Genomic DNA, 57,308 nt, shown 5'->3' with positions numbered 1-57,308 from the left:
GCGCTGTCCACGCACCCGGGTCAAAACTAGCCAACTCGCGCCCCCGATCCGCGATTGAGTCAAAAATCCCCACCAAAGGCTTATATCACGGACCGAGACCCCCGGCAGGGGTCATGCACAGCAAACTTCGACGGGCTACGAGGCGGCCGCGGTCAGAACCTCGTCTTCGACCGGCGCCTCGACCGCGGTGGGCACCAGTCGCTCGCCGCGCGACAGCCAGTCGGTGTCGGCCCACTCGATGCGGGCAGGCAGTCGCCGCCAGTACTGCGGATGCGACCGCAGATAGACCTCGACGCTGGCGTGCACCCTGGCGTCGAGGGGCGGCCGGCGTATCCCGAAGGTCTGGGCGGATCCGGCGAGGGCGTCGACGTCATTGGGCGACGAATCGCGTTCGCGAACGTGCAGGCCCGCGTCGACCGCGCCGTCGATCATCCAGTCCAGCGCGATATCGGCAAGAGGCCAGCATGCCCCGGCGCCGCCGGCGATATCGCAATGCGCACCGCGGAACCACACCTCATCGAGGCGGTTGTCGCGCCGCATCGCGCGGCGCCCACCGCCGACAGCGACCGCGTGACGACCCGTCTCGACGTTGGACAGCAGACCCGCGGTGCCACGCACGCCGGGAATGGCCTTGGCGTCCCACATTCCGAGGAACCGCACCGGCACGACGGCTTCCTCGTCGCCGAGTAGTTGAGCGGTGAGCCTGCTGACGCGTTGCCAATCCTGTGGTGTGCGCGTCGTGCGCGGAAGCACATACGTCGCCAGTGCGTAGTCGAGCAGCTCATCGGACCGGCTCGGCAACAATCCGACCGTCCCGAGCAGCGCAGCCAGTTCGCATGCGCGGTGACCGCCGTACCCGCCGCCGAACAGGAAGAGGTGATCGCCGGGTTCCCAAGTGTCACGGAGGAAGTCGTAGGCCTCGACGATGGCCGACCGGGCTTCGCCGACAGCGTTGCCGCGGCGATGTAACGAACGTCTTGTGCCTGGCGTTGCTCCAGAGCCGGGGTGATACCAGCTGAGTTGGTCAGAACCGTCCAGCAATCCGAAGATCACCTCGGTGTTCGTCGCGTCTCGCGAACCCGGATGCTCATCTGTGTGGTCGAAGCACAGCACAATATTCTTCACGACGACCCCCGGCGGTCGGACAAAAAGGCTTACTGAAACAGTTTGCCGGGTGTGGGTGGCAGTGTCCTGAGTATTGCACTACTTGATCCGCTGACCTGGACGAATTCTTGCGTAGTCAACGGTGTGAACAACGAAATCAGTGGCAGTAGCGCCGATGGGCAGAGGAATTACCCCGTCGTCAGCGCGGCCCGAAAACGGATTCCGCAATATAGAGCCGCGAAGTGTGCGTTATGCGCCCATCAGCATGCGCCACTGCTCGAGATTTGACGCTCGATACACGTAGTTGCTGCGCTTGACTTCGTCGAGTGGGGCGCTCGGCTCGGTCGAGTACCAGTGGCCCGGGTACACCGTCGGGTCACCGGGAAGCTGGGCCAGTGCCTGCAAGCTGCGGAACATGTCGTCGACGTCGCCGCCGGGAAAGTCGGTGCGGCCGCAGCCGTCGAGAAACAGGGTGTCGCCCGCGACCAGGCGCCCGTCGAGCAGGAAGCACTGACTGCCCGGCGTGTGGCCCGGGGTGTGCAGCAGCTCGATGTCGACGGCGCCGACGCTCACCTTGTCGCCGTGCTCGTGGCGGGTGAGGTCGCTCATCGAAATGCCGGTGACCCGCGAAACCCAGTCGGCCTCATGGGTGTTGACGTGTACCGGCACGCTCTCGCGCTCCAACAGCTCGGCCAGGCCCTTGAGCGTGAAGCCCATCATCGAGCCGCCGACGTGATCGGGATGGTGGTGGGTGACGAGCACGCCCGACAGGTGCATGCCGTCGGCTTCGAGCGCATCGACGAGATCACCTGCCGCGTACGCCGGATCGACGAGCACGGCGTCGCCGGTTTCCCGATCGCCGATGAGGTAGGCGAAGTTGCGCATCTGCTGGGCGATCATGTCGTCGGCCGCGAAGTCGCGGCCCGAAAGCAGCTGGCGGAAGTACAAGCGGTCGGCCATGCGCCCACACTATTGGCCGCGCCTGCCGAGCCATACCCGCAGGTCTAAAAACCGCACGTCACGGGGTGTTTAACAGCACACGCCAAAAAGTCGCATCTCAAATGCGGAATTACTAGCGTCTGAGTCATGCACTTGACCCGGTTCACCGACCTAGGACTGCGCACGCTGATGCTGCTGGCCTCGGGTGAGTCCGAGGACCGGCGCGTCACCACCCGCACGATCGCGAAGGGCGCCAACGCGTCGGAACATCATGTGGCCAAGGCGGTCTCGCGGCTGGCCGAGCTGGGCATGGTCTATGCGCGGCGCGGACGAGTCGGGGGACTTGTACTCACCGAAGCGGGCCGGACCGCTTCGATCGGCTGGCTCGTGCGTGAACTCGAAGGCGATCGCGAGGTCATCGAATGCGGCGGCGACAATCCTTGCCCGCTGATCGCGGCCTGCCGACTGCGCCGCGTCCTGGCCGACGCCAAAGAGGCCTTCTACCGCGAACTCGACCGCTACACCGTCACCGATCTCACGGCGGGCACCAGTCTGCCGATCGTTCTGCAACTCACTGGAGAAAGGAAACCGTAATGACCGTCACCAGCCCTGAGCCGTCGGCTGTACGCGACGAACTGGAGCCGCAGCACGCCGAGATCGTCTCGGCCACACTGCCTCTCATCGGCGCCCACATCGACGAGATCACCTCGGCGTTCTATCGGCGGTTGTTCGATAACCATCCCGAGTTGCTGCGCAACCTGTTCAACCGCGGCAACCAGGCCCAGGGCGCGCAGCAGCGCGCGTTGGCGGCCTCGATCGCGACGTTCGCCACGCACCTGGTGAACCCCGATCTGCCGCACCCGGCGGCGTTGCTGTCGCGCATCGGGCACAAGCACGCCTCGCTCGGGATCACCGCCGACCAGTACCCGATCGTCCACGACAACCTGTTCGCCGCGATCGTGGAAGTACTGGGGGCCGAGACCGTGACGGCCGAGGTCGCCGCCGCGTGGGACCGCGTGTACTGGATCATGGCCGACACGCTGATCGGCCTCGAGCGCGATCTGTACGCCGCGGCCGGTGTCGAACCAGGTGACGTCTATCGGCGCCTGCGCGTCGTATCCCGTGTCGATGACCCCTCTGGCGCGGTCCTCATCACCGTACGCGCGCCCGAGCCGGTGAATTTTGTTCCCGGTCAATATGTTTCGATCGGTGTGACGTTGCCGGACGGGGCGCGCCAGCTGCGGCAGTACAGCCTGGTCAGTGACGCCGGGTCCACCGATCTCACGTTCGCGGTCAAGCCCGTTGACGCAACCGCGACCCAGCCGGCCGGTGAGGTGTCGAGCTGGATCCGGGCCAACGTCCGCGTCGGTGACCTGCTCGACGTGACCGTGCCGTTCGGGGATCTGCACACCGACGGCGCCGACGGGCGCCCGCTCGTGCTGATCTCGGCGGGCATCGGGATCACCCCGATGATCGGCATCCTGGAGCACCTGGCCGCCAAGCGCCCCGACACCCATGTGCGGGTGTGGCATGCCGATCGCAGCGACAACGCCCATCCGATGCGCGAACGCCAGCAGGAGCTGATCGACGCGCTGCCCAACGCGTCGCTCGACATCTGGTACGAGGACGGACTGACCGGCGGTGCCCCCGGCGTGCACGCAGGCCTGCTGAACCTCGACGGCATCGAGCTGCCCGTCGATGCGGAGGTCTACCTGTGCGGCGGGGCGGGATTCGTCCAGGCCGTACGCGGCCAGCTCACCGGCCGCGGCGTGCCTTCCGAGCGCGTGCACTGCGAGCTGTTCTCGCCCAACGACTGGCTGCTCGACTGATCGACGCAGCTAGAGCGGCCCTCGGCAGCCGCGCTGACCAGCGGTTTGGTGCGGTTGCCGGGTAGGCTGTACCCTCTTTAAGGCCCCGCGGCACGCGCCGCCGGGACTGAAGTAGGTAGGCCCCCTTAGCTCAGTCGGCAGAGCGTTTCCATGGTAAGGAAAAGGTCAACGGTTCGATTCCGTTAGGGGGCTCGGTGGACGCTAGGTACTCCAAGCGCGGGGTGCCTCCCGCGTCGATCCGGGGCGGTGTAGCTCAGCTGGTTAGAGCGCACGACTCATAATCGTGAGGTCGGGGGATCGAGCCCCCCCACCGCTACAGGACCTAGCAATTGAACGTGGAAGAGGGCAGCAGACGTGGCGTCGAGTACCGACGTACGGCCGAAGATCACTTTGGCGTGCGAGGTGTGCAAGCACCGTAACTACATCACGAAGAAGAACCGCCGGAACGACCCCGACCGGTTGGAAATCAAGAAGTTCTGCCCCAACTGCGGAACTCACCGGCCGCACAAAGAGTCGCGGTAGCCCAACGCTCGTGGGTCTTTCGTCGAACATCGTCGGGATGCATTACCGGTATCCCGAGCATTACGAGGTCGGTCGCGAAAAAATCCGTGAGCACGCCGTCGCGGTCAAGAACGACGATGCGTACTACTTCGACGAGGCAGCAGCAGCGGAGCTCGGCCACGAGACGCTGCCCGCGCCGCTGACCTTCATCTGCATCTTCGGCTACACCGCGCAGTCGGCGTTCTTCGACAACGCGAACATCGCCATCCAGGACGCCCAGATCGTCCAGGTCGATCAGGAGCTGAAGTTCCTCAAGCCGATCAAGGCGGGCGACAAGCTGTATTGCGACGTGTATGTGCATTCCGTTCGCAAGGCGCATGGCACCGACATCATCGTGACCAAGAACATCATCACCGACGAAGCCGGTGACGTGGTGCAGGAAACCTACACGACCCTGGCGGGGCGTTCGGGTGACGGAGAAGAGGGTTTTAGCTGATGGCTCTGCGTGAGTTCAATTCAGTCAAGGTCGGTGACACGCTCCCGGAGAAAGTCATCCCCCTGACGCGCGGTGATCTGGTGAACTACGCCGGCGTTTCCGGCGACCTCAACCCGATCCACTGGGACGACGAAATCGCCAAGCAGGTCGGCCTCGACACCGCGATCGCTCACGGCATGCTCACGATGGGGCTCGGCGGCGGCTATGTCACCTCATGGGTGGGCGACCCCGCTGCGGTCAAGGAGTACAACGTACGGTTCACCGCGGTTGTCCCAGTGCCCAACGACGGCGTCGGCGCCGAGATCGTCTTCAACGGGCGGATCAAGTCCGTCGATCCCGAGGAGAAGCTCGTGACGATCGCCATCTCGGCCACCGCAGGCGGCAAGAAGATCTTCGGGCGGGCCGTCGCAACCGCACAATTGGCTTAGGGAGGTCTGGGGCCATGGCGCTCAAAACCGACATCCGCGGCATGGTCTGGAAGTACCCGGATCCCTTCCTGATCGGCCGCGAGCAGATCCGCCAGTACGCCAAGGCCGTCAAGGCCATGGATCCGGCCAGCCACGACGAGGCGGCTGCTGCCGAGCTCGGCCATGACGGCCTGATCGCCCCGCTGACCTTCGCCTCGACGCTGGCGCTGCTGGTGCAGGAACACTTTTTCCGGCACGTCGACGTCGGCATGGAGACCATGCAGATCGTGCAGGTGGACCAGAAGTTCATCTACCGCAAGCCGCTCAAGGCAGGCGATCAGCTGCACGCGGTCATGACGATCCAGTCCGTCGACGAGCGCTTCGGCGCCGACATCGTGGTCACCCACAACGTGTGTACCAACGACGACGGTGAGATCGTGCTCGAGGCCTACACGACGATGATGGGCCACGAAGGCGACAACTCGATCCAGGTCAAGTGGGATCCCGAAACCGGCAAGGTCGTGCGCAGGGCCGCAGGGGAGTGATCGGTCGAGTAGGCGATTAGTAACTCACTGCCGCGCCGGGGTACACTCGGCACTCGGGGTTTTTCCCATTTCAGCGCGCTTCCGTCCGCTTTGATCAAGCGAACGGGGAGCGCGCGAATTGTGTGAGCCCCGGACACTGGACGTGATGGCGGCGCCAGCCGGGTATCACTGAAGGGGCGTAGCTCAACTGGCAGAGCAGCGGTCTCCAAAACCGCAGGTTGCAGGTTCAAGTCCTGTCGCCCCTGCTCAACTGAATATTCGACAGTGTGTGGACACTGGAAGGTGACCACGACAGACCACGTCCGCTAGAAAGAAACGGAGCATGCGGTGAGCGACGAGCGCGAAGGTGCCGGCTCCGCAGACGACACCGGCACCGACACCGGCACCGATTCGGGTACGACCGGCTCCACCCACGGCCAGACCGCGGTGGTGACCCGGCCGCTGCGTCCGACAGGTAAGCGGACGCGTCGCGGCGCGGTGAGCGATGCCGACAGCGGTACCGAGACCGAAACCGAGACCGAGTCGGCCGACGCCGACAAGAACGGCTCCGGCAAGGCCAAGAAGGTCAAGAAGGACGCGGCCGGACCGTCGCGCAACCCGATCATGTTCGTCGTCAACTACCTCAAGCAGGTCGTTGCCGAGCTTCGGAAGGTGATCTGGCCCAACCGCAAGCAGATGGTCAGCTACACCACGGTGGTGCTGGTCTTCCTGGCGTTCATGGTCGCGCTCATCGCCGGCGTGGATTACGGCCTGGCGCGACTGGTGTCGCTGGTGTTCGGCACCTGACCTGGAATTGAGAGAGGACTGACAACGTGACCACGTTCGACGGCGACGAGACACTCGCCGACGAGACCGCTGAGTCTGAGGATGTCGTCGAAGCGACCGGGACCGCCGAGGCGGAGACCGTCGACGAGACTGATGTGGCGCCCGCCGCTGACGAGGCTGCCGCCGAAGACGCTCCTGCCGCCGACGAGGACGAGGATCCGGCCGTCGCGCTCAAGAAGGAGCTGCGGCTGAAGCCCGGTGACTGGTACGTCATCCACTCCTACGCCGGTTACGAGAACAAGGTGAAAGCCAACCTCGAGACCCGCGTCCAGAACCTCGACGTCGGCGACTACATCTTCCAGGTGGAGGTTCCCACCGAAGAGGTCACCGAGATCAAGAACGGCCAGCGCAAGCAGGTCAACCGCAAGGTGCTGCCCGGCTACATCCTGGTCCGAATGGAACTCAACGACGAATCCTGGGGCGCGGTGCGCAACACCCCTGGCGTCACCGGGTTCGTCGGTGCGACCTCGCGGCCGTCGCCGCTGTCGCTCGACGACGTCGTGAAGTTCCTCCTGCCGCAGGGCGCGGCCAAGAAGCCGGCCACGAAGGCCGCTGCCGCTGCCTCCGCTGCATCTTCGGAGGCCACCCTGGAGCGCCCGGAGATCCTGGTCGACTTCGAGGTCGGCGAGTCCGTCACCGTCATGGACGGCCCGTTCGCGACGCTGCCCGCCTCGATCAGCGAGGTCAACGCCGAGCAGCAGAAGCTCAAGGTGCTTGTGTCGATCTTCGGTCGTGAAACACCCGTCGAACTGACCTTCAACCAGGTCGCAAAGATTTAGCCGGTAACGGCTAGAACAGCGGGCGCGACGCGCGCCCTCGGATGAGCAAGTAAGGAACAGCACACGCATGGCCCCCAAGAAGAAGGTCGTCGGGCTGATCAAGCTGCAGATCCAGGCCGGGCAGGCCAACCCTGCCCCGCCGGTCGGTCCTGCACTCGGCCAGCACGGCGTCAACATCATGGAGTTCTGCAAGGCGTACAACGCCGCGACCGAGTCGCAGCGCGGAAACGTCATCCCCGTGGAGATCACCGTCTACGAGGACCGCAGCTTCACGTTCGCACTGAAGACCCCGCCTGCCGCCAAGCTCCTGCTCAAGGCTGCCGGTGTGCAGAAGGGCTCGGGCGAACCGCACAAGACCAAGGTCGCCAAGGTGACCTGGGATCAGGTGCGCGAGATCGCCGAGACCAAGAAGGCCGATCTCAACGCCAACGACATCGACGCAGCGTCGAAGATCATCGCCGGCACCGCCCGGTCGATGGGCATCACGGTCGAGTAAGAACTCGCGGAAAGCGTGGCAGGGCTGGCATCGGCCCGCACGACCACGACTCCAACAACACGATTGGACACATAATGAGCAAGAACAGCAAGGCATATCGCGAGGCGGCTGAGAAGGTCGACAAGACCAAGCTCTACACGCCGCTCGAGGCCGCGAAGCTGGCCAAGGAAACCTCCTCCAAGAAGCAGGACGCCACCGTCGAGGTCGCCATCCGCCTCGGCGTTGACCCCCGCAAGGCCGACCAGATGGTGCGCGGCACCGTCAACCTGCCGCACGGCACCGGCAAGACCGCCCGCGTCGCGGTGTTCGCCGTGGGTGAGAAGGCCGAGCAGGCCACTGCCGCCGGTGCGGACGTGGTGGGCAGCGACGACCTGATCGAGAAGATCCAGGGCGGCTTCCTCGACTTCGACGCCGCGATCGCCACCCCGGATCAGATGGCCAAGGTCGGCCGCATCGCTCGCGTGCTGGGCCCGCGCGGGCTGATGCCGAACCCGAAGACCGGCACCGTCACCCCCGACGTCGCCAAGGCCGTTCAGGACATCAAGGGCGGCAAGATCAACTTCCGTGTCGACAAGCAGGCCAACCTGCACTTCGTGATCGGCAAGGCGTCGTTCGACGACGCCAAGCTGGCCGAGAACTACGGCGCCGCACTCGACGAGGTGCTGCGTGCCAAGCCGTCGTCCTCGAAGGGTCGCTACCTCAAGAAGGTCACCGTGTCGACCACCACGGGCCCGGGTATCCCGGTTGATCCGGCGGTCACGCGGAACTTCACGGAGGCGTAAATCCTCTAGCCCGAGTGGCCAGTTGTGACACAAGATTCGTCGAATCACGTGTCATAACTGGCCATTCGGCGTTTCGGGGCTGAGTTCGGCGATGCGCCTGCGCAGGAACGCGGCCGCGGGTTCGGACGGTCCAGGGCTGTCGTGGTCGAGAGCGACGCGGTACCAGCGCAGCGCATCCTGAACGCGCCCGGCGCGCCGCAGCAGGTCTGCGCGGATCGCGGCCGTCGTGTTCGACCGCGCCAGCCGGGGATCGGTGGCGACGGCGTCCAACGCGGCGAGGCCGGCCTCGAAGCCATCCCGGAACCCGATGGCCAGGGCGCGGTTCGCGGCGACGACCGGGGAGTCGAGCATTGTGAGCAGCCGGTCATAGGCGAGGCAGATCGTCGCCCAGTCTGTGGCGTGCCAACTCGGGGCGGTCGCGTGCACTGCCGCGATGACCGCCTGCGGCAGATAGGGTCCCGTGGCGCCCTCGGCGAGCCGCAGCTGCTCGAGGCCGCGCGCGATGCGGCCCCGGTCCCACCGGCCGCGGTCCTGTTCGTCGAGCGGGATCAGTGCGCCGCAGTCGTCGACGCGGGTGCGGCGGCGTGAATCATGCAGGAGCACAAGGGCTGCCAGCGCGTGGGCATCGTGGTTGGCGGGCATCAGCGAGCAGAGTTCGCCCGCCAGCCGTACGCCTTCGTCGCAGAGCTCGTCACGGATGGCAGAGGGGCCGCCGGTCGGGAAATAGCCCTCGGTGAAGACCGAGTACACACAGCTGAGCACGTGCGGCGTGCGCTCATCCAGCAGTTCGGCGGGCGGCACCCGCAGCGGGATGTTGGCCTTGCGAATCTTGTTCTTGGCGCGGGTGATTCGCTGACCCACCGCGGTCTCGGACTGCAGCAGCGCGCGGGCGATCTCGGTGACGGTGAGCCCTGAGATCAACCGCAATGTCAGGGCCAGCTGCGAGCTGCGGTCGAGTGCGGGGTGGGCACATGTGAACATCATCCGCAGCTCGTCGTCGCGCACCGGGTGCAATTCACCCACGGTGTCGGCCCGCGCCGTGACATCGTCGTACACGGCAGCGAATTCCTTTCCGGGACGCGCAGTTTCACGCCGCAACCGGTCCAGCGCCCGATTGCGCGCGACCGTGGTCAACCAAGCTCCTGGATTGACGGGCACACCGTCGGACGGCCACACGCGCAGCGCCTGCGCACAGGCCTCCTGGACGGCGTCTTCGGCAATGGTGAGGTCACCTGACCAGCGCGCGATCGTGGCGACCGCCGGACCCCACTCGCGCCGGAAGACGCCGTCCAGTTCGGTCATCGACGCCTACAGGCCGGAGACACCGGCCAACCGGCGCAGTTCAACGGCCGACGCCGGGATCATCGACGCGAGCTTGACCGCCTCGTCGCGATCCGCGGCGCGCAGCACGTAGAAGCCGTTGGCCACCTCGGCGCCTTCGACGTAAGGCCCGTCGGTCAGCACGACGTCGTTGTTGCGCACCCGCACCGTCGTCGCAGTCGACGGCGGGTGCAGCGGTGCGCCGGACAGAATGTGTTCGCCTGCCGCATTACCGAATTCGGTGTGGGCACACACCCCGGATTCCCATTCCTCGGTGCTCGGAACGCAGACGTTGTCCTCCGGTTCGAGCAGCAACGCGAGCCAGTCGTTGCCCAGTTGCTCGCTCGGCGGATTCCACCCGACCATCGGCCACACCTCGACCGCACCGAACGTGGCGACCGGGATGTCGCGTGCCAGCGCAAGCGCCTCGTCGAGATTGTCGGCTTCGAGAACGTAGTAACCACAAGCGACTTCGGCGGCCTCGGCGAACGGACCGTCGGTCACCACCGGGGCATCGGGCCCACCCGTGATCCGTACGGCTTGCGCAGTCGGTGCCAACGCATCGCCTGCGCGGATCGCCGAACCGGCCTTGGCGTGAAATGCCTGAAAGGCCGCCATACCCGCGGTGGCCTCGTCAGGCGTCAGCTCACGTTCCTGGCTGATCAGCAGGGCGAAGTAGTGCATCGTCGTCTCCTCCGGTCAGGGAGCGGAACCCGGTTGTTCCCACTCTCTACCCATCCGACGAACGGCGTTGCCTCAATCCGACAACTGTGCGGAACTACTTCTGCAGCGTGAACTGATGGACGCTGATGTGGCCGGACGCGAAGTACTTCTGGCAGCCGTTGAGGTACTTGTCGTAGCGGTCGTAGACCTCTTGGCCCTGGAGCGCGATCGCCTCGTCCTTGTGCGCCTCGAGCGCGTCCGCCCAGATCTTCAGCGTCTTGACGTAGTGCGGCCCGATCTCCTGCAACTGGGTGAGCTTGAACCCGGCCTCGATCGCCTTTTCCTTCTCCATCTCCACCGAGGGCAGGCGGCCGCCGGGGAAGATCTCGGTCATGATGAACCGGGCGAACCGGGCATCTTCGAACGTCATGTGCAGGCCGAGCTTCTGGCCTTGCCGAAGGTCGAATCCGGTGATGTTGTGCAGCAGCATGATGCCGTCGTCGGGCAGCGCGTTGTAGGCCGTCTCGAAGAACGCCGGATAGCGCTCGAATCCGAAATGCTCGAAGGCGCCGATCGAGACGATGCGGTCGACCTTGTCGTCGAACTCTTCCCAGCCCTGCAGGCGTACCTCGACGTTGCGCTGGGTCGGCACCTTGGACAGCTTCTCGATCGCATACTCGCGCTGCTCACCGCTGAGCGTCAGGCCGATGACGTTGACGTCGTACTTCTCGATCGCGCGCGCCATGCAGGCACCCCAGCCGCAGCCGATGTCCAGCAGCGTCATGCCGGGCTCCAGCCCGAGCTTGCCCAACGCCAGGTCGAACTTGGCGATCTGCGCCTCGTCGCCGGTCATGTCTTCGCGCTCGAAATAGCCACACGTGTAGCCCATGGTCGGGCCGAGGAACAGCTCGTAGAATTCGTTGGAAATGTCGTAGATCGACTGTAGTTCTTCGTATTTCGGAGTCAATTTAGACATGTACGAAATGCTCCAAGCCTTGAAGTTCTCCCCGCCGAGTGGCCAGCCTACAACAGGTCCCACCTGGTAGGGCTCGACTACTGTCAATCAATACCGAGGGCAAACACAAAAAAGACCCGGTTGTGACCAGTATGTTATCGGTGCCTGCGCAAACCGATCAGCCGCCGACGCGAGACAGCGAAGCGGCAACCGACACGGTCTACTTCTGCAGCGTGAACTGATTGACGTCGATGTAGCCGATTCGGAAGGCGTTCGCACATCCGGTGAGGTAGTGCATGTATCGGTCGTACATCTCCTGGGACTGGATTTCGACGGCCTCGTCGTGCTTCGCCTCGAGATTGGCCGCCCACAGGTCGAGTGTGCGCGCGTAGTGCAACTGCAACGACTGCCTGCGGGTGAGCGTGAACGACGCGCGCGCGGCGTGCTCCTCGACCATTTCTATCGACGGCAGCCGCCCACCCGGGAAGATCTCGGTGAGGATGAACTTGATGAACTTCGCCAGCTCGAAGGTCAGGGGGATTCCGCGGTGGTGCGCCTCGCGCGGATGCAGCGCGGTGATGGTGTGCAGCAGCATCACGCCGTCGTCGGGCAGCGCGTCGTAGGCAAAGGCGAAGAAGTCGTCGTAGCGGTCGTGGCCGAAGTGCTCGAAGGCGCCGATGGACACGATGCGGTCCACCTTCTCGTCGAACTGTTCCCAGCCGGCCAGCAGCACTCGCTTGTCGCGGGCGCTGTCGGAGTTCGCGAACCGCTGCTCGACATGGGCCTTCTGGTTCTTACTGAGGGTCAGGCCGACGACGTTGACGTCATAGTGTTCGATGGCGCGCATCATCGTCGCGCCCCAGCCGCATCCGACGTCGAGCAGTGTCATCCCCGGTTCGAGGTCCAGCTTGCCGAGCGCAAGGTCGATCTTGGCGATCTGCGCCTCTTCGAGCGTCATGTCGTCGCGCTCGAAATAGGCGCAGCTATAGGTCCTCGTGGGATCCAGGAACAGGGCGAAGAAATCATCGGACAGGTCGTAATGCGCCTGTACGTCGTCGAAGTGCGGTTTGAGCTCTTGCGGCTGTTTGGCCATCGCGTTACCTCTCGGGGCGGACCGACCGGAGAGAGCTGCACCAGGCCACGTCTTGACCTAGCTCGCCCCCCCAGACTGCAGCAAAGCGTAAACCCCGTTCGGTCAGCTACCGAGTGCTAAGGCGCGGGCAAAGTCGTCGCCCGCGAATTGACGTTGCGAACGCAAACTAGCCGACGTTGGCGAAGTTGGTCTTGAGCTCGCCGACGATCTCGTCCCAGACCGGTTCGGGCAGCTCATGACCCATGCCGTCGATGAGCACGAGCCGTGCGCCGTCGATCGCCTGGGCGACCGCACGACCGCCGGCCGGACGCATCAGCCGGTCGGCGCGGCCGTGGATGACAACGGTCGGCGCGGTGATCCGCTTGTCGTGCCCGCGCAGGCTCCCGCTGCCGAGAATCGCGGCGAAGTGCCGCGCGATGCCTGCCGGGTAGTAGGCGCGGTCGTAGAGTTCGGCCGCTTCGGCCCTGATGCGCTCTTCAGGTGTGGGATAGCCGGGGCTGCCGTTGAGCCTGCTGATGCGTACGGCGTTGTCGATGATCGTCTGCCGTGATGAATTCGCCGGCGGGCCGGTGATGACCGACAGCAGCTGTTTGGCTCCCGGCGGCGGCAGGAACGCCTGGTTGTTGCTGGAAAAGATCACGGCGAGTGTCTTGGTGCGGGTCGCGTACTGCGACGCGAACACCTGCGAGATCATGCCGCCCATCGAGCCGCCGACGACGTGGGCGCTGTCGATGTCCAGATGGTCCAGCAGCGCGGCGGCGTCGTCGGCCATGTCTTCGAGGGTGTACACCGACGGGCTGCGAAGGCCGAGGAATGACCGGGCCATGCGGATCGCCAGCGACGAGTCGACGCGTTGGCCGGACAGTTTGGTCGACAGTCCGACATCGCGGTTGTCGTAGCGGATGACCCGCAATCCCTGGTCGACGAGCTTCTCGCAGAACCCGGTCCGCCACAGCAGAAGCTGCGCGCCGAGACCCATGATGAGCAGCACCGCCGGATCGTTGGGGTCGCCCATGTCCTCGTAGTAGATGTCGAGATCGCCGGACTTCGCGTACCCGGTTCGTACCTGCATCTAGGCCTCGAGCTCGTCTTTGTGTTCGCGGCTGACCTCGACCATGAAATTGGCGAAGTACCCGGTGAGTTGCGGGTCGCTCATCATCTGCCACTTCGGCGCGAGCAGCTTCATGTACCGCTCGACGTAGAGGAACTGCTTGCCGATCAGCACGAGTTCGCGGGGCAGCTTGACGTCGTATGCATCGGCGAGGGCCGACAATTGCCTGCCGATTTCCGCATACGACATATCGCCCAGCGACTTCATGGTGAGGGGCGTAGCAAACGCTTCGAGGTCTTTTGCCGCCTGCCCTTCCGGCTTCACCGTGCCCACCGCACCCATCAGCACGACGATCTTGCCCGCAGCGGCGTGGTCCTTCTTGACCAGCAGGGCGTAGACGAGCTCACGCAACAGCCAGCGCGTGCGCGGATCGATGCGGCCCATGATGCCGAAATCGAAGAACACGATCTTGCCCGCGTCGTCGACATAGAGATTGCCTGCATGCAGATCGCCGTGGAACAGCCCGTGCCGCAGGCCGCCCTCGAAGACGCTGAACAGCAGGGCCTTGACCAGTTCGGTGCCGTCGAAGCCCTTTTTGCGGATGCCGGCAACGTCGTCGATGCGCACACCGGTCACGCGCTCCATCGTGAGCACGCGCTGGCTAGTCAGATCCCAATACACCTGCGGAACCCGGATGTTCTCGCCGAGCGGCGAGGCGTGCATGTGTGAGATCCAGGCGTCCATCGACTGGGCTTCCAGGCGGAAATCCAGTTCCTCGGCGAGGTTGTCGGCGAAGTCGGCGACCACGTCCTGCGCCGACAGCCGCCGCCCGAGTTTCGCGAGCTCGACCAGTTGCGCGCCCCGCTTGAGGATCTGCAGGTCGGCGGCGACCCGGCGACGGATACCCGGCCGCTGGATCTTGACGACGACTTCCTCGCCGCTGTGCAGCGTGGCGTAGTGCACCTGGGCGATCGAGGCCGACGCGAACGGCTTGTCGTCGAACGACTTGAACAGATTGTGCGGATCGTCGCCGAGTTCTTCTTTGAGGAGTGCTTGCACAGCTTCCGTACCCGCTGGGGGCACGCGGTCGAGCAGCCCGCGGAACTCGCGGCTCAGCGGCTCGCCGAACGCGCCCGGGCTCGACGCGATGATCTGCCCGAACTTGACGTAGGTGGGCCCGAGGTCGGAGAACGTCTGCGGGATCTGTTTGACGATCTTCTGCTGCAGCGAGCCGCGGCCGAGGATGTTGGTGACGACGCGTGCGCCGGTGCGGGTGATCTGCCAGCCCGTCGCGCCGATGCGGGCAGCCTCAACCGGCAGAGGCACCCGATCCAACTTGGCCACCTCGCGGTGCTTGGTTTTCGGCGGCGTAGTGCTCATAGCTGCAGTGTCTCAAAACCCGCGGTACTGCCAAAAATATGTGTGCTGCGCGTCACACCGTCGCAAAGCTGTTCTCGACCTCCTCGCGGCTGAGCAACGCGTCGCTGCCCGGCACATATGTCGGCACGGTGTGCGGCGCGAGCGCCGGGTCGATTCCGTCGGCCACCCGCGCCTTGGCCTGCCGGAACTCGGGCGTCGGCCCGGCCGCCAGCTCAAGTCCGTTGATGATCGACCACGCCATGCTGCGGCGCGCGGCCCGTTCCACGAAGTTGGGGGACTGGTGCTGGATCAACTGCATGGCCCACTTGGGCATGGTGTCGCGGATCGCCCAGTCGATCGCGCTCTGCGGCAGCCCGAGGTTGGGGCCGGTGGCCATGGCCGCACCGTGCGTGAGCGCGAGCCGGGGGAGGTAGGACTCGAGGCAGTCCAGCGTCTCGACCTTGGTGGTCGGCAGGTCGGTGCCGCCGAGCGCATGGCCGACCCGGACGAACTCGCCGTAGTAGCGATCAAGTTTCTTGCCGCGCAACGGTTGTGGGTGATACAGCTCGTGCGCGGTGGCCAAGCCCCACACCACCGTGGCGTAGTTCCAGCGCAGCCAGTCCGGATCGTCGGCGTCATAGACGGCGCCGTCGGGACGCGTGCCCTTGATGGTGTGGTGCATCGAGCGCACGGTCTTGGCCAACCGCTCGGCGGTCTCGGTGGAGCCGTACGCGGTGCCGATGAAGAACGCGATGGAATGGCCGAGCCGCACGGCCGCGCCCGCCGGATCGATGCGCGGGCTGGCCACGCCGTTCTCGTCGCGTTGGACGAGCCGCGAGTGGTGCATGCCCATCCAGTAGATCGACGGGTCAAGGCGTTCCATGTATGCCGCGCACTGCAGGCCGAAGATCAGGGCGTGCAGATGCGAGTGCACGTGCCACACCGCGCTGCCGGGCCCGAACCAGCCGGGGTCGCCTTGCGGTCCGGCGAAATCCATCCCCCGGAAATAGTGCTTGCGGATGTCGCGGTCGAACTTCTGATTGAGCCACTGCCCGACGAATTCATGCGGCATAAACACGGCATGCGCTCCCTTGTGCGCGGTTTGGTCACGACTGTAACCACAATAACGTTTGGCTACGGGTGTGACCAGACATAGGCTGTAGCGATGTCGACCCCGACCCGATGGGCCGGCGTGCCGTTGACGGATCGCCGGGCCGAGCGCCGAGCCCTACTGGTCGATGCGGCGTTTCGGCTGTTCGGGGACGGCGGCGAGGCAGCGGTGTCGGTGCGCTCGATATGTCGGGAGTGCGGACTGAACACGCGCTACTTCTACGAGAGCTTCCGCGACACCGACGACCTGCTCGGTGCGGTGTACGACGAAGTCAGCGCGCTGCTCGCGGCCGATGTGGAAGCCGCGATGGCCGATGCCGGGAATTCGCTGCGCGCCCGCACCCGGGCCGGGATCGCCGCGGTGCTCGGATTCAGCTCGGCCGATCCGCGGCGCGGGCGGGTGCTGTTCACCGACGCGCGCGCCAACCCGGTACTGGCGGCGCGACGCGCGGCGACGCAGGACCTCCTGCGGGAAGCCGTGCTGAGTGAGGGCGGACGGCTCTACCCCGGCTCGGATCCGGTGGCCGCCCAGATCGGCGCGGCGATGTACACCGGGGCGATGGCCGAGCTGGCCCAGCAGTGGCTGTCGGGCAACCTCGGCGACGATCTGGACGTCGTCGTCGACCATGCCCTCAAGCTCGTGCTGGGCCGCTGAGCCCGGGTGCTCAGGCCTGCCCGGCCGGCTGCCAGCGCTTGATCCAGTCGGTCTCGGGCCACTGCTCTTCGGCCGCCATCAACTCGTACATCGTTGCGCGATCGATGGATTCGCGAATGATGTCGGCGTGGCCGGCATGCCTGCTCAGTTCCTCGATGAGATGCATGGCCACCCAGCGCACCGACCAGTTGTCGATGTCCTGCGGGAACCACGGCACGCCGTGCGGAACCGGCACGGCGGCGTCGAGATCCTGCTCGGCGAAAACCCGCAGCGTCTCGGCGTTCTGCGCCTTGAGCGCGTCCAACAGGCCGGCCAGTGTCTCGTCCTCACGCATGACGTACTGATCGGCATAGTCGGCCATCTGCTCTTCCATCGGGCGCGGGTCCGGCGGCGGGGACGTGGGGGCGTGCGCGGCGCGGTCGGCCCAGCCTTTCTGGACCCCGGTTGCGTGTTTGACGAGCCCGCCGACCGACAGTGCGCTCACCGACGGCGTGGCGCGGGCCTGCTCGTCGGTCAGGCCGTGAGCCACCGCGAAGAACGCGTTCTGCTGAAAAGCCAAGAACTCCAGCAGGGTCTGGCGTTCGTCGGCGGCGGGAGGGGGCATACCTGGCATTGCTCAGTTCTCCTTCGGGTGGGCGGTGTGGGTGTAAAGGTCACGGATGCAACAGATTTCGGCGCCGTGGTGGATGACCTCCCGGTTGATGTGCAGGACCAGTTCGGTCATCGAGTGTTCAGCCCATGGGCCTTCGGCCGGCCCGACGGGGCGGTCGAGGTCATCCTCGCTCAGCGTGCGCACGCCGTCGACCCAATTCCGGTAGGCGTCGTCGAGCTGGCCGAGCGCGGTGGCTGCCTCGGTCGCATACGGCCAGGTTTCGTAATCGGCAGGCGGGCCGCCGAAATGTGAGTGGTTGCGCATCGCCAGGACACCCACGATGACGTGGGCGAGCCGCCAGGCGATCGTGGTGAACGGTGTGGGCTGCGGCTCTGGGTAGGTGAAGTCGATCGAACCGTCGCGGTGCAGCGTCCAGCAATCGGGCACCGGTTGCCAGAAGTACTCGTCGTCTGTCAGGCCGTCCAGCCTCGGCCGCAACTGGCCTCTCCAGTGGAAATCCAACTGATCGAAGAGAAGGTCCTTGTTCATGAGACCTAGCTTCGCAGGGATATAGGACAGTTTCGGTCCTAAAACTCCGGCAGACTGTTGCCATGTCCGAAACGACCAGCCGGGTGCTGCAACTGCTGGGTCTGCTGCAGTCTCGTCGTGTCTGGACCGGAGAGGAACTGGCCGAACGGCTCGGGGTGACCGGCCGCAGCGTGCGGCGAGACATCGAGCGGCTGCGTGACCTGGGCTATCCGGTTCACGCGAGCAAGGGTCACGGCGGTGGCTATCAGCTCGGTGCGGGCGCCGCGCTGCCCCCGCTGCTGCTCGACCCGGACGAGGCCGTGGCGATGGCCGTCTGCCTGCGCCTTGCCGCCGGCGGTAGCGTCGCAGGCGTCGGCGAATCCGCGCTGCGCGCCCTGTCGAAACTCGACCAGGTCATGCCGGCCCGGCTGCGCTCCCAGGTGTCGGCCGTGCACGACGCGACCGTCACGCTGGCGCCGACGTCATCGGACTCGCCCGTCGACCCCGATGTCCTGATGACCCTGGCGCGCGCCTGCCGAGACCACGAACACGTGAGCGCCGGTTACACCGACATCCGGGGCAACAGCACGCAGCGGCGGCTTGAGCCCTACCAATTGGTGACCACCGGCAGGCGCTGGTATCTGATGGCCTACGACCGTGACCGGGAGGATTGGCGCAGCTTGCGGCTCGACCGCATGTCGGACGTGCGAGCCATGGGCAGCACCTTCACGGGCCGCGACGCGCCCGACGCCGCCAGCTATGTGCAGCGCTCGATCAGCGCCTCGCCGTACCGCTACGTCGCCCGGGTCCGCTTCCACGCCCCGCAAGAGATTGTGGCTCAAAAGTTCTCGGCCGCATCGGTGACCGTGGAAGCCGACGGGTCGGACGCGTGCATCCTCACCGCAGGCGCAGACGACCCCGAACGCATGGTGCTCTACTTCGCCACCGTCGGTCACGATTTCGAGGTGCTCGAACCGCCCGAGGTCGCCGCCGCGGTCCGCGACGTCAGCGAGCGGCTGCTGCGCGCCTCCTGTGGCGAGCAGACGTGAATGCACCCAGAACACAGCCGTACCGGGCACTTTCACGTCTGCTGGCTACGTGATCCCCAGACGATCGGTGAGCACAAGGAACGCCGCGGCGAAATCGTTGTCGGCGGTGGCTTCGCGGACCGTGTCCCAGTCGACCTGTTCACGCACCGCACGGGCAGCGGGCAGCAGCGCCGCGAAGTCACAGTGATGTTCGTTGAGCGAACACAGTTTTTCCGAAACCACCAGCGTCGGCGGCAGCACGGGCATCCGGATGGCCAGCACGTCGACCACATCGGCTGACCCCAGCGTTGCGGCATCCACGGACACACCGTTGAGCTGGTAGAGCACGTCGACCAGGACGTCATCGCCGGAATACGCCTTGAACAGCCAGTCTTCGGGTGTGCGGACGATACGGAAGCCGGCCTTCTGCAACGTCACCTCGGCGGCCTCGGCATCGACCTCCGCGACGACGAAATCGACGTCGTGCACCGGCTCGGGAGCGCCGTATACCCACAGCGCATAGCTGCCCGCGAGCGCGAACTCGGGGCCGTGGGCCTTGAAGGCCGACGCCGCGCGTTTGAGCGCGTCGCGCAATTCGTCGTTTCTATCGAGCACGTGACCATCCCGGATTCGTCGACGGCGGTTGCTGGAGTCTTCCAGATGGGTACCAAGTACCCATGCGAGTGGCCACCTTCAACATTTTGCACGGACGCAGCGTTCACGAAGGCAATGTTGACCTCGACAGGCTGGCGGCCGCGGTGACCGAACTCGACGCGGACATCCTCGCGTTGCAAGAGGTCGACTGTGACCAGCCGCGCTCGGGGAAAGCCGACCTGACCGCTGTCGCGGCCAAGGCCATGAACGCGGTCCACCACCGGTTCGTCGCTGCGATCTCGGGCACTCCCGGGGCCACCTGGATGGCGGCCACCGGGCGCGAACAACCGGGAACCGCCGCCTACGGCATCGCGCTGTTGTCGCGCTTTCCGGTCGAGAACTGGCAGGTGCTGCGTCTGCCGCGCATCCCGGTGCGGTTTCCGATGTACCTTCCTGCGGTCCGGGGCATACGTATCGTGCACGAGGAGCCCAGGGCCGCCGTCGTGGCCCGCATAGACACCCCGCTGGGGCCGTTGACCGTGGCCAACACACACCTGTCGTTCGTGCCCGGCTGGAACAAAGTCCAGCTGCGCCATCTGGTGCGCGATCTCAGCGGGTTTGCCGGACCCAGGCTGCTCGTAGGGGATCTCAACATGGGGCCGGGCCGGCCGGGGAACTGGCGCGCGCTCGGATCCGCACCGACGTTTCCGGCCGACGCCCCCGACCAACAGCTCGACCACATCCTCACCGACGACCCCACGCTCAAAGTCATCGAATGCGCTGCGCCGCGCCTGCCGATTTCCGATCACCGCGCGCTCGTCGTCGACATATCCGAGCCGTGACGCCGTAGGGTCGGTGAGGTGCACGTCACGTCAGTAGAGACGACGGAGCTGTTCGCCGGACCTGCCGATGCGCCCCGGCAGCTGGTCCGGGTGAGCTACACCGGCTGCGTATCGCCGGGCGAGGTGCGGATAACCGGCGACGGGCTGGCCGGACTCGCGTCGGTCGAGCCCGGCGACGGCGTGGTCGAAGTGCCGGTGGTGGTGGACAAACCGGTGCCGGGCGAGATCCGCCGCGCGTACGCCGGCAATGCGGAATTCGACTTCACCGTCGCCGAACCCGGCTGGACCATGTACATGGTCAGCCATTTCCACTACGACCCGGTGTGGTGGAACACCCAGGCCGCCTACACCAGCATGTGGACCGAGGACCCGCCCGGCCAGTGCCGCCAGACCCACGGCTTCGACCTCGTGCACGCCCATCTCGAAATGGCGCGCCGCGAACCGGAATACAAATTCGTGCTGGCCGAGGTCGACTACCTCAAACCGTACTGGGACGCCCACCCGGAGGATCGGGCCGACCTGCGCCGGTTCATCGCCGAAGGCCGGGTCGAGATCATGGGCGGCACCTACAACGAGCCGAACACCAACCTGACGAGTCCGGAAACCGCCATCCGGAACTTTGTGCACGGGATGGGTTTTCAGCGCGACGTGCTGGGTGCGCAGCCTGCCACGGCATGGCAGCTCGACGTGTTCGGCCACGACCCGCAATTCCCGGGCATGGCCGCCGACGCGGGCCTGACCTCGAGTTCGTGGGCGCGCGGCCCACACCACCAGTGGGGCCCGATGCAGAACGACGGCGATCCGGAGCGCATGCAGTTTTCCAGCGAGTTCGAGTGGATCGCCCCGTCCGGCCGCGGCCTGCTGACCCATTACATGCCTGCGCACTATTCCGCCGGCTGGTGGATGGATTCGTCGGCGTCGCTGGCCGAGGCCGAGGCCGCCACCTACGCACTGTTCACCAAACTCAAGCGCGTCGCGCTGACGCGCAACGTGCTGCTGCCGGTCGGCACCGACTACACCCCGCCGAACAAATGGGTGACCCAGATCCACCGCGATTGGAACGCGCGTTACGTGTGGCCGAAGTTCGTGTGCGCGTTGCCCAGTGAGTTCTTCGCCGCGGTGCGGGCCGAGCTCTCCGAACGCGGTGTCGAGGCGTCGCCGCAGACCCGGGACATGAACCCCATCTACACCGGCAAGGACGTGTCCTACATCGACACCAAGCAGGCCAACCGGGCGGCCGAGGATGCCGTGCTCGACGCCGAACGGTTCGCGGTGTTCGCGGGCCTGCTCGGCGGGGCCGCCTACCCGCAGGCGGCGCTCGCCAAGGCGTGGGTGCAACTGGCCTACGGCGCCCACCACGACGCCATCACCGGTTCGGAATCCGATCAGGTCTACCTCGACCTGCTGACCGGCTGGCGCGATACCTGGGAGTTGGGTGTTACCGCGCGCGATAATTCGTTGACGCTGTTGTCCGAGGCCGTCGACGGTCCAATAGTGGTGTGGAATGCCCTGGCGCACAAGCGCACCGAGATCGTGACCGTCCACCTGGACGAGCCGTTCACCGGTGCGGTGGTCGACAGTGACGGCAACGAGATGTCCGTCCTCGTCGAGCATGGCGGCACGACGGTGAGCTGGCTCGCGCGCGACGTCCCGTCGCTGGGCTGGCGCGCTTACCGTTTGACCGACGGCCACGCAAGTGGCTGGGAACCGCTGGCCGGCGACCGCATTGCCAACGAACGGCTTCGGGTGCGGGTGGATGCGGCGCGCGGCGGTGGTGTCGCGTCGTTGGTGCGCGACGGGCGCGAACTCATCGCCCACGGCGAGGTGGGCAACGAGCTTGCGGTGTACGACGAGTATCCGGCTCACCCCGAGGCGGGGGAGGGGCCGTGGCATCTGCTCCCCAAGGGGCCGGTGGTGTGCTCATCCTCTTCTCCCGCCGACGAGGTCGCGTGTTATCGCAGTGCGCTCGGGGAGCGGGTGATCGTGCGCGGCCACATCGGTGACATCCTGCGCTACACGCAGACCATCACGCTGTGGGACGGTATGGACCGCGTGGACTGCCGGACCACGATCGACGAATTCGTCGGCGCCGACCGGCTTTTGCGGCTGCGATGGCCGTGCCCGATACCCGGTGGACTGCCAGTCAGCGAAGTCGGCGATGCGGTCATCGGGCGCGGGTTCGGGCTACTGCACGACCGTTCGGGCGAAGCCGTCGACGCGGCGCAACATCCGTGGACCTTGGACAACCCCGCCTACGGCTGGTTCGGGTTGTCCTCGGCGGCGCGCATTCGCGTCGGATCCGCTGCGGTGCGCGCGGTTTCGGTGGCCGAGGTGATCACGGCCGACGCCGATCCGGCCGCGACGCGCGAACTGATGGTGGCACTCGTGCGGGCCGGGGTGACCGCCACCTGCAGCAGTGCCGACAAGCCACGCTATGGCGATCTCACCGTGGACTCCAACCTGCCCGACACTCGGTTCGCGCTCGGCGGACCCGACGAGAATGCTTTCACCGCAGCTGTTCTCGCCGAAGCGGATATCGCATACACCGAGGAGCTGAAGCGTCAACTCGATGAGTCCGGCTCGGCTCGAGTGTGGGTTCCGGCCACCGCGCCGCTCGTCGACCAGTGGGTGCCGGGGGCCGACCTGCGCGGAGCGCGTGCCCTGCCGGTGCTGATACTCGCCGGCGGGCTGCGGTCCGTGATCGATGACTTGGCCGACGCGGAGATTCTCGTCGAGCAACAAGCGCCGGCCGGAGTCGAGCCGTTCGAATCGCGCACCGTCGCCGTGCTCAATCGCGGGGTGCCGAGCTTCGCCGTCGACCCCGGTGGGACCCTGCACACGTCGCTACTGCGGTCCTGCACGGGCTGGCCGTCGGGCACGTGGATCGACCCGCCGCGCCGCACCGCGCCGGACGGCTCCAACTTCCAGTTGCAGCACTGGACACACACGTTCGACTACGCGGTCGTCGCCGGGGACGGCGATTGGCGCTCGGCGGGCGTCGCAGCGCAAGCCGCCGAATTCAACCGGCCGCTGCGCGCGGTCACCACGCCGCACCACACCGAGGGCGGGCTACCGCCGTGGGGATCACTGCTGGAGATCGAACCGGCCGGTTCGGTGCAACTGGGTGCACTCAAAGCCACCGGCAACCCGTTGGCCGCGGGCAGTGTGCGTGGTGTTGACCCGGCGGAGAGCGTGACTGCGCGGCTCGTCGAGATCACCGGCAGGGCAACAGATGTCAAGATTCGTTCGGGTCTGCGCTCGGTGGTGGCGGCGGCTCACCTGAACCTGCTGGAGGAGCCGGATCCCCGCGTCGCCGAAAACGACCGGCTGCGCCTGCACGGCTACCAGATCGCGACGGTGTCCACACAGTTGAATCTGCCGAAGGTGCTGCGCGCCGACCATCGGCAACTGGCGCCCGACGCCGAGGCGGCGCAGCCGCTCTACGCTCGCTACTGGCTGCACAACCGTGGCCCCGCACCGTTGGGCGGGCTGCCCGCGGTCGCCCATCTACACCCCGAAAACCTGGTGGCCGAACCCGACTCGGACGTCGTCATACGCCTGACCGCAGCGAGTGACTGCACCGACGCCCCGCTGCACGGCCGCGTGAAGCTCGTGGTGCCATCGGGCTGGTCCGCGCAGCCCGGCGAACTCCCGTTCGTGCTGCCGCCCGACCAGCACCTGGAAACCGAAGTGGTGCTGACCATTCCGGCCGGGGTCGAGCCCGGGCTCTACCCGGTGCGCGCCGAACTGGCAGTCACCGGGGGAGACTCGGCCGGGCTGCCGCCGTCGTGGCGTCAGCGGGTCGAGGACGTCTGCATCGTCACGCTCGGCGAACCGGCCGCACACGTGCTGAAACTGGTCACCGAGCCGACGCCGGTCGAGGTGAGAGCCGGCGAATCGGCGCGGCTGTCACTGACGGTCGGCACCGACGCCCGCGCCGAGCTGTCCGCCGAGGCGCACTTGATAAGCCCCTGGGGGACCTGGGAATGGATGGGCCCGGCTGCCGTCGGGACGCACTTGCCTGCTTGCGGTTCGGTTGAGATCGGGTTCGACGTGGCCCCGCCGGCATGGGTCGAGCCTGGCGAATGGTGGGCCCTGATCCGGGTCGGATGCGCCGGGCGGCTGATCTACTCACCGGCAGTGAAGGTGACTGTGCGATGACTGTGGCGGCCCTGGTGGCAGGTGAACCCGTTCTGGTCGACGAAGTCGACGAACGTGAGGCGCGGTTGCGGGCGACGAATTTGGCGTCGGCACTGCCGCGGCCACACACGAGCGAAGGCCGACAACTGCGCCGCTGGCTGACCCAGCTGATCGTGGCCGAACGGGTCGTCGCCGCAGAGGCGGTCGTGCGGGGTTTGACGGCATCCGGTGCGCCTGCCGAGGACGCGGTGGTACCGGACACCGCAGCGCGCCTGGAGATCGGCAGCGTCGCAGCCTCGACCCTGGCCGACCCGTTGGCTCGCGCAGTGTTCGCCGACGTCACCGCCGCGGTCGAGATCGACGATGCCGAGGTGGCTGCTTACCACGCTCGTAATCCGATGCGCTTTGCCGCGAAACCCGTTGTGGATGAGCATGGTTGGCGCAGCAGGCCGGTCGCACCTCCGCTCGACGCCGTCCGGCGTCGTATCGCCGAGCACCTGCTCGCCGCGGCCCGCAGGCGCGAATTCCGGCTGTGGCTCGACGCGCGCTGTGCTGAACTTGTGCAGCTAGCCCCCGGATATGAGCATCCGGGTGACCCGCGCCAGCCTGATAACACGCACAGGCACTGATGAGCGCTTGCGCGAAGAAGAGAGAGCACTGATGAGCGCCTTCACTCTCGCCCTCGACATCGGCGGCACCAAGATCGCCGCCGGTCTGGTGGACCCCGACGGGTTGCTTGTGCACCAGGTCAAACTGCCCACGCCGGACGGCGACGCCGAGACCGTATGGGCCGTCGCCGAGCAACTGCTCGCCGAGACGATGAAGGTGGCCGACGGCCGTATCGACGGCGTCGGCGTCGCATCGGCAGGGCCGATCGACCTGCCCAGCGGAACTGTGAGCCCGATCAACATCGTTGAGTGGCACCGCTTTCCGATCATCGAGCGGGTGGCCGCGGCGACCGGTCTTCCGGTTCGGCTCGCCGGTGACGGCGTGTGCATGGCGCTCGGCGAGCATTGGCGTGGTGCGGCGCGTGGCGCCGACTTTCTGCTCGGCATGGTGGTATCGACGGGGATCGGTGGGGGACTGGTGCTCGACGGCGCACCCTATGACGGCCGCACCGGCAACGCCGGTCACGTCGGCCATGTCATCGTCGCTCCCGAAAACGGCGCGTTGTGCACATGCGGCGGGCACGGCTGCGTCGAGACCGTCGCATCGGGTCCAAATATGGCCAGGTGGGCGCGCGCCCAGGGTTGGCCGGCCCCGCCGGAAGCTGACGCCAAGGAGCTGGCTGACGCAGCGAACGCAGGGGATGCTTTGGCGCTCAGGGCGTTTCACCGGGGCGCGACTGCGGTGGCGGCGATGATCGCGTCGGTGGGTGCGGTCTGTGATCTCGATCTTGTGGTGATCGGCGGTGGCGTGGCGAAGTCCGGGGCATTGTTGTTCGACCCGCTTCGCGCGGCGCTTGCGAATTACGCGGGGCTGGACTTCTTGCGCACGCTGCGGGTGGTGCCCGCCGAACTCGGCGGGGACGCGGGCCTGGTGGGGGCGGCCGCTCTCTTGCGTGGCTGAGCCCGTTGCATGTGCGTGCGGCCCCAGTCGCACAGTGTTTGCAGGACCGGCGCGAGCGTCATCCCGTACTCGGAGATCGAATAGTGGACGCATGGCGGCACGGTGCCCGCGTCGTGGCGGTCGATGATCCCGGCGTCCACCAGGTCATGCAGATGGCGGATCAGCATGCGCTCGGTGATCTCGGGGATGCTGCGCCGCAGTTCGGCAGTGCGCATCGGCCCGTCGACCAGGCGCCACAGGATGGTGCCCTTCCAGCGGCCGTCGATGACCGACAGCGTGGCATCGATCGGACACTCGCCGATTTCCTTCTTGGACACCGGCATGTCGGGACTCCTTGCGTAGAGTGCTGACTAATTTGTCAGTACCTTGTTTTTTGTCAGCTTACTGACCAGGGTCGATCTTGTGAATGAAATCATCGAGATCCTCGTCGTCCTGGTGATCGGCGCGCTGGTGGGTGTGGAGTTCGGAGTAACCGCCTTCAGCCATCCGATCCTGGAGCGGTTGCCGGACGCCGCGTACTCGCAGGGACGTTCGGCCAGCGCCCGGATTCTCGGCAGGGTGATGCCGTTCTGGTACGGCCTGGCGGTGCTCCTTCTGCTCAGCGCGGTGGCTGTGCGGCCCCAACCGTTGTTCATCGCCGCGGCGTTGGTGATGGGCGCGGTCATGCTGTTGACCTTCACGGTGCTCGTGCCGGCCAACAACCGCGTGGCCGCGTGGGCCGGCCCCGCCGACGTCTCGCATGAGCTGGCCGGGCGCTGGGACCGGCTCCACTGGCTGAGAGTGGCCCTGTTGGCCGTGGTGTTCGTGTTGTTGGTTGTGGGAAGTGGGCGCTGACCGTGGCGAGCGACCGCTGAGGCATGCTTTTTGCGGCGTGTCGGCGTGCAGACACGGTCGCTCGCGGTGCATGGATCATGAATTAGGAAGTCAGGCGGGTGTTCGGGTACTCTGGCCGAGTTCCACCGAAGACCGTCGGTCACCGATGAGCGCTTGCTCGCAGAGTAAGCAGCTCGGCAATCGGTTGAAGGTCCGGGAAATTTCCCGGCGGCCCACGCAGGAGGACGAGGTAGAAGCATTCTTGCGCGCCCCGACCTGTCTGCGTCGGGGCGCTTTGTCATTTCCGGCCTTCATGTGGTGGACGACCCCAACCATCACGAGGAGGCAAGCATGGCCCAAGCTGAAAAGGCCACCGCGGTCGCCGACATCGCCGAGAAGTTCAAGGAGGCGACGGCCACCGTCGTCACCGAGTACCGCGGCCTGACGGTGTCCAACCTTGCCGAGCTGCGCAGGTCGCTGGGTGAAGGAGCCACGTACACGGTTGCCAAGAACACCTTGGTCAAGCGTGCGGCTGCCGAAGCCGGCATCGAGGGTCTGGACGATCTGTTCGCCGGACCGACCGCCATCGCGTTCATCAGCGGCGAGCCCGTTGACGCCGCCAAGGCGATCAAGAAGTTCGCCAAGGACAACAAGGCCCTGATCGTCAAGGGCGGCTACATGGACGGCAAGGCGCTGTCCGTTGCCGAGGTCGAGCGGATCGCCGATCTGGAGTCCCGCGAGGTCCTGCTGTCCAAGCTGGCCGGCGCACTCAAGGCGAAGCAGTCCCAGGCCGCGGCGCTGTTCGTGGCGCCCGCGTCCCAGGTCGCCCGCCTGGCCGCAGCTCTGCAAGAGAAGAAGGCCGGCTCGGAAAACACCGACGCCGCATAAGCAACCCACCACCAAGAGATAGATAAGGAATCACCATGGCAAAGCTGTCCACCGACGAACTGCTCGACGCGTTCAAGGAAATGACCCTGCTGGAGCTCTCTGAGTTCGTCAAGCAGTTCGAGGAGACCTTCGACGTCACCGCCGCCGCCCCGGTCGCGGTTGCCGCCGGCCCGGCCGCCGGTGGCGCGCCCGCCGAGGCCGCCGAGGAGCAGTCGGAGTTCGACGTCATCCTCGAGGGTGCCGGCGACAAGAAGATCGGCGTCATCAAGGTCGTCCGCGAGATCGTCTCCGGCCTGGGCCTAAAGGAAGCCAAGGATCTGGTCGACGGCGCTCCCAAGCCGCTGCTGGAGAAGGTCACCAAGGAAGCCGCCGAGGAGGCCAAGAGCAAGCTCGAGGCTGCCGGCGCTTCGGTCACCGTCAAGTAATTCGCGATTCTGCGAAAAGAACCCCCGGATCAGCGCGATCCGGGGGTTCTTTGCTGTTTACGTCAAGGCAAATCGGATACATCGGCACAACCGTGATTCCGCGGTGCGCGGTGCGCTATGGTGACTCAAGCCACAGGCCCTAGCAGGTGGCACGGTGAGGCGTAGGCGGAAGGATCTTTGATGGGCGTCCAAATCGACGTGAACGGACTGAGTAAGTCTTTTGGATCGTCCAAGATCTGGGAAGACGTGACGCTGTCTGTCCCGGCCGGTGAGGTCAGCGTGCTGCTGGGCCCGTCCGGTACCGGTAAGTCGGTGTTCCTGAAGTCGCTGATCGGCCTGCTGCGCCCGGAGCGCGGTTCGATCATCATCGACGGCACCGACATCCTCGAATGCTCCGCCAAGGAGCTCTACGAGATCCGCACGCTGTTCGGGGTGCTGTTCCAGGACGGCGCGCTGTTCGGCTCGATGAACATCTACGACAACACCGCCTTCCCGCTGCGCGAGCACACCAAGAAGAGCGAGAGCGAGATCCGTGAGATCGTCATGGAGAAGCTCGCCCTGGTCGGTATGCCCAACGACGGGCACAAGTTCCCCGGTGAGATCTCCGGCGGTATGCGCAAGCGCGCCGGCCTGGCGCGCGCCCTGGTGCTCGACCCGCAGATCATCCTCTGCGACGAGCCGGACTCCGGTCTGGACCCCGTCCGTACCGCCTACCTGAGCCAGCTGCTGATCGACATCAACGCCCAGATCGACGCGACCGTGCTGATCGTGACGCACAACATCAACATCGCCAGGACCGTGCCCGACAACATCGGCATGCTGTTCCGCAAGAAGCTGGTCATGTTCGGACCTCGTGAAGTGCTGCTGACCAGCGAGGAGCCCGTCGTCAAGCAGTTCCTCAACGGCCGCCGCATCGGCCCCATCGGCATGTCCGAGGAGAAGGACGAGGCGACCGCGGCCGCCGAGCAGGCCCTGCTCGATGCCGGTCAGCACGATGGCGGTGTGGAGGAGATCGAAGGTGTCCCGCCGCAGCTGACCGCGACGCCGGGAATGCCCGAACGCAAGGGCGTGGCTCGTCGCCGGGCCCGGGTGCGCGAGATCCTGCACACCCTCCCGCCGCAGGCCCAGGCCGCCATCCTGGAGGAGCTCAACGCCCACGACGGGCAGCAGGGCGCTACCGTCCAGACGCCGACGGCTCCGGTGGAGAATTACGACGAGCCGACCGCGCGGCACAGCCGTCCGGTCGAGGACGACGCTCCGACGGGTGCCATCGAGGTGCCCAAGCAGCAAGCCTGATACGACCGTCAGCGATCCGGCGTCACCCGCATATGGGTGGCGCCGGATCGCTGTTTACCGGCATGGGTGTCGCCGTTGTGGCCGATGCCTTGCGGTACGCCCCGTCGGGGGCACGTCGTCCTTCTGAGGTAGGAGGTGTAGTCCCGCCTCGCGGATGACGCCAAGCGCTCGGCAAGTTCGTAGTGTCGAAGACGACTGCTGAGCGCCTTCGATGGCGGACGGCACCGTATCGAAGGAGCACGTTTGATGACGGTCTCCATCCCTCGAACGCCCACCGGCACGGGCCGTGGACGAGTGCGCAGAACGTCGGGCAGTATCCGAGCTCGCCGGCGGCGGGTTGCCCTCGGCGCGAGCGAGTCCGAACTCGGGCTCTTCTGTGACCGCTGCGGCCGCTGGTTCGCCGCCGAGCGGTTGAGGGTCGAATGTGGTGCATGTGCCCTCGCGGGCCGCCCACTAATTGTCCACAGTGCGACGGAATCACTGTTCGACCGGGCTCTTTCGCGACGAGCCTCGACAGGAAGCGCGGTGCATCCATGAGCGACGGAGTTGCTCTGGTCGGGCTCTTGACGCTCGCGCTGATCACGGGCTGGGCCATCCTGTTCGGCCGCCGAATGGCGCGCGCCCAAGAGGCTGCGGACGACCTCAGCCCGTCTTCGACGGGAGACCGCATGCAATGCTCCGGCCGGTATGAGCGTGAGCGCGACAATCCAAACGTGTTACCCCAGCGGCATGTTCGATAGTTCGCCGACGAACTCGCACCGGGTTGGCGCGCTGACCGCCGGTGAACGAATCGAGATGCATCGTCGGCGACGAGGATTGTCGCGAAAAGTGGTCGCCGGTCTCGTCGGGCGCAGCGAAGAGTGGTTGCGGTTGATCGAATCCGGCCGGCGAAAGCTCGACAGCATCGAAGTCTGGGCGAGCCTGTGCGAGGTACTGCACATCGACAACCCCGCCGAAATCATCGACTGGCCGGTCAGGAATGTCCCACGCCCGAAACCCGCGTACGAATTGCGCGAGCTGCGGCGACTGGTCATCGAGAACCCCGCCTTGCGTGCACGGGAGACCGTCGGGCGCAACGATGACATCGACAAGTCGGCGATGGTTGCGAATCTTCTTGAGTGTCAACACATCTGGTCTGGTTCGCCGCGAAGATACTCCACCTTGGCCCGGCAGCTTCCGGCGGTCTTGCGTGCGTGCCTCGAAGCCGAGTGGTATCGCCCGGATTCCGGGTTTCAGGAGCTACTCGTGACGACATACCATCTGGCCGGCCAGGTTTTTTCCGGCCACGGCGATCACAATTCCGCAGCGTTGGTCACAGACCGGGCGATGGTCGGCGCAGCGCAGACGCGCCGACCGGAATTGATCAGCGCCAGCGCGTGGTTCGTCGGCAACGCATTACTCCAATCGTCAGATCTCCGTGAATGCCACGACTATGCATTGGGTGCCGCACAGCGATTGTTCATTCGCGCGCCCGAAACTGCCGAGGATGCGGCGATTTGGGGAGCCCTCCATCTCACGGCCGCCATCGCCGCCGGGCTGGCGCAGAACTGGGACGAAAGCCGCAGACTCTTCGCCTTGTCCGAGAAAATCGCCGACGATCTGGACAAGGATATACAGGTCCGCGGCATCCTGTTCGGCCCGACCGAAGTTGCGATTGCCGGCATGCAGATCGCGCTAGCGCACCATGCCACCGGCGAGGTGATCCGGCTTGCCGCCGAAACCGACATCACCGATGGCTATCCACTTCAGCGCCATGTCCAGTATCACATTTGTCAGGCGCTGGCCTTCGTAGACCAGCGAGACGAGGTGGCGGCCACCCTGGCATTGACCAGAGTGGCAGCGCTGTGCCCGGAGGATATTCGTCACCACCCTGACGTGCACCGCTGCCTGCAGTTCCTCATCGCCCGAAACAACTACCTGGTCCGCTCGGAGGTGGACTATCTCACCAAGCTGGCCGAAGGCACTGACGACAACGTGGTTATTCGACCTTCCGTCACAGCTTGAGTATCACGGACTTTTCCTCGGTGTATTCGTGAAACCAATTGGGGCCCAGTTCCCGTCCGATTCCGGACTGTTTGTAGCCGCCGAAAGGCATGTTGGGGTTCAGTGCGAGAAAGGTATTGATCCAAACCGTACCGGCTCGGAGTCGACGCGCCATCGTGTGCGCCCGGGTCACATCGTTGGTCCACACAGCGGCCGCGAGCCCGTACGTCGTGTCGTTGGCCCGCACTACGGCATCGTGCTCATCGGTGAATGGAATCACCGCGACCACGGGTCCGAAGATCTCTTCGCGGGCAATCCGCATCGAACTGTCTACGTCGTCGAAGACCGTGGGATCGACAAAGTAGCCGCGTCCGGACCGCACTGTGCCACCGAACTTGGGCGTCGCACCTTCGCTCCTGCCGACCTCGAGATAGCCACGGACCCGATCGAACTGCTCCTTGGACGCGAGCGGCCCAACAGTTGTTTCTGGATCAAGGGGGTCACCCACAATAACGGCGGCCGCATAGGCCGACAGTTTGTCGACGAACTCGTCCTTGAAGTCGCGCTGCACGAGTACGCGAGTGCCCGCTGCGCAGGCCTGCCCGCTCAGCATGCAGAACCCGGCCAGCGCAGCAGGGAGCGCTTGTTCGAGGTCGGCGTCGGGGAAGATGACATTCGGTGACTTCCCGCCGAGTTCGAGTAGCACTCGCTTCAGGTTTCCCTCCGACGCCCGCAGAACCAGGCGACCGGTCTCGACCGACCCGGTGAATGCGACCTTGTCGATGCCATGGTGTCGGGCGATCGACGAACCAGCGCCGGGTCCGAAACCGGTGAGGATGTTGAGCACGCCCGCGGGCAGGCCGGCCTCTAAGGCCAGTTCGCCGAGACGCGATGCGGTGAGCGGTGTCTGCTCAGCGGGTTTGAGGACAAGGGTGTTTCCCGCTGCGAGCGCTGGACCGATCTTCCACAGCGCCGAGATGATCGGGCCGTTCCACGGGATGATCGCGCCGACGACTCCGACCGGCTCCCGCAGCACATAGTTGAACGAGGTCGGGTGCGACGGCATCGTGTGGCCGCTGACCAGGTTCGCCGATCCGGCGAAGAAGTGCAGACTCTCGATGCCCAGCTTCAGCAGGGCGCGGGCGGTGGCGATGGTCATGCCGTTGTCGAGCGTTTCGAGCTCGGCGAGTCGGTCGGCATCCGCTTCGATCAGATCGGCGAAGCGGCGTAACAGCTGCGCGCGTTCGGAAGGGCCCATCCGCGACCACGGGCCATCGTCGAAAGCCGCGCGTGCCGCCTTCACGGCGTCGTCGACATCGGCCGCCTCCGCTTCCGCTGCGTACCCGAGCACCGTTTCGTCGGTCGGATTCACCGTCTCGAAGGTTCTGCCGGTTCTGGCGGGCACCCACGAGTTGTCGATCAACAGGCGCGGCTCGTGGGCATCAAGCCACTCCTGCACCGCAGAGCTCCGAAATCGGCTGCGGGCAGCTGGGTTTGCACTGACAGACATGTGATTGTCCTCTGGTGGGCGATCGGTCGGCTTGACAGTTGTGGACGTTCGCGGCTAGCCGTCTTGGCGGGTTTGCGGCTGCTGCGCGTCAGCGGTGTATCGGCCACTGCTTCTGTGCCACTCGAGGCTGCCCGCCATCCACGCCCACAAACCGCTCAGAAAACGCCGCAGTTCGGGCGATGCGGCCGGCCCGATCTCGGAACACTCCGCCTCATACGCCCGCACTATCGAATTATGGTGGGCCACAGTCATTTCTAGCGCTTCTTGCAGGGTGCACTTTCGCTCGGTGGCGATGAGGGTGGGAAGGTTGAAGTCCCCCATCTCGGTTTCGGCTTCCTTGCCCATGGAGTAGATGTCGTTGACCAGGGTTACCGCGTCCGCAGCAAGCCGAACGGCTTGCCGGACGGTTGGCTCGAAGTACACGTCGGCTGGAAGCTCGTATCCGTTCACCACATCGACGAGCGACATCGCCGGGAGAAAACTGTTGTGCTGCCGCTCGGCCAGAAACTCCCACACCGGCGGATTCTGACCCGTTGACCGCCACCCCGCTTCCGCGGTCCAGGTGAAGAACAATGCCAAGGTCTCGTGGCGGACGCGGGCGACCTGTGCGGGTGTGGCATACCGGCGAATGTGGTCAAGGCTGGATGACAACGCGACCAGCACGGGATGGCCGCACAGCTGCTCCTCGATCTGGGCCGCGTATTCCCCTACGGGATGAGGTGGGTCCATGGCCGACATGGCGAATGTCAGGCGTGCCGCGACGAGTTCGTTGACGGCACCGAATCGTTCGTCGTCGGCGAAATAGTCGTCTGTGGCGAACAGAGCCGCCATCCATTTGGCACCGAGCAGAAGCCGGTCGACATCGTCGGTGTCCGGGCAGGTGAGCATGATGAGCCTGCCGAACCGGCAGGCGCGGAAATACGATGGGTGCTCGGCGTAGATACCGACTTCCATGGCCCAGTCGGCCAGCCGCTCTTCGATCTCGGCGCCAAGTCTCTCGTCGTCGCGGATCGGGTCGGGGGCGTACAGTCCACGATGGCGCGCCCTCGCCGTTGGCGCCAACACTTCTCGGGAATCAGCGTGGTTCCTCATGAACGTTGCGCCACCGCCATCGGAAGAACATCGCGCGCACGGCCGGCGACCGTTTCGAGGTACCCGCGCCACTCGCCTCTGCACCGTTCGCAAAGCGCGATTCCGGAAAATTGACCGCTCTCGCCGACTCCGTAGAATTCCTTGCGCCGGCAGTGCTGGCACTTCGCTTCGGAGGGTCGGTCGAGCATCTCGGCGAATCCCTCGAAGAGCAGGCTGTTCTTGCGGGCCTGCACAGCTTCGTACCGTTCGTCCGTGGTGTTCGCGGTCATCGGATCGCTGCGATACCAGAGCTTGACGTTGCGCCGGGCATCATCGACGAGCGCATCCGACTCGGGATTACCGATCGTCAATCCGTCTTCGACATAGCGGTATCGCCGCATCAGCAGATGGACCGGACCACCGAGAAACCGGACATAGTGGATGACGCATCGGCGGTCGGGCCGCTGTGACCAGTTCGCGTCGAGAGCCCAGAGAACCTCCCGGCACACCCGATAGGCGGCGGTGCGGGCCGGTGGCCCGACGTAGCCGAACAGGTTGCAGATTTCTCCTTCCGCCCGATGTTTGTAGAAGGAGATCGCATCGAAGAGGATCACCGCGATCTCGGCGAGGATCCGGTTCTCGGCTTCGGTGAGCCAGTTGTCGCTGTTGTTGCAGGAAATGGCCGCGGCAAGGTAGAACCGAACCATCGCGTCGCAGTCCCGAATCCTCAGATAGTCTGCGGCGGAATTGGCCAGCGCATCGGCATAACGGCGGTAGAGCGCCGAACCCCGCCGCTCGCTGGCCTTTTCCGTCATGACCAGTACCGCGCAACGAAACTCGCGGGCCATCTCGTCGCGAATCGATGAGCCGCCGAACAGGATGTCCAACTGCTCATCCAGGCTGTACCCGACCCAGCCGTCGTCGATCACATCGAGTGCAGTACCGGCGTAGTCGGCCACGTAGGCGATGACGCCGAGCCGAACGAGGGCCAGATAGCGATCCCAGTTCTTGAACTCTGGAACAACGCATCGAGTGAGTTCCCAAGCATGTCCGATGATTTCGGGAATCTCTTCGTGTGGAATCCCGAACGGCGTGAGATCGGTGTTCAGCACATCGGGATAGAACCAGTCTTCATCGGTGGCAGACCCGGTCTGAGCAGATGCTATGTGAGCGGACAATGTCCCCGCCTCGTCTCTCGGTTCGATTCAGTGCTCACCACTCGACGGGCAAGCCGTGTACGCCATACACCGTGGCGAAGGTACGAAACCTCAGGTCTTCAAGAGGTACGGCCAGCCGCATGTCCGGGAACCGGCGGAAGAGTGCCGGAAACGCGCTGCAGAGTTCGATCCTGGCAAGAGTCGCACCCAGGCAGAAGTGCGTCCCGTGGCCGAATGCCAGGTGGTTCTGCGGAATTCGGCTGATGTCGAACCGGTCCGCGGATCCGCATACGCTCTCATGTCTGTTGGCGACAACCAGCGACGCCATCACGTAGTCTCCCGCTTTGATCGGCTGCCCGCCGAGGGTCAGATCCTCGGTCGCGGTCCGCACAAGGCCTGTTTGCACGACCGAGAGGTATCGGAGCATCTCCTCTACGGCGCCAGGGACACTGCGTGGATCGTCCCGAATCGTTGCAAGCTCCCGCGGATGTCGCAGCAGCAACAACGCGCCGAGCCCCAGCATGCTCGCCGTGGTGTCGTGTCCGGCGATGAGCAGAGCGTTGATCAGCCCCGTCAGTTCCTCATCGGTCAGTTCGTCACCGTGTCTGCTCACCAGCCCGCCAACCACGCTGTCGTCTGGCGACTTTCGTTGCCGATGGACCAGTTCGGTGTTGCGCTCCCACATCGCGGTAAAGATCCGCGTCATCTCGTCCTGGCTCAGCGTCCGGTCGAAGGCCTGGTTGGCAAGTGTCTCGAACAGGGTCTGGTCCTCCTCGGCAAGCCCGAGCAGTTCGCACAGGGTTCGTGAGGCGACGGGCTGAGCAAATGCCGATACCAGGTCGGCCGGTGGCCCGGCACGATCCAGCTCGTCGAGTTGCCGGGCGACGACATCGGCGACGCTGGCCTTCATCAACTCCAGCCGGCGCGGCGAGAACGCGGCGCTGACCATTCGGCGCAAGCGGGTATGTCCGGGAGGGTCCATTCCGGCCAAGCCGCCGGGCCGGCGGGTCGGGTTCGCGATCGACGCCCGCCCGGTCGCGCGTGGTCGAGTCACTGTGGGTGGCGTCCGCGCGGTGCTGAACCGCCGGTCACTGAACACCTGACGAACGTCGGCGGGTTTCGCGACGACCCACACCGGATCTCCGTTGGGGGCGCGATGTCTGGTGATGCCATCTTCTGACAACAGTTGCAGCAGTTCCGGGTCCGGATCTAACGGCATGCCGTGTGCCCGTCGATACGGCAACGGTACGCAATCGCCGGCTTCTTTCACTTCATGGCTCAATGTGAAGATCCTGACAGGCGGGTGGGGTGAGGGTGATGCGTCCGCCGACGCTCAAACACGGTCCGCGGCGATGAGCAGGTACTGGAAACTTCCGCCCTTGTAGGCGTCCAAGAATGTCCGCTCGATACCGGTGGCCACCGCGGACTGTGCGCGGAGCTCCCAGTAGGGGATGGTTGCCGACGTGAGATCGACGACGTTCACGGGCACCAGGCGATGGGCCGCGAGTTCTTTGAAATACATACTGCGCGGGTGAATGTCGCAGATGTAGTGGGCGTTGATCGTGCTCACCGCCCTGGACGGCAATCCGTAGGCGTCGTTGTAACACCCGGTTATGCAGACGTATCGGCCACCACGCCTGAGCAACCGGCGGTACTCTTCGAACAACAGCGACAGATCCACATACATGGTGCTTTCGTTGTTCCAGATGCCACCGAAAGCACCAGTGTCGAAACCGGTCTCCAGCATGTTCCTCAGGTGAAATCCGACCTTGCCATCGATGCCTGCGGTACGGGCGCGCTCGTTGGCGAAATCGGCCTGGGAGGTCGATATGGTCACGCCGTCCACCTCGCAGCCGAACCGCTGGTGGGCCATGAAAGAGCTGCCTCCGCGGCCGCATCCCGCGTCGAGGAGGCGGTCGTCGCCGGCGATCGGGCCGAGATGATCGAGAAGTAGGTCGGCCTGAGCGCTCTCCAGGCGGTGAAGCTCGGCGATGACTCGCTCGTCGCGGACACCAGCGGGGGCGTCGAGGACCGACCAGTCCACCTCTCCGATTCCGTAGTGGTGGTGATACAGGCCGTCCACCTGCCCCAGCCGTAAGTTGACGGGATTCTGCTCCGAATTCCAGTATTCGGCGATGCTCTGCTGATAGGGACTGTGGACGACGCGGTTGTCCGGGAGCGTGATCACGTCTGCTTCCTCACGGTCGTGACGGTTTGCGGTTTCCTTGGTTCGATTGCGCGCGGCGTCAGGGTAGTGAGTCCAGAGCTCTTCTTCTCCAACAAAATTTGGAGCAGGTCGTCGGTGCCGAAGTTGGACAAGCCGCAACTCGGATGTCGTGTTTCGTGATCCACGCGAGTTGGTGGCCATTCTTGGCATACCTGCCGCAACATGCGCGAAAACCCGCTAGGCGGCGTCGGGAAAAGACTGCTACCATCACCCGCAGTTGGAAATATTACCAACAGAGGGAATTTTCTGAATCTTCGATTGCCTGGCCGTGCCCTGCGGTGACTTGTATTCACCCCTGGGGCACCACATCGTTGACGGGAAGCGCGAATGTCCATCATCGGCGACCATGCACACGAGTGACCCGGTGCGCTCCTCCCGTCGTGGAATCACGTACGCGGCAAAGAGTTGCACGTACCCAACCACCGGTCCGCAGTCATCGGTGACACATGGACCTACCCGTCGCCGGAGTGGGCGTTGAAAGAGACGAGATCGATGGTGGACCGTGCAGGGCCGAGTGATCAGCGCTCGCCGCGCCGTTTAGGCCGGCTGGAATCGAGTGCGGGCCGATGACCGTCACCGCCGCGCCACCTGTGACGCAGGAGCCTGAACCGGGCAGCATTCTCGCCAAGGCTCGGGAGTTGTGTGACCCGGTGCTGCGCGGGGCGGTCGACCAGCTGCCGGAGTCGTTGCGCCTCATGGCCGGGTATCACTTCGGCTGGTGGGACGCGACGGGCCGCCCGGCCAAGGGTCGATCGGGAAAAGGGATGCGCGCTGCCCTTGTGCTCGCGACGAACGCCGCGTGCGGAAGCACGGATATGGCAGCACTGCCGGCTGCTGCGGCCATCGAGATGCTGCACAACTTCACCCTCATCCATGACGATGTGATGGATGCCGACGAGATGCGGCACGGCAGAGCCACCGTGTGGCGAGTGTGGGGCAGGGACGCCGCGCTCGTTGTGGGCGATGCTATGCACGCGATGACGATCCGAATGCTGCTCGACCTCCCGTCGACTTCGGCAGTTGAGGCGGTGGAACGAATCGAGACCGCCACCGTCGAGCTGTGCCGGGGCCAATACGAGGACTGCGACTTCGAGTCTCGCGCGGTCGTGCGCGTCGACGAGTACATGCACATGGTGACGGGCAAGACCGGCTCGCTGATGGGATGTGCATGCGCACTCGGCGCGCTGTCAGCTTGTTCCGACCCCGAAACCGTCGCCGCATTCGAGAGATTCGGCACAGAACTCGGTGCGGCATTCCAGTTCGCCGACGACGTGCTTGGCATCGTGGGCGATCCGGCCGCAACCGGTAAACCCGTCGGCAATGACCTGATCCGTCGCAAGCGGTCATTGCCGGTTGTCGCCGCCTTGGGGTCGCGGCGTCCGGAGGCCGCCGAACTCAGCGAGCTGTACCGGTCTGCTGGACCGATGACCACTGCGGAAGTGGTGCGGGCCACGCACTTGGTGCGGGCATGTGGTGGTCTCGACTGGGCGTCGCAGCAGGCGGAGGCACGCGCACGGTCCGCGTTCGGAGCCCTTCCTGCCGGCGCGGCCTCGACAGAGCTTCGCGTACTGGCACAGGCGATCGCGCGGCGGGACCGCTGATGCCGGGGTCGATGAAACGAGCGATGCAGACCTTTCTCGACGAGCGCGTCGTCCTCCTCGACGAATCAGGCAACGCCATCGGTACCGAACGCAAAGCGGAAGTACACACCGATCGAACCCCGCTGCATCTTGCGTTCTCGTGCTATGTCTTCGGGCGGGACGAACACTTCCTGGCCACCCGGCGGGCAACCACGAAGAAAACCTGGCCCGGAGTGTGGACCAACAGCTGCTGCGGCCATCCAGGACCCGGTGAGCCGCTCAAGGTGGCGATTCGGCGCCGGCTGCACGACGAACTTGGCCTTGAGAGCGCCGAAATCGACCTCGTCCTACCGGCATTCAGATACCGCGCGGTGATGCCCGACGGAATCGTCGAATACGAGGTGTGTCCGGTCTACCGAGCGATCGTAGACACCACACCCACTCCCAACCCGAATGAGGTGTCGGAGGCTTGCTGGCTTGAGTGGGACGACTTCGCCGGAGCCGAGGCGTTCACTCCGATGTCGCCGTGGTGCCTGGAACAGCTGGCCGTCCTCACCACACTCGGCCGCCCGTTCGCCTGGCCGGTTGCATCGGAATCCGAGCTGCCGCCTGCTGCTCGAGTCGATCAGCAGGCCGCGGCGCAGCATATGTCGTGACCATAGTCGTATCAACGGCCGATTGCCGCCAGAACAACCGGAATTGGAGCAACGCGTGGACACCATTCAGCTTCCGCAGATCGGCCTGAGTGCCGAAGCGAGAATCAGTCCTGATGTCGACAAGGCGGGGACCCACCTCAAATCTTGGTCACGCGAAACCGGAATAGTCAGTGACGGTCCCGGAGGTGAGAAGTTCGATTCCGTTTTGCTGCACCGATTGGCGGCCTGGTCCTATCCGTACGCGGCCGGCGAGCAACTCGACCTGATGGCGGATTGGATGGGCTGGTTCTTCGCATTCGACGACATCCTCGACGACACCGAAGACGGTTGTGACCAACATTTCGCGACGACCACAGCGCAGGTCATCAATTCGGTGTATTCCGCCGTGTCTTCGCCACCCGCGAGCCGCGAGCTCCGCCCGTATCACTCTGCGATGCAGGATCTTTGGATACGCACCACGGCGGGCATGCCGGCAGCCTGGTGCCAGCGACTCGCCCATGACATGGTTGAGTATGTAAACTCCTATCGCAGCCAGGCGCTCATCAACGCGTCGAAATGCGCTCTTGACGAGCAGTCGTACCGAGCGCACCGAGTGATATCGAGTGCCGTGTACGTGTCGCTCGACATCGGCGAGCGCGCTTCCGGGCAACCTCTGCCGGAATCACTTGTGGTGCATCCGTATGTCCGGGTGGCTCGCCACGCAGCGACGAACATCGTCGCGTGGAGCAATGATCTGTTTTCCGCGCCAAAGGAACTCAGCCTCGGAGATCTGTGCAACTACGTCGCTGTTCTGCAGAACCAGGACGGTTTGACGACGGAGCAGGCGGTGGATCGGGTCAGTCAGCACGTGCAGCAGCAGGTGGCACTCCTGCGCGAGGTCGAACGACGTATCCACTCCGAACTCATCCCGCGGCTGACCAACGAGGAGCGGCGGGCCGTGATCGCGATGCTAGAGACGTGTAGCTGTTGGACTACCGGCAATGTGGCGTGGTCCATGGAAACGGCGCGCTACGCATCGCGCCACATTGCCGAGGCAACTCGCAAGGCGAGTGGAGTCGCCGGCTGAGTTCGGACTGTCGTCCGAAAGCGCTGTCACAGATTAGATGTCGCACCGTTTCATGCTGTGCGTTGCCGTCCGAATGGACGGTGTCGCAAGCGATGGACGATGTTCAGTCCTACGCGAGGATGAGACTGCCTCCTCCTCGCGCACGAAGCGAAGCGGCCAGTCGTTTCGTAGTGTCGTTCAACGTGGCCGTACGACGTACCGCGGGCAAGCCGGTTCGCCTTCCCCGCATCGTTTTTCAAGCTCGCAACATAATCCCTCTGGTTGTCGGTCGGTGAGTTGTGATGGGCACGAATGGCAACGGTGTCGCTGCTGTGGCGGTAAACGGTTCGCAAAGCGTGTCGTCGGCCCGCCGCGAGTTTGCCGCGCGGCTGGATGCGTTGTACGCGTGCGGTGGCAGCCCGCCGTTGCGTGTCCTGGCGAACGCGGCGCGCCAGCGGGCGCAGTCGATGGGGGCCGGCGGCGGGCGCTCGGAGCGGCCCGTGTTCGTCTCGGCGCAGCGAATCAGCGATTGGAAAATGGGGCGAAATGTCCCTGCCCGGTTCGAGGCGGTGCTGCCGGTTCTGTTGGTTCTCATCGACAGAGTGCGGCGGCGGGGTGCGGCTCATCGACCGGAGCTGACGAGCCTTCGTTCGTGGAATCGACTGTGGGAGCAGGCGCAGACGGGGCGACCGGGCCGTCGGAGCGGGGTCGCGGTGGCGTTCGCGGGCCGGTCAGATGCTGTCGCCGATCTCGCCGAGATGGTGGCGGACGCCGATGGTGACCGCTTGGGATCCCGGATCGTCGTATTGACCGGCGCGAGCGGCGTCGGCAAGACAACGTTGCTGCGGGAGGGGCTGGTTCCCCTGCTTGAGGCGCAGCCGCGGCCGTGGGTGGTGCATGTGCCCCATTTCGGTTCGGGCCCGTTGACTCACCTCGAAGACGTTGCTGAAGCTGTCGAATCATACGACCGGCGACCGCAATTGGTGATCATCGATCAATTCGAGCGGATCGTCGCCCAAGACATCGATTGCGAAGAGCGCAAGTCGTTCCTGAGGGCGTTGGAGCGGCTCGCCCAAGTTGCCGTGGTGCTGATCTCTTGCCGCTCCGGCGATTTCCCGCGGTGCACCGAGCACGACGCATTCGTCGAGGCCGCCGAACGCCGGCGTTACCGGCTCGAGCCGATGGGAACCTCCGAACTGAGAGCAGCCGCAGAAATCGCGCTCGGCTCCGCTGCGGACGTAGAGGCCGGGCTGGTGGAGGTTGTGCTTGCCGCCCTGGCCGGACGCGGGCCGCACCGCGAGCCTGCAGAGTTGTCCATCCTGTCCCGCGTCCTCGAATCGATGCTCCGCCAGTGCGCGGGGTCGAATCTGACGGTGGCGAGCTATCGCAGGTTTGGGGGAGTTGCAGCTGCCGTGCATGCTGCCGCGGATGAATTCTGGGCCGGACTGGGGCCAGACGAACAGGCATTCGCCAAACGGGTGATACTCACGCTGGTGGGTGCCCACGCCTATACCGACGACGCACGTCGACGAATCCCGTACCGTGACCTGCGGAGGCTGACCGAAGGTCCAGCCCGTGGAGCGCACACTCTGGACGAGCTCATCAACGCGAGGGTCGTCACCGTCGACTCCGAGCACGCCTACCTCAGCCATGACCTGACGCTGACGTGGCCGCGGCTGGTCGCATGGCTCGATCGCGAACGCCCCGCACTGATAATCCGAGCCAGGATCGCGGCAAATTCATCGGAATGGGTTGCTGCGCAATGAGTCCGTTGGCATAGGACGAGCTCCCGGCGGAGCGGCCGTGCCCGCGTCGAAACGCTACGGCCGGCCGACCGCCGGCACATGCGATGGAAATCTCGCCTTGATGCCGCCGACCGACATCGTTCGTGCGCCCCGGCGGTGGGCCGCCGTGTGGAGGTTCGTGGCTGCCGGCGGTGAGGGCGGGGCTGCGTGGTTGATGGTGACGATGCCGTTGTTGTATGCGTAGACGATGGCGGCTTGCCGGTCGCGCAGGTCGAGCTTGACGAAGATGCGGCCGATATGGCTCTTGACCGTCGTGTTCGAAATGCTCAGTGTCTCAGCAATCTCAGCGTTGGTGAGACCGCGCGCGACCAACGCGAGGACATCGCGCTCCCTGGCGGTCAGCGCGGGCGTCGTGTGCTGGATCGGAGCAGGAGCCGACGCCTGCCGGTATGTGCGCAAGACCCGGTCGGTAACCGCCGGGTCGAGATATGCCTCACCGCGCGCGACCGAGCGCACCGCCCGGATCAGTTCCTCGGCTGAGGAGTGTTTGAGCACGAATCCGGCTGCACCCGCATGTAATACGCCGGCAAGCAAGTCGTCATCGTCGAACATGCTGAGCGCAAGGACCGGCGGACCATCCGTTGCGGTGAGTTGCCGGGTGGCTTCGATACCGCTCACATGGCGCATGCGGATGTCCATGATGACGACATCGGGCCGGCAGTGAGCGACGGCGGCCAGCACCTCGGAGCCGTCGCCGGCTTCTCCGACGATGGTGAATCCGTCCGCACGTCGCAGGATGTGCCGCAGCCCCGAGCGGACGAGTTCTTGGTCGTCGACCAACAGCACGCTGACCACGGGCGAGTTGCTATTTTGCTCGTATTGAGTGCTCATGAACGTCCGCGCTATTTGCGAATCGCGAGATTTCGGGGTGCCGCCGCTTTATGGGCCCTACGGCGGAGCGCTCCCGGTTGTTGCCGACGCGGTCGAGCGCCTTGTGTATCAGCATTTGCCATAACACCTTTCGCTGCGCGGACTCCAAGAGATCGCAACCTGAGAGCGAGGTTAGTAACATCACCTCGGACTGGGCTTGCGTGAACGCGCACAGCGCTGCCGGGTCCGCGCAAAAGGAGGCGGCAGTCCGATGGTGACGGCGAACTACCTCACCGGCGGGGAGGACACCCGCAGTGCTGCCGTGCGGGAGCAGACCGACGTGTGGAGTAGGCATGTGGCCTACACGCAGGGGCAGGTCGATTGTGCGTTCGAGTCGCCGGAGGGTTTCATCGGTGGCACTCGGCTGCAGCGCTGTGGCGACATCGGACTTGTGAAGTTCTGGTCTGAACCCGTGAGCTATGTGCGCAGGCGACGGGTCGCCGACAGTGACAACGACGACAGCCTCCGGCTGTTGTTGCCGCTGTCGGGGGACCTGCTGATATCCGGACCGAGCGCCGACCGTCAGTTGCGCCCCGGAGTGGCCGCCGCGGCGGTTTCGATGAGTGCGGGGTTTCGCATAGAACACAAACGGCCGGCGGCAGCGCTCGTGCTCTCGATTCCCGGGCGGCTCTGGCAGGGAGCCATGCCGAGGGATCCCGCGGTGATGGAACTCGACCAGGGCAGTGGAGCTGTCGCAGGCGCGATGCTGCGCGCCGTGGCTGAGCAGGGCGGACATCTTGACGCCGCGTCGTTCGTGCAAGCGTGCGAGTCGGCGGCCATGTTGGTTACCGGGCAGCACGGCGACGTCGACCTGACCTCTCAGGCCCGAGCTGTCGTCAGGCAGCACTGTGATGACATCCGGTTCGATCCGTCGGCGCTCGCCGAGCTGCTCGGGTGGTCCCTGCGATCGCTCCAGCTCGCGCTCCGCCGGGCCGGGACCACGCCCGCCGAACTGATCCGCAACGAGCGTCTGGAACGCGCCGCGGCGCGGCTGCGCCATCCGGCCTGGCGTCAGCACACGGTCAGCCACATCGCGTTCGCCTCTGGATTCGGCTCTCTCAGCGCTTTCAATGCGGCGTTTCGATCGCGCTTCGGCTACACGCCCACCGATCTCCGCGCCGGCATGTCCTGATCACATGTCCTGATCAAACGTCCTGCACAGGTGTGGCGCGGGGCGCCTCGGTGTCGCGGCAGCCTGACGGCAGCGGATCCGCCGATATCGGGCCCGGCGTGCAGTTTTACCCACAGAACACGGCGTGAACCCTTGACTGGCGGTCCCAAACGGACCAATCTGTTGGGCAGCAATGTATGGATGGGTAAGAGGATCGAGTCGCCAGCCAGCGCCGGGTGACCCATCTCATGCAGCGGATGTGTGGTGGTTGAGGAATGCTCGTTGAATAAGTGGCGGACGTGCGCTATCGTTGGACGTTGCGCTGGCTGCATCCTGCCCACCTCACCTGTACCTGACACTGTGGTCCTAGCCTGAGTCGTTTGCTCAGTACCTAGTCCTGTGCCGTGCGTCCGGGGTTTTGGACAGGCGGTATCCAGCCGAACCGACGCAGAATTCGCGACAAAAGGTCCGGTGCAGGCCGGCGCCTAATAGTCGCATGAGGTGCTGGAAGGATGCATCTTGGCAGTCTCTAGCCAGAGCACAGCGAACGCTATCACCAATAACTCCGTCCCAGGAGCACCGAACCGAGTTTCATTTGCCAAGCTCCGCGAGCCTCTTGAGGTTCCGGGGCTACTCGACGTTCAGACCGATTCCTTCGACTGGCTCGTCGGGTCCGACGAATGGCGTCAGAAGGCCGTCGATCGCGGTGAGACCGACCCCAAGGGCGGTCTCGAAGAGGTGCTCGAAGAGCTCTCGCCGATCGAGGACTTCTCCGGCTCGATGTCGCTGTCCTTCTCCGATCCGCGCTTCGACGAGGTCAAGGCCCCGGTCGACGAGTGCAAAGACAAGGACATGACGTACGCGGCCCCGCTGTTCGTCACGGCCGAGTTCATCAACAACAACACCGGCGAGATCAAGAGCCAGACGGTCTTCATGGGTGATTTCCCGATGATGACCGAGAAGGGCACCTTCATCATCAACGGCACCGAGCGCGTCGTCGTGTCGCAGCTCGTCCGTTCGCCCGGTGTGTACTTCGACGAGACCATCGACAAGTCCACTGAGAAGACGCTGCACAGCGTCAAGGTGATCCCCGGCCGCGGTGCGTGGCTGGAGTTCGACGTCGACAAGCGCGACACCGTCGGCGTCCGTATCGACCGCAAGCGCCGTCAGCCGGTCACCGTGCTGCTCAAGGCGCTCGGCTGGACCAACGAGCAGATCGTGGAGCGCTTCGGCTTCTCCGAGATCATGATGGGCACGCTCGAGAAGGACAGCACCTCGGGTACCGATGAGGCGCTGCTCGACATCTACCGCAAGCTGCGCCCGGGCGAGCCGCCGACCAAGGAGTCCGCGCAGACCCTGCTGGAGAACCTGTTCTTCAAGGAGAAGCGCTACGACCTGGCCCGCGTCGGCCGCTACAAGGTCAACAAGAAGCTGGGGCTGAACGCCGGCCAGCCGATCACGTCGTCGACGCTGACCGAGGAAGACGTCGTCGCAACCATCGAATACCTGGTGCGCCTGCACGAGGGCCAGACCACGATGACCGTCCCCGGCGGCGTCGAGGTCCCGGTCGAGGTCGACGACATCGACCACTTCGGCAACCGTCGTCTTCGCACCGTGGGTGAGCTGATCCAGAACCAGATCCGGGTCGGCCTGTCCCGCATGGAGCGTGTCGTGCGTGAGCGCATGACCACCCAGGACGTCGAGGCGATCACGCCGCAGACCCTGATCAACATCCGTCCCGTCGTGGCGGCGATCAAGGAGTTCTTCGGCACGAGCCAGCTGTCGCAGTTCATGGACCAGAACAACCCGCTGTCGGGTCTGACCCACAAGCGTCGTCTCTCGGCGCTGGGCCCCGGCGGTCTGTCCCGTGAGCGCGCCGGCCTCGAGGTCCGCGACGTGCACTCCAGCCACTACGGCCGCATGTGCCCGATCGAGACCCCTGAAGGTCCGAACATCGGTCTGATCGGTTCACTGTCGGTGTACGCGCGGGTCAACCCGTTCGGCTTCATCGAGACGCCGTACCGAAAGGTCGTCGACGGGGTCGTCACCGACCAGATCGACTACCTGACCGCCGACGAGGAGGACCGCCACGTCGTGGCGCAGGCCAACTCGCCGATCGACGCCGACGGCCGCTTCACCGAAGACCGCGTGATGGTCCGCCGTAAGGGCGGCGAGGTCGAGAACGTCGCCCCGTCCGACGTGGACTACATGGACGTCTCGCCGCGCCAGATGGTTTCGGTCGCGACCGCGATGATCCCGTTCCTCGAGCACGACGACGCCAACCGTGCCCTGATGGGTGCCAACATGCAGCGCCAGGCGGTACCGCTGGTGCGCAGCGAGGCCCCGCTGGTCGGCACCGGTATGGAGCTGCGCGCCGCGATCGACGCCGGCGATGTCGTGGTCTCGGAGAAGACCGGTGTGGTCGAAGAGGTCTCGGCCGACTACGTCACCGTGATGGCCGACGACGGCACCCGCCACACCTACCGGATGCGCAAGTTCGCCCGGTCCAACCACGGCACGTGCGCCAACCAGCGCCCGATCGTGGACGCCGGGCAGCGGGTCGAGTCGGGCCAGGTCATCGCCGACGGTCCGTGCACCCAGAACGGTGAGATGGCCCTGGGCAAGAACCTGCTCGTGGCGATCATGCCGTGGGAGGGCCACAACTACGAGGACGCGATCATCCTCAGCAACCGCCTGGTCGAAGAGGACGTGCTCACCTCGATCCACATCGAAGAGCACGAAATCGACGCCCGTGACACCAAGCTGGGCGCCGAGGAGATCACCCGGGACATTCCGAACGTCTCCGACGAGGTGCTCGCCGATCTCGACGAGCGCGGCATCGTCCGCATCGGCGCCGAGGTTCGCGACGGCGACATCCTGGTCGGCAAGGTCACCCCGAAGGGTGAGACCGAGCTGACCCCGGAAGAGCGCCTGCTGCGCGCCATCTTCGGTGAGAAGGCCCGCGAGGTCCGCGACACGTCGCTGAAGGTTCCGCACGGTGAGTCCGGCAAGGTCATCGGCATCCGCGTGTTCTCGCGTGAGGACGACGACGAGCTGCCCGCCGGCGTCAACGAGCTGGTCCGCGTGTACGTGGCCCAGAAGCGCAAGATCTCCGACGGCGACAAGCTCGCCGGACGCCACGGCAACAAGGGCGTCATCGGCAAGATCCTGCCCGTCGAGGACATGCCGTTCCTGCCCGATGGCACCCCGGTCGACATCATCCTCAACACCCACGGTGTGCCGCGTCGTATGAACATCGGCCAGATCCTGGAAACCCACCTCGGGTGGGTGGCCAAGGCCGGATGGAACATCGATGTGGCCGCTGGAACGCCGGACTGGGCGAACAAGCTGCCCGAGGAGCTGTACTCGGCTCCGGCGGACAGCATCGTGTCCACCCCGGTGTTCGACGGTGCGCAGGAGGGTGAGCTGCAGGGCCTGCTCGGCTCGACGCTGCCCAACCGCGACGGTGAGGTCATGGTCGATGCCGACGGCAAGGCGACGCTGTTCGACGGCCGGTCCGGCGAACCGTTCCCGTACCCGGTGACGGTCGGCTACATGTACATCCTCAAGCTGCACCACCTCGTGGACGACAAGATCCACGCACGGTCCACCGGCCCGTACTCGATGATCACCCAGCAGCCGCTGGGCGGTAAGGCGCAGTTCGGTGGCCAGCGGTTCGGTGAGATGGAGTGTTGGGCCATGCAGGCCTACGGCGCCGCCTACACCCTGCAGGAGCTGCTGACCATCAAGTCCGACGACACCGTCGGCCGCGTCAAGGTGTACGAGGCGATCGTCAAGGGCGAGAACATCCCCGAACCCGGTATCCCGGAGTCGTTCAAGGTGTTGCTCAAGGAGCTGCAGTCGCTATGCCTCAACGTTGAGGTGCTCTCCAGCGACGGTGCCGCGATCGAGATGCGTGACGGTGACGACGAGGACCTGGAGCGCGCTGCCGCGAACCTGGGAATCAACCTGTCCCGCAATGAGTCCGCATCCGTCGAAGACCTCGCCTGAGAAGTTTTCTAGTCCCGAAAGGGGAAAGGGAGTTACGTGCTAGACGTCAACTTCTTCGATGAACTCCGCATCGGCCTCGCCACCGCGGACGACATCCGTAACTGGTCGTACGGCGAGGTCAAGAAGCCGGAGACCATCAACTACCGCACGCTGAAGCCGGAGAAGGACGGCCTGTTCTGCGAGAAGATCTTCGGACCGACTCGCGACTGGGAGTGCTACTGCGGCAAGTACAAGCGCGTCCGCTTCAAGGGCATCATCTGTGAGCGCTGCGGCGTCGAGGTGACCCGCGCCAAGGTGCGTCGTGAGCGGATGGGCCACATCGAGCTGGCTGCGCCCGTCACGCACATCTGGTACTTCAAGGGTGTGCCGTCGCGGTTGGGCTACCTGCTCGACCTGGCCCCGAAGGATCTGGAAAAGATCATCTACTTCGCGGCCTACGTGATCACGTCGGTCGACGACGAGATGCGCCACAACGAGCTGTCGACGCTCGAGGCCGAGATGGCCGTCGAGCGCAAGGCCGTCGAGGATCAGCGTGACTCCGACCTGGAGGCCCGCGCCCAGAAGCTCGAGGCCGACCTGGCCGAGCTCGAGGCCGAGGGTGCCAAGTCCGACGTGCGCCGCAAGGTGCGCGACGGCGGCGAGCGCGAGATGCGTCAGCTTCGCGACCGCGCCCAGCGTGAGCTGGACCGGCTCGAGGAGATCTGGACCACCTTCACCAAGCTGGCTCCCAAGCAGCTCATCGTGGACGAGGTGCTGTACCGCGAGCTGCAGGACCGCTACGGCGAGTACTTCACCGGCGCCATGGGCGCGGAGTCGATCAAGAAGCTCATCGAGACCTTCGACATCGACGCCGAGGCCGAGTCGCTGCGCGAGGTCATCCGCAGCGGCAAGGGTCAGAAGAAGCTGCGTGCGCTCAAGCGCCTGAAGGTCGTCGCGGCGTTCCAGCAGTCCGGCAACTCGCCCATGGGCATGGTGCTCGACGCGGTTCCGGTGATCCCGCCGGAGCTGCGTCCGATGGTGCAGCTCGACGGTGGCCGCTTCGCGACCTCCGACCTCAACGACCTGTACCGCCGCGTCATCAACCGCAACAACCGGTTGAAGCGACTGATCGACCTCGGCGCGCCCGAGATCATCGTGAACAACGAGAAGCGCATGCTGCAGGAGTCTGTGGACGCGCTGTTCGACAACGGCCGCCGCGGCCGTCCGGTCACCGGGCCGGGCAACCGTCCGCTCAAGTCGCTGTCCGATCTGCTCAAGGGCAAGCAGGGCCGGTTCCGTCAGAACCTGCTCGGTAAGCGCGTCGACTACTCGGGCCGTTCGGTCATCGTGGTCGGCCCGCAGCTCAAGCTGCACCAGTGCGGTCTGCCGAAGCTCATGGCACTCGAGCTGTTCAAGCCGTTCGTGATGAAGCGTCTGGTCGACCTGAACCACGCGCAGAACATCAAGAGCGCCAAGCGCATGGTCGAGCGTCAGCGTCCGCAGGTGTGGGACGTCCTCGAAGAGGTCATCGCCGAGCACCCGGTTCTGCTGAACCGTGCACCCACGCTGCACCGCCTCGGCATCCAGGCCTTCGAGCCGCAGCTGGTCGAGGGCAAGGCCATCCAGCTGCACCCGCTGGTCTGTGAGGCCTTCAACGCCGACTTCGACGGTGACCAGATGGCTGTGCACCTGCCGCTGTCGGCAGAGGCGCAGGCCGAGGCTCGCATCCTGATGCTGTCGTCGAACAACATCCTGTCGCCTGCCTCCGGCAAGCCGCTGGCCATGCCGCGTCTGGACATGGTGACCGGGCTGTACTTCCTCACCACCCTCGTCGAGGGTGACAAGGGCGAGTACGTGCCGGCCGGCAAGGATTCGGCGGAGCAGGGCGTGTACAGCTCGCCGGCCGAGGCCATCATGGCCCTCGACCGCGGGGCGCTGTCGGTGCGCGCGAAGATCAAGGTGCGGCTGACCGATCTGCGTCCGCCAGCCGACGTCGAGGCCGAGCTGTTCCCGAACGGCTGGCGCCACGGCGACGCCTGGACCGCGAACACGACGCTGGGCCGGGTGCTGTTCAACGAGCTGCTGCCGCACGGGTATCCGTTCGTCAACGAGCAGATGCACAAGAAGGTCCAGGCCCGGATCATCAACGATCTGGCTGAGCGCTTCCCGATGATCGTGGTGGCGCAGACCGTCGACAAGCTCAAGGACGCCGGCTTCTACTGGGCCACCCGTTCGGGTGTCACGGTCTCGATGGCCGACGTGCTGGTGCCGCCGCAGAAGCAGGAGATCCTGGAGCGGCACGAGGCCGAGGCCGACGCGATCGAGCGCAAGTACCAGCGTGGTGCTCTCAACCACAAGGAGCGCAACGACTCGCTGGTCAAGATCTGGCAGGACGCCACCGAAGAGGTCGGTAAAGCGTTGGAGGAGTACTACCCGGCCGACAACCCGATCATCACGATCGTGAAGTCCGGCGCCACGGGTAACCTCACCCAGACGCGCACCCTGGCCGGCATGAAGGGTCTGGTGACCAACCCGAAGGGTGAGTTCATCCCGCGTCCGATCAAGTCCTCGTTCCGTGAGGGCCTGACGGTGCTGGAGTACTTCATCAACACCCACGGTGCTCGTAAGGGTCTGGCCGACACCGCTCTGCGTACCGCCGACTCGGGTTACCTGACCCGTCGTCTGGTGGACGTGTCGCAGGACGTCATCGTTCGCGAGACCGACTGTGAGACCGAGCGCGGTATCACGGTGCACCTGGCCGAGCGTGCCGCCGACGGTTCGCTGATCCGCGATGCGCACGTCGAGACCTCGGCGTTCGCGCGGACCCTTGCCACCGACGCGGTGGACGCCAACGGCAACGTGGTCGTTGAGCGCGGCCACGACCTGGGCGACCCGGCCATCGACGCACTGCTGGCGGCCGGCATCACGCAGGTGAAGGTCCGCTCGGTGCTGACCTGCGCGTCGGCCTCCGGCGTGTGTGCCAAGTGCTACGGCCGTTCGATGGCCACCGGCAAGCTCGTCGACATCGGCGAGGCCGTCGGTATCGTCGCCGCGCAGTCCATCGGTGAGCCCGGTACGCAGCTGACCATGCGTACGTTCCACCAGGGTGGTGTTACCGGTGGCGCCGACATCGTCGGTGGTCTGCCCCGCGTGCAGGAGCTTTTCGAGGCTCGTGTGCCGCGGAACAAGGCGCCCATCGCCGACGTCGCGGGCCGGGTCCGGCTGGAGGAGAGCGACAAGTTCTTCAAGATCACCATCGTTCCCGACGATGGCGGCGAGGAAGTTGTCTACGACAAGCTCACCAAGCGTCAGCGGCTGAAGGTCATCACCCACGAGGACGGCTCGGAGGGCGTGCTCTCCGACGGCGACCACGTCGAGGTCGGCGACCAGCTGATGGAAGGCTCCGCCGATCCGCACGAGGTGTTGCGTGTCCAGGGTCCCCGCGAGGTGCAGATCCACCTCGTCAAGGAGGTCCAGGAGGTCTACCGGGCCCAGGGCGTGTCGATCCACGACAAGCACATCGAGGTCATCGTCCGGCAGATGCTGCGCCGCGTCACGATCATCGATTCGGGTGCGACGGAGTTCCTGCCCGGCTCGCTGACCGAACGCAGCGAGTTCGAGACCGAGAACCGTCGGGTCGTTGCCGAGGGCGGCGAGCCCGCGGCGGGTCGCCCGGTGCTGATGGGTATCACGAAGGCATCGCTGGCCACCGATTCGTGGCTGTCGGCGGCGTCGTTCCAGGAGACCACTCGCGTGCTGACCGATGCGGCGATCAATTGCCGCAGCGACAAGCTGCAGGGTCTGAAGGAAAACGTGATCATCGGCAAGCTGATCCCGGCCGGTACCGGTATCAACCGCTACCGCAACATCCAGGTGCAGCCGACGGAAGAGGCTCGGGCCGCCGCGTACACGATCCCGTCCTACGAGGATCAGTACTACAGCCCGGACTTCGGCCAGGCCACCGGTGCCGCAGTGCCGCTGGACGACTACGGCTACAGCGACTACCGCTAAGTCAGTCACGGAAAAGCCCCCGCTTCGGCGGGGGCTTTTTCGTTTCGCGATTGTCACGCCAGAGTGGCTGTCGACGCCGACAGCCACTCTGGCGTGACAGTGGCGGCTCAAGGCGTGGCATCCGGTCCGGACACCAATTCATGCGCCTCAACCTGCGCGAACAACTCGAGCACCGATTCGAGCAACGCCTTGACTCGGCACGCGCGGTTACGCTCAGCTTCCGTAAAGCGAAGGTCATCAACACCTCGATATTCTGCGGAAAGTTGGGTGCGACAGATGAGCGTTTCGGTGGACTGCTGGTCCGCGCCGACCTTGGGTTCGGCTCTCCTGGAACTCATTTCCGCTCAGTCGGTGCGGGACAGATCTGTCAGCTTCCCAACCGGCCGTGGGTGCGGCGAGACCATCTCGCTCGTCGAATTAGACACCGCGGCAACGCGGTTCGCGCACGCTCTGCTCGGCGAAGCTGACATCCAGCCAGGCGATGTAGTTGGAATGCTGGTTCCCACAAGTCCGCAATTCCTGACGGCATGGTTCGGCATCCTTCGGTCCAGCGCGACCGCGACGGTTCTGCCGGTGACTCACGGGAACGCCGCAAAGCAGGCCTCGCATCTACGGCGTTTGATAGAGATCGCGGGTGTTCGGACAGTCGTCGTCGGCGACGGATACGGCCCCGTCGCCGACGAACTGCACAACATGATCCCCGAACTGCGGCTCGTTCCCGCATCTTTGGGTACGCCGGGAAACGGCGCGCTGCCTGCCGTGCGTGCTGACGATCTCGCGATTCTGCAATTCACCTCGGGTAGCACGGCAGCACCGCGCGGAGTGACGCTTACGCACCGCAACATCATGGCCGGGCTGGCAGCGATCTCGACGTCGGCAGAGATCACCACCGAGGACGTGTGGGTGTTGTGGACACCGCTTTACCACGACATGGGGCTGTTCTCGCTCATGAGTGGCGTGCTCAATGGCGACTCCGTCCATGCCATTTCGCCCCAGCAGTTCGTGCGCAGCCCCGAAAGCTTTCTGTCGCTCATGGCCCATGTCCGCGGCACGATAACCACCGGCCCGAATTTCAGCTACGACCTGATGGTGCAGGCCGCGCGGGAGCAACTCTGCGCGTCCGATGACGTTGACTTCTCAAGCTGGCGTTTCGCATTCAACGGTGGCGAGGTCATCTCACCGCGGACTATCAGAGCGTTCAACGACACATTCGGCCCCGCCGGTGTCGCTCGATCGGTGATGTATCCGGTTTACGGCATGGCGGAAGCCACGCTTGCCGTGTCTTTCCCCGCACCCGGCAGTATTGCGGAGTCCATCTGGGTCGACCGTGAGCAGCTGGGCAAGGACGGGGCAGTTCGTGTGGTCGCGCCAAATGATCCGGCAGGCACCGAGATTGTCCGAGTGGGGCGACCGGTGGCGGATATGCAGATTCGGATCGTCGGCGACGACGGCACTGTGCATGGCGACCGGCAATTGGGCGAGATCCAGATCCGTGGAGAATCCGTGACACATGGGTACTACCGAGACCCGGCCGCCACCGAAGAGCTGTTCGACGACGGCTGGCTGCGAACGGGAGATCTCGGATTTCGGATCGGACGCGATCTGTACGTCGGTGGGCGCCGCAAGGAGATGGTGATCGTCCACGGCCGCAACTACTTTCCGACGGACGCAGAACATGTGGCACGCCAGGTCCCAGGCGTCTACCGTGGCCACGTCGCCGCCGTCGCCGAAATCAACGCCGACGCCGGAGAGCACCTTGGCATCATCGTCGAGTCCGAGGTGCCCGAAACGGAGTACCCCGACCTGGCCGACCGAGTCCGTCGCGATGTCGCGGCCGAACTCGGGCTCAGCGCGGTGCGCGTGCACGTCGTGCCACCGGGATTCCTGACTCGCTCGACGAGCGGGAAATGGCAACGGCTCGCCGCCGCCAAACGGCTTGCGCAGCAACGTATCAAACACGTCGACACCGAGACTGTGAACACACCCTGAAATGAGGTTGCGATGACCGTTATGGACAACATCGATATTTCGCGCGACGACGTCGGGCTCGCGACCGAGCTGGAGTCCGTCGTCGAGACCAATCTGAATCGGCATTTGGGCGTCGCCAAGGAGTGGTTTCCGTACCAATACACGCCGTGGAGTCAGGGCACCGACTTCGAAGGCCCGTTGGGAGGTACGCCGTGGGCTGCCGAGCAGAGTCGATTGTCGGCTCCTGCCCGCGCCGCGCTTGTCGTGGCGGTGCTGAGTGAAGACAACCTTCCGAGCTACTTCCACATCATGCTCAAAACGTACAGTGACAAAGGCGCTTGGCGGGAATGGATACATCGGTGGAGCGCCGAGGAAAACCGGCACTCGATCGTGCTGCGGGATTACCTGCACACCACCCGGGCGGTAGACCCGGTGGCTCTCGAACGAGCCCGAATGCAGCAACTCTCCGTCGGATACGAAAACGACTACGGCACAGTCCTGCACACGATCGCCTATACGGCAGTGCTGGAATGGGTCAATCGCGTTGTCCACCGGAACACCGGGATCATCAGCGGGGACGATCTGTGTGACCAGATGATGGCACGCCTGTCGATGGACGAGAACCTCCACATGGTGTTCTTCCGAAACTTGTTGGAGGCGGGCTTCGAGATCGATGCCGACGCTGCGATGGTCGCGGTCGCGGACGTCATGACGGATTTTCGCATGCCCGGTCACGAGATCGGTGGTTTCTCGGCGCTGGGTAAGGATCTCGCCGCCGCGGGCGTCTACAACGCGCGCATTCACCACGACACCATCGTCGCACCGTTCCTACGCCATCTGCACATTCTCGACCGGACCGATCTCGGGCCCGCCGGTCGCGCCGCCCAGGACCGAGTCGGCAGGTACTTGCGGCGTATGGAGTTCATTGCTCGACGTTTCCACGCGGATATGGTCACTGCACCGTGACCAAACCGAACATCTTGGTGCCATAGTGAATTGGAGATCACATGCCTGAAAACACCCCCGGGGGCGGAAGTGTGGCCGAGGTCGTTGCCGGCCTGTTCGAGAAAGAACTCAGGGCGCCGGTCTCCCTCGAGGAGACCATCGAGCACCTGCCCAACATCGAATCGATGAAGTTGATGCGCGTGATCGGTCGTATAGAGGACGAGTTCGGAATCAGCCTCGATACCGAAGAGATGTTCACGGCACAAACCGTCGGCGACATCGCGCGCATCGTCGGGGATATCCGCGATGGGACGCTCGCGGCAACGGTTTCGACGGTCGACCCATCAGCGCGTTGACGTGATGACGAATACCGCCGAACCCGAGAACACCGAAAAGTCATCGGCTGTCCGGGTCGGGATCGCCGCGGCGACGACCTGTCTACCCGACGCGCGGGAGACCGCGCGAGAGGCGGGCATCGACGAGGAAGACGCCGCGGTCTGTGATTTCGAGGGTTACAAGCAGGTCGCGGTCGGCACCGGCAGTCCCGTCGAGGACCTCGCTGTGCCCGCCGCCGCAAATGCGCTGCGCCGCAGTGGCTACGACGTCGCAGATGTCGATCTGCTGATCTATGCCTGGACCCATGACCAAGGTGACGATGTGGCCACACCGCATAGCCGGTTGGCGCGGTTACTCGGAGCCGACCGAGCGGTGACGATCGGCATTCAGCAGATGTCCGGTGGTGGCGCGGTCGGACTCGAGATAGCCGCGGAGATGATCGCGTCGGGCCGGTACCGGACGGCACTGGTCGCCACCGCGGACGTCTTCAACGAAGACCCCCACACGCGTTGGGTTGAGCGTGGCTCGCGCAGCATTCTTCTGGGCGATGGTGCCACCGCGGCTGTCCTTGACCGCACACATCGACCACTGTCGGTGTGCGCCACCGCCTCTGCCGGAAGGCCCGACACCGAACTGCAGTTCTTCGCCGCATTCGCCCCCAGCGCCCGGGGCTGGGATTCGCCTGGGAAAAGTTTCAGCCCGCACGCGGTTCCGGCGATGCAAGAGGCGGTGAGTACCGCGGTGAAGACCGCTTTCGACCGGGCCGCACTATCGCCGGAGGATCCCCGGTTGCAGCTCGTCGCGTTCAGTCGGCTCGGGCGCACCCTGCTACGTCGGGTTTACTACCCTGCGCTGCCGGCCGGAATGCCGAAACCCCTTCAATTGGCTGCCGAGACTGGCCATTTGGGTGCAGGTGACCTGTTGGCGAACTTGGCCCACATCCACGATCAGAAGCTACTGGACACGGACAACTACGCCTTGCTCGTCAATGTCGGCATGGGATTCAACACGACCGCCGCCATCGTGCAGGCCACCCGCTGACACCCGGCAACCAGCCACTGTCGTTCCGGATCTCTGCACTGGGGCAAGCACCGAGCCGCCATTCGAGCGTGGCGTTTTCACCGAGGAGGAATAGTGAGCCACTACAAGAGCAATGTCCGTGACCAGGCCTTTAACTTGTTCGACGTGTTCGGCGTGGACAAGGCCTTCGGTACCGGCGATTACAGCGATCTCGATGCCGACACGGCCCGCGAGATGCTCAACGAGATGGCTCGCCTGGCCGAGGGGCCGATCGCCGATTCGTTCGCCGAGGGCGACCGCAATCCGCCGGTGTTCGATCCCGACGCTCACACCGTCACGCTGCCCGAGGCGTTCAAGAAGTCGGTGCGTGCGGTGCAGGAAGCCGGCTGGGACCGAGTC

General features: G+C 65.1%; 53 protein-coding genes, 3 tRNA genes and 1 pseudogene (1 of these 57 running past the window's edge). 37 read left to right on the top strand and 20 right to left on the bottom strand.

The genetic code is table 11. From position 1 onward, the window contains the following. From ACRCUN_RS29190 to ACRCUN_RS29180, 3 genes are all read right to left on the bottom strand, one after another. Positions 1-73, bottom strand: partial view of a DUF8453 domain-containing protein gene (locus ACRCUN_RS29190; RefSeq protein WP_462145108.1) — the start only. 785 nt of this gene lie to the left of the window's left edge; only the first 73 of its 858 coding nucleotides appear in the window; it begins with the start codon at positions 71-73; its stop codon lies off the left edge, out of view. Positions 74-135: 62 nt separating this feature from the next. Then, the gene (locus tag ACRCUN_RS29185; RefSeq protein WP_462145107.1) at positions 136-1,125 is read right to left on the bottom strand and encodes a phospholipase effector Tle1 domain-containing protein; all 990 of its coding nucleotides are present in this window, start codon (positions 1,123-1,125) and stop codon (positions 136-138) included. A 228-nt stretch (positions 1,126-1,353) separates the two neighbouring features. Then, positions 1,354-2,064 carry an MBL fold metallo-hydrolase gene (locus ACRCUN_RS29180; RefSeq protein ID WP_462145106.1) on the bottom strand — a complete coding sequence of 237 codons (711 nt, stop codon included), beginning with the start codon at positions 2,062-2,064 and terminating at the stop codon, positions 1,354-1,356. Positions 2,065-2,190: 126 nt separating this feature from the next. On the opposite strand from ACRCUN_RS29180, the gene ACRCUN_RS29175 reads away from it, so the two are divergent. The 13 genes from ACRCUN_RS29175 (at position 2,191) to rplA (ending at position 8,703) form a co-directional block, all read left to right on the top strand. Further along, positions 2,191-2,637: an RrF2 family transcriptional regulator gene (locus tag ACRCUN_RS29175; RefSeq protein WP_462145105.1), complete on the top strand. Its 447-nt coding sequence runs from the start codon at positions 2,191-2,193 to the stop codon at positions 2,635-2,637. Then, positions 2,637-3,872: a globin domain-containing protein gene (locus tag ACRCUN_RS29170; protein ID WP_462145104.1), complete on the top strand. Its 1,236-nt coding sequence runs from the start codon at positions 2,637-2,639 to the stop codon at positions 3,870-3,872. The genes ACRCUN_RS29175 and ACRCUN_RS29170 overlap by 1 nt, the downstream gene beginning before the upstream one ends. A gap of 119 nt (positions 3,873-3,991) precedes the next feature. After that, positions 3,992-4,064: transfer RNA gene (locus tag ACRCUN_RS29165), tRNA-Thr, on the top strand. A gap of 50 nt (positions 4,065-4,114) precedes the next feature. Next, a tRNA-Met gene (locus tag ACRCUN_RS29160) sits at positions 4,115-4,188 on the top strand. Between the two features lie 38 nt (positions 4,189-4,226). Next, a complete protein-coding gene (gene rpmG / locus ACRCUN_RS29155) occupies positions 4,227-4,394 on the top strand; it encodes a 50S ribosomal protein L33 (RefSeq protein ID WP_056550495.1) in 168 nt (55 codons plus the stop codon). Positions 4,395-4,404: 10 nt separating this feature from the next. Continuing rightward, positions 4,405-4,869 (top strand): (3R)-hydroxyacyl-ACP dehydratase subunit HadA, encoded by a 465-nt coding sequence (hadA, locus tag ACRCUN_RS29150; RefSeq protein WP_462145103.1) that lies wholly within the window; start codon positions 4,405-4,407, stop codon positions 4,867-4,869. Beyond that, positions 4,869-5,297 carry a (3R)-hydroxyacyl-ACP dehydratase subunit HadB gene (gene hadB, locus ACRCUN_RS29145; RefSeq protein ID WP_462145102.1) on the top strand — a complete coding sequence of 143 codons (429 nt, stop codon included), beginning with the start codon at positions 4,869-4,871 and terminating at the stop codon, positions 5,295-5,297. Before hadA ends, hadB begins: the two co-directional genes overlap by 1 nt. Before the next feature lie 14 nt (positions 5,298-5,311). Continuing rightward, positions 5,312-5,821, top strand: coding sequence for a (3R)-hydroxyacyl-ACP dehydratase subunit HadC (gene hadC / locus ACRCUN_RS29140; RefSeq protein ID WP_462145101.1), 510 nt, complete (start codon positions 5,312-5,314; stop codon positions 5,819-5,821). A gap of 172 nt (positions 5,822-5,993) precedes the next feature. After that, a tRNA-Trp gene (locus ACRCUN_RS29135) sits at positions 5,994-6,066 on the top strand. A gap of 82 nt (positions 6,067-6,148) precedes the next feature. After that, complete coding sequence (gene secE, locus ACRCUN_RS29130; protein ID WP_462145100.1) at positions 6,149-6,607, top strand: preprotein translocase subunit SecE; 459 nt, start codon at positions 6,149-6,151, stop codon at positions 6,605-6,607. Between the two features lie 26 nt (positions 6,608-6,633). Beyond that, complete coding sequence (gene nusG, locus ACRCUN_RS29125) at positions 6,634-7,425, top strand: transcription termination/antitermination protein NusG (RefSeq protein ID WP_462145099.1); 792 nt, start codon at positions 6,634-6,636, stop codon at positions 7,423-7,425. Between the two features lie 67 nt (positions 7,426-7,492). Continuing rightward, complete coding sequence (rplK, locus tag ACRCUN_RS29120) at positions 7,493-7,921, top strand: 50S ribosomal protein L11 (protein ID WP_067856251.1); 429 nt, start codon at positions 7,493-7,495, stop codon at positions 7,919-7,921. A 74-nt stretch (positions 7,922-7,995) separates the two neighbouring features. After that, the gene (rplA, locus tag ACRCUN_RS29115) at positions 7,996-8,703 is read left to right on the top strand and encodes a 50S ribosomal protein L1 (protein ID WP_462145098.1); all 708 of its coding nucleotides are present in this window, start codon (positions 7,996-7,998) and stop codon (positions 8,701-8,703) included. A 51-nt stretch (positions 8,704-8,754) separates the two neighbouring features. Here the strand turns inward: rplA and ACRCUN_RS29110 are convergent, their stop codons facing one another. From ACRCUN_RS29110 to ACRCUN_RS29080, 7 genes are all read right to left on the bottom strand, one after another. Beyond that, positions 8,755-10,005 (bottom strand): RNA polymerase sigma factor, encoded by a 1,251-nt coding sequence (locus ACRCUN_RS29110; protein WP_462145097.1) that lies wholly within the window; start codon positions 10,003-10,005, stop codon positions 8,755-8,757. Between the two features lie 6 nt (positions 10,006-10,011). After that, the gene (locus ACRCUN_RS29105; protein ID WP_462145096.1) at positions 10,012-10,707 is read right to left on the bottom strand and encodes a YciI family protein; all 696 of its coding nucleotides are present in this window, start codon (positions 10,705-10,707) and stop codon (positions 10,012-10,014) included. A 94-nt stretch (positions 10,708-10,801) separates the two neighbouring features. Next, on the bottom strand, positions 10,802-11,662 hold the full coding sequence (locus ACRCUN_RS29100) for a cyclopropane mycolic acid synthase family methyltransferase (RefSeq protein WP_462145095.1): 861 nt from the start codon (positions 11,660-11,662) through the stop codon (positions 10,802-10,804). Positions 11,663-11,861: 199 nt separating this feature from the next. Beyond that, positions 11,862-12,734, bottom strand: coding sequence for a cyclopropane mycolic acid synthase family methyltransferase (locus tag ACRCUN_RS29095; RefSeq protein ID WP_462145094.1), 873 nt, complete (start codon positions 12,732-12,734; stop codon positions 11,862-11,864). Positions 12,735-12,900: 166 nt separating this feature from the next. Then, complete coding sequence (locus tag ACRCUN_RS29090; RefSeq protein WP_462145093.1) at positions 12,901-13,806, bottom strand: alpha/beta fold hydrolase; 906 nt, start codon at positions 13,804-13,806, stop codon at positions 12,901-12,903. Then, the gene (locus ACRCUN_RS29085) at positions 13,807-15,165 is read right to left on the bottom strand and encodes an ABC1 kinase family protein (protein WP_462145092.1); all 1,359 of its coding nucleotides are present in this window, start codon (positions 15,163-15,165) and stop codon (positions 13,807-13,809) included. 52 nt (positions 15,166-15,217) lie between these two features. Beyond that, positions 15,218-16,216: an oxygenase MpaB family protein gene (locus tag ACRCUN_RS29080; RefSeq protein ID WP_462145143.1), complete on the bottom strand. Its 999-nt coding sequence runs from the start codon at positions 16,214-16,216 to the stop codon at positions 15,218-15,220. A gap of 93 nt (positions 16,217-16,309) precedes the next feature. Between ACRCUN_RS29080 and ACRCUN_RS29075 the strand changes: the two genes are divergently transcribed. Continuing rightward, a complete protein-coding gene (locus ACRCUN_RS29075; RefSeq protein WP_462145091.1) occupies positions 16,310-16,909 on the top strand; it encodes a TetR/AcrR family transcriptional regulator in 600 nt (199 codons plus the stop codon). Positions 16,910-16,919: 10 nt separating this feature from the next. Here the strand turns inward: ACRCUN_RS29075 and ACRCUN_RS29070 are convergent, their stop codons facing one another. Further along, positions 16,920-17,522: a DinB family protein gene (locus ACRCUN_RS29070; RefSeq protein WP_462145090.1), complete on the bottom strand. Its 603-nt coding sequence runs from the start codon at positions 17,520-17,522 to the stop codon at positions 16,920-16,922. Positions 17,523-17,525: 3 nt separating this feature from the next. Then, positions 17,526-18,050: a DinB family protein gene (locus ACRCUN_RS29065; RefSeq protein WP_462145089.1), complete on the bottom strand. Its 525-nt coding sequence runs from the start codon at positions 18,048-18,050 to the stop codon at positions 17,526-17,528. Positions 18,051-18,112: 62 nt separating this feature from the next. Here ACRCUN_RS29065 and ACRCUN_RS29060 point away from each other — a divergent pair, with 62 nt between their 5' ends. Next, positions 18,113-19,078, top strand: a complete 966-nt coding sequence (locus ACRCUN_RS29060; RefSeq protein WP_462145088.1) for a helix-turn-helix transcriptional regulator — start codon at positions 18,113-18,115, stop codon at positions 19,076-19,078. A gap of 45 nt (positions 19,079-19,123) precedes the next feature. Here ACRCUN_RS29060 and ACRCUN_RS29055 read toward each other — a convergent pair whose 3' ends face one another. Beyond that, on the bottom strand, positions 19,124-19,672 hold the full coding sequence (locus ACRCUN_RS29055) for a nucleotidyltransferase family protein (RefSeq protein ID WP_462145087.1): 549 nt from the start codon (positions 19,670-19,672) through the stop codon (positions 19,124-19,126). A 62-nt stretch (positions 19,673-19,734) separates the two neighbouring features. Here ACRCUN_RS29055 and ACRCUN_RS29050 point away from each other — a divergent pair, with 62 nt between their 5' ends. Genes ACRCUN_RS29050 through ACRCUN_RS29035 form a run of 4 tightly spaced genes read left to right on the top strand, consistent with a single transcriptional unit; the run spans position 19,735 to position 26,202 of the window. After that, positions 19,735-20,493, top strand: coding sequence for an endonuclease/exonuclease/phosphatase family protein (locus ACRCUN_RS29050; protein ID WP_462145086.1), 759 nt, complete (start codon positions 19,735-19,737; stop codon positions 20,491-20,493). An 18-nt stretch (positions 20,494-20,511) separates the two neighbouring features. Then, a complete protein-coding gene (locus ACRCUN_RS29045; RefSeq protein ID WP_462145085.1) occupies positions 20,512-24,654 on the top strand; it encodes a glycoside hydrolase family 38 N-terminal domain-containing protein in 4,143 nt (1,380 codons plus the stop codon). Further along, positions 24,651-25,262 carry a DUF7158 domain-containing protein gene (locus tag ACRCUN_RS29040; RefSeq protein ID WP_462145084.1) on the top strand — a complete coding sequence of 204 codons (612 nt, stop codon included), beginning with the start codon at positions 24,651-24,653 and terminating at the stop codon, positions 25,260-25,262. Before ACRCUN_RS29045 ends, ACRCUN_RS29040 begins: the two co-directional genes overlap by 4 nt. A 31-nt stretch (positions 25,263-25,293) precedes the next feature. After that, entirely contained in the window at positions 25,294-26,202 is a 909-nt protein-coding gene (locus ACRCUN_RS29035; RefSeq protein WP_462145083.1) for an ROK family protein, read from the top strand. Here the strand turns inward: ACRCUN_RS29035 and ACRCUN_RS29030 are convergent. Beyond that, on the bottom strand, positions 26,103-26,525 hold the full coding sequence (locus tag ACRCUN_RS29030) for a winged helix-turn-helix transcriptional regulator (RefSeq protein WP_462145082.1): 423 nt from the start codon (positions 26,523-26,525) through the stop codon (positions 26,103-26,105). The two genes, ACRCUN_RS29035 and ACRCUN_RS29030, sit on opposite strands and share 100 nt — an antisense overlap. A 79-nt stretch (positions 26,526-26,604) precedes the next feature. On the opposite strand from ACRCUN_RS29030, the gene ACRCUN_RS29025 reads away from it, so the two are divergent. The 6 genes from ACRCUN_RS29025 (at position 26,605) to ACRCUN_RS29000 (ending at position 31,628) form a co-directional block, all read left to right on the top strand. Continuing rightward, positions 26,605-27,036 carry an anthrone oxygenase family protein gene (locus tag ACRCUN_RS29025; protein ID WP_462145081.1) on the top strand — a complete coding sequence of 144 codons (432 nt, stop codon included), beginning with the start codon at positions 26,605-26,607 and terminating at the stop codon, positions 27,034-27,036. Positions 27,037-27,366: 330 nt separating this feature from the next. Then, the gene (gene rplJ, locus ACRCUN_RS29020) at positions 27,367-27,903 is read left to right on the top strand and encodes a 50S ribosomal protein L10 (RefSeq protein ID WP_462145080.1); all 537 of its coding nucleotides are present in this window, start codon (positions 27,367-27,369) and stop codon (positions 27,901-27,903) included. Positions 27,904-27,938: 35 nt separating this feature from the next. Beyond that, complete coding sequence (gene rplL, locus ACRCUN_RS29015) at positions 27,939-28,328, top strand: 50S ribosomal protein L7/L12 (protein ID WP_067856314.1); 390 nt, start codon at positions 27,939-27,941, stop codon at positions 28,326-28,328. A 180-nt stretch (positions 28,329-28,508) separates the two neighbouring features. After that, on the top strand, positions 28,509-29,624 hold the full coding sequence (locus ACRCUN_RS29010) for an ABC transporter ATP-binding protein (protein WP_462145079.1): 1,116 nt from the start codon (positions 28,509-28,511) through the stop codon (positions 29,622-29,624). A gap of 533 nt (positions 29,625-30,157) precedes the next feature. Beyond that, a complete protein-coding gene (locus ACRCUN_RS29005; protein WP_462145145.1) occupies positions 30,158-30,364 on the top strand; it encodes a hypothetical protein in 207 nt (68 codons plus the stop codon). Next, on the top strand, positions 30,312-31,628 hold the full coding sequence (locus tag ACRCUN_RS29000; protein WP_462145078.1) for a helix-turn-helix domain-containing protein: 1,317 nt from the start codon (positions 30,312-30,314) through the stop codon (positions 31,626-31,628). Before ACRCUN_RS29005 ends, ACRCUN_RS29000 begins: the two co-directional genes overlap by 53 nt. On the opposite strand, the gene ACRCUN_RS28995 is transcribed toward ACRCUN_RS29000, so the two are convergent. The 5 genes from ACRCUN_RS28995 to ACRCUN_RS28975 all read right to left on the bottom strand — a co-directional run bounded on the left by ACRCUN_RS28995 (position 31,618) and on the right by ACRCUN_RS28975 (position 37,533). Continuing rightward, positions 31,618-33,117 carry an aldehyde dehydrogenase family protein gene (locus tag ACRCUN_RS28995; protein ID WP_462145077.1) on the bottom strand — a complete coding sequence of 500 codons (1,500 nt, stop codon included), beginning with the start codon at positions 33,115-33,117 and terminating at the stop codon, positions 31,618-31,620. The genes ACRCUN_RS29000 and ACRCUN_RS28995 overlap by 11 nt on opposite strands. A 54-nt stretch (positions 33,118-33,171) precedes the next feature. Further along, positions 33,172-34,209, bottom strand: coding sequence for a family 2 encapsulin nanocompartment cargo protein terpene cyclase (locus ACRCUN_RS28990; RefSeq protein ID WP_462145076.1), 1,038 nt, complete (start codon positions 34,207-34,209; stop codon positions 33,172-33,174). Next, positions 34,206-35,366, bottom strand: a complete 1,161-nt coding sequence (locus ACRCUN_RS28985) for a hypothetical protein (RefSeq protein WP_462145075.1) — start codon at positions 35,364-35,366, stop codon at positions 34,206-34,208. Before ACRCUN_RS28985 ends, ACRCUN_RS28990 begins: the two co-directional genes overlap by 4 nt. A gap of 34 nt (positions 35,367-35,400) precedes the next feature. Further along, positions 35,401-36,564 (bottom strand): cytochrome P450, encoded by a 1,164-nt coding sequence (locus ACRCUN_RS28980; RefSeq protein ID WP_462145074.1) that lies wholly within the window; start codon positions 36,562-36,564, stop codon positions 35,401-35,403. Positions 36,565-36,678: 114 nt separating this feature from the next. Then, complete coding sequence (locus tag ACRCUN_RS28975; RefSeq protein ID WP_462145073.1) at positions 36,679-37,533, bottom strand: geranyl diphosphate 2-C-methyltransferase; 855 nt, start codon at positions 37,531-37,533, stop codon at positions 36,679-36,681. 605 nt (positions 37,534-38,138) lie between these two features. On the opposite strand from ACRCUN_RS28975, the gene ACRCUN_RS28970 reads away from it, so the two are divergent. From ACRCUN_RS28970 to ACRCUN_RS28955, 4 genes are all read left to right on the top strand, one after another. Further along, positions 38,139-39,173, top strand: a complete 1,035-nt coding sequence (locus ACRCUN_RS28970) for a polyprenyl synthetase family protein (protein WP_462145072.1) — start codon at positions 38,139-38,141, stop codon at positions 39,171-39,173. 23 nt (positions 39,174-39,196) lie between these two features. Next, the gene (gene idi, locus ACRCUN_RS28965; RefSeq protein ID WP_462145071.1) at positions 39,197-39,808 is read left to right on the top strand and encodes an isopentenyl-diphosphate Delta-isomerase; all 612 of its coding nucleotides are present in this window, start codon (positions 39,197-39,199) and stop codon (positions 39,806-39,808) included. Next, complete coding sequence (locus ACRCUN_RS28960) at positions 39,738-40,874, top strand: terpene synthase family protein (protein ID WP_462145070.1); 1,137 nt, start codon at positions 39,738-39,740, stop codon at positions 40,872-40,874. The genes idi and ACRCUN_RS28960 overlap by 71 nt, the downstream gene beginning before the upstream one ends. 335 nt (positions 40,875-41,209) lie before the next feature. Then, on the top strand, positions 41,210-42,619 hold the full coding sequence (locus tag ACRCUN_RS28955) for an nSTAND1 domain-containing NTPase (protein WP_462145069.1): 1,410 nt from the start codon (positions 41,210-41,212) through the stop codon (positions 42,617-42,619). Between the two features lie 195 nt (positions 42,620-42,814). Here the strand turns inward: ACRCUN_RS28955 and ACRCUN_RS28950 are convergent. After that, a pseudogene (locus ACRCUN_RS28950) lies at positions 42,815-43,489 on the bottom strand (response regulator transcription factor); the annotation flags it as partial. Positions 43,490-43,739: 250 nt separating this feature from the next. Here ACRCUN_RS28950 and ACRCUN_RS28945 point away from each other — a divergent pair. The 8 genes from ACRCUN_RS28945 to ACRCUN_RS28910 all read left to right on the top strand — a co-directional run. Next, positions 43,740-44,660, top strand: coding sequence for a helix-turn-helix transcriptional regulator (locus tag ACRCUN_RS28945; RefSeq protein ID WP_462145068.1), 921 nt, complete (start codon positions 43,740-43,742; stop codon positions 44,658-44,660). A gap of 480 nt (positions 44,661-45,140) precedes the next feature. Continuing rightward, positions 45,141-48,650, top strand: coding sequence for a DNA-directed RNA polymerase subunit beta (gene rpoB, locus ACRCUN_RS28940; RefSeq protein WP_462145067.1), 3,510 nt, complete (start codon positions 45,141-45,143; stop codon positions 48,648-48,650). Positions 48,651-48,686: 36 nt separating this feature from the next. Continuing rightward, positions 48,687-52,640, top strand: a complete 3,954-nt coding sequence (locus ACRCUN_RS28935) for a DNA-directed RNA polymerase subunit beta' (protein WP_462145066.1) — start codon at positions 48,687-48,689, stop codon at positions 52,638-52,640. 276 nt (positions 52,641-52,916) lie between these two features. Next, a complete protein-coding gene (locus tag ACRCUN_RS28930) occupies positions 52,917-54,629 on the top strand; it encodes an AMP-binding protein (RefSeq protein ID WP_462145065.1) in 1,713 nt (570 codons plus the stop codon). Positions 54,630-54,641: 12 nt separating this feature from the next. Then, positions 54,642-55,574 (top strand): acyl-ACP desaturase, encoded by a 933-nt coding sequence (locus ACRCUN_RS28925; protein ID WP_462145064.1) that lies wholly within the window; start codon positions 54,642-54,644, stop codon positions 55,572-55,574. A gap of 41 nt (positions 55,575-55,615) precedes the next feature. Beyond that, positions 55,616-55,909, top strand: a complete 294-nt coding sequence (locus ACRCUN_RS28920) for an acyl carrier protein (RefSeq protein WP_462145063.1) — start codon at positions 55,616-55,618, stop codon at positions 55,907-55,909. 4 nt (positions 55,910-55,913) lie between these two features. Beyond that, on the top strand, positions 55,914-56,930 hold the full coding sequence (locus tag ACRCUN_RS28915; protein WP_462145062.1) for a ketoacyl-ACP synthase III family protein: 1,017 nt from the start codon (positions 55,914-55,916) through the stop codon (positions 56,928-56,930). Between the two features lie 93 nt (positions 56,931-57,023). Then, the coding region (locus tag ACRCUN_RS28910; protein ID WP_462145061.1) for an acyl-CoA dehydrogenase N-terminal domain-containing protein at positions 57,024-57,308 on the top strand (285 nt) is incomplete at its 3' end.

The organism is Mycobacterium venezuelense, assembly GCF_054919535.1.
Note: the sequence above shows the minus strand (reverse complement) of the source record. Positions and strands in the feature narration are given on the sequence as shown.

Bases quoted from the DNA above. Each gene is read 5' to 3' on its own strand.
- ACRCUN_RS29180 (WP_462145106.1), bottom strand. From the start codon at position 2,064: ATGGCCGACCGCTTGTACTTCCGCCAGCTGCTTTCGGGCCGCGACTTC.
- ACRCUN_RS29175 (WP_462145105.1), top strand. From the start codon at position 2,191: ATGCACTTGACCCGGTTCACCGACCTAGGACTGCGCACGCTGATGCTG.
- ACRCUN_RS29170 (WP_462145104.1), top strand. From the start codon at position 2,637: ATGACCGTCACCAGCCCTGAGCCGTCGGCTGTACGCGACGAACTGGAG.
- hadB (WP_462145102.1), top strand. From the start codon at position 4,869: ATGGCTCTGCGTGAGTTCAATTCAGTCAAGGTCGGTGACACGCTCCCG.
- hadC (WP_462145101.1), top strand. From the start codon at position 5,312: ATGGCGCTCAAAACCGACATCCGCGGCATGGTCTGGAAGTACCCGGAT.
- rplK (WP_067856251.1), top strand. From the start codon at position 7,493: ATGGCCCCCAAGAAGAAGGTCGTCGGGCTGATCAAGCTGCAGATCCAG.
- rplA (WP_462145098.1), top strand. From the start codon at position 7,996: ATGAGCAAGAACAGCAAGGCATATCGCGAGGCGGCTGAGAAGGTCGAC.
- ACRCUN_RS29110 (WP_462145097.1), bottom strand. From the start codon at position 10,005: ATGACCGAACTGGACGGCGTCTTCCGGCGCGAGTGGGGTCCGGCGGTC.
- ACRCUN_RS29105 (WP_462145096.1), bottom strand. From the start codon at position 10,707: ATGCACTACTTCGCCCTGCTGATCAGCCAGGAACGTGAGCTGACGCCT.
- ACRCUN_RS29100 (WP_462145095.1), bottom strand. From the start codon at position 11,662: ATGTCTAAATTGACTCCGAAATACGAAGAACTACAGTCGATCTACGAC.
- ACRCUN_RS29095 (WP_462145094.1), bottom strand. From the start codon at position 12,734: ATGGCCAAACAGCCGCAAGAGCTCAAACCGCACTTCGACGACGTACAG.
- ACRCUN_RS29090 (WP_462145093.1), bottom strand. From the start codon at position 13,806: ATGCAGGTACGAACCGGGTACGCGAAGTCCGGCGATCTCGACATCTAC.
- ACRCUN_RS29085 (WP_462145092.1), bottom strand. From the start codon at position 15,165: ATGAGCACTACGCCGCCGAAAACCAAGCACCGCGAGGTGGCCAAGTTG.
- ACRCUN_RS29080 (WP_462145143.1), bottom strand. From the start codon at position 16,216: ATGCCGCATGAATTCGTCGGGCAGTGGCTCAATCAGAAGTTCGACCGC.
- ACRCUN_RS29075 (WP_462145091.1), top strand. From the start codon at position 16,310: ATGTCGACCCCGACCCGATGGGCCGGCGTGCCGTTGACGGATCGCCGG.
- ACRCUN_RS29070 (WP_462145090.1), bottom strand. From the start codon at position 17,522: ATGCCAGGTATGCCCCCTCCCGCCGCCGACGAACGCCAGACCCTGCTG.
- ACRCUN_RS29065 (WP_462145089.1), bottom strand. From the start codon at position 18,050: ATGAACAAGGACCTTCTCTTCGATCAGTTGGATTTCCACTGGAGAGGC.
- ACRCUN_RS29060 (WP_462145088.1), top strand. From the start codon at position 18,113: ATGTCCGAAACGACCAGCCGGGTGCTGCAACTGCTGGGTCTGCTGCAG.
- ACRCUN_RS29050 (WP_462145086.1), top strand. From the start codon at position 19,735: ATGCGAGTGGCCACCTTCAACATTTTGCACGGACGCAGCGTTCACGAA.
- ACRCUN_RS29040 (WP_462145084.1), top strand. From the start codon at position 24,651: ATGACTGTGGCGGCCCTGGTGGCAGGTGAACCCGTTCTGGTCGACGAA.
- ACRCUN_RS29035 (WP_462145083.1), top strand. From the start codon at position 25,294: ATGAGCGCCTTCACTCTCGCCCTCGACATCGGCGGCACCAAGATCGCC.
- ACRCUN_RS29030 (WP_462145082.1), bottom strand. From the start codon at position 26,525: ATGCCGGTGTCCAAGAAGGAAATCGGCGAGTGTCCGATCGATGCCACG.
- rplJ (WP_462145080.1), top strand. From the start codon at position 27,367: ATGGCCCAAGCTGAAAAGGCCACCGCGGTCGCCGACATCGCCGAGAAG.
- rplL (WP_067856314.1), top strand. From the start codon at position 27,939: ATGGCAAAGCTGTCCACCGACGAACTGCTCGACGCGTTCAAGGAAATG.
- ACRCUN_RS29010 (WP_462145079.1), top strand. From the start codon at position 28,509: ATGGGCGTCCAAATCGACGTGAACGGACTGAGTAAGTCTTTTGGATCG.
- ACRCUN_RS29005 (WP_462145145.1), top strand. From the start codon at position 30,158: ATGAGCGACGGAGTTGCTCTGGTCGGGCTCTTGACGCTCGCGCTGATC.
- ACRCUN_RS29000 (WP_462145078.1), top strand. From the start codon at position 30,312: ATGAGCGTGAGCGCGACAATCCAAACGTGTTACCCCAGCGGCATGTTC.
- ACRCUN_RS28995 (WP_462145077.1), bottom strand. From the start codon at position 33,117: ATGTCTGTCAGTGCAAACCCAGCTGCCCGCAGCCGATTTCGGAGCTCT.
- ACRCUN_RS28990 (WP_462145076.1), bottom strand. From the start codon at position 34,209: ATGAGGAACCACGCTGATTCCCGAGAAGTGTTGGCGCCAACGGCGAGG.
- ACRCUN_RS28980 (WP_462145074.1), bottom strand. From the start codon at position 36,564: ATGCCGTTAGATCCGGACCCGGAACTGCTGCAACTGTTGTCAGAAGAT.
- ACRCUN_RS28970 (WP_462145072.1), top strand. From the start codon at position 38,139: ATGACCGTCACCGCCGCGCCACCTGTGACGCAGGAGCCTGAACCGGGC.
- idi (WP_462145071.1), top strand. From the start codon at position 39,197: ATGCAGACCTTTCTCGACGAGCGCGTCGTCCTCCTCGACGAATCAGGC.
- ACRCUN_RS28945 (WP_462145068.1), top strand. From the start codon at position 43,740: ATGGTGACGGCGAACTACCTCACCGGCGGGGAGGACACCCGCAGTGCT.
- ACRCUN_RS28930 (WP_462145065.1), top strand. From the start codon at position 52,917: ATGAGCGTTTCGGTGGACTGCTGGTCCGCGCCGACCTTGGGTTCGGCT.
- ACRCUN_RS28925 (WP_462145064.1), top strand. From the start codon at position 54,642: ATGACCGTTATGGACAACATCGATATTTCGCGCGACGACGTCGGGCTC.
- ACRCUN_RS28920 (WP_462145063.1), top strand. From the start codon at position 55,616: ATGCCTGAAAACACCCCCGGGGGCGGAAGTGTGGCCGAGGTCGTTGCC.
- ACRCUN_RS28915 (WP_462145062.1), top strand. From the start codon at position 55,914: ATGACGAATACCGCCGAACCCGAGAACACCGAAAAGTCATCGGCTGTC.